66 protein-coding genes, 1 other RNA gene and 2 riboswitches (2 of these 69 cut by a window edge) are annotated in these 54,580 nt (G+C 48.8%); of the genes, 49 read left to right on the top strand and 18 right to left on the bottom strand.

The genetic code is table 11. From position 1 onward, the window contains the following. The 7 genes from J4760_RS08940 to J4760_RS08910 form a co-directional block, all read left to right on the top strand. Window positions 1-929, top strand: the 3' portion of a protein-coding gene (locus tag J4760_RS08940) for a carbohydrate kinase family protein (protein ID WP_237605474.1). Its footprint begins 37 nt before the window's first position; the window shows 929 of its 966 coding nt (coding positions 38-966); the start codon falls outside the window, past its left edge; its stop codon occupies window positions 927-929. Window positions 930-1,024: 95 nt separating this feature from the next. Beyond that, complete coding sequence (secG, locus tag J4760_RS08935; RefSeq protein ID WP_145290782.1) at window positions 1,025-1,255, top strand: preprotein translocase subunit SecG; 231 nt, start codon at window positions 1,025-1,027, stop codon at window positions 1,253-1,255. Window positions 1,256-1,351: 96 nt separating this feature from the next. Beyond that, entirely contained in the window at window positions 1,352-2,098 is a 747-nt protein-coding gene (locus J4760_RS08930) for an alpha/beta hydrolase (protein ID WP_145290785.1), read from the top strand. 20 nt (window positions 2,099-2,118) lie between these two features. Continuing rightward, on the top strand, window positions 2,119-4,461 hold the full coding sequence (gene rnr / locus J4760_RS08925; protein ID WP_145290788.1) for a ribonuclease R: 2,343 nt from the start codon (window positions 2,119-2,121) through the stop codon (window positions 4,459-4,461). A gap of 2 nt (window positions 4,462-4,463) precedes the next feature. Then, window positions 4,464-4,931, top strand: a complete 468-nt coding sequence (gene smpB, locus J4760_RS08920) for an SsrA-binding protein SmpB (protein ID WP_237605473.1) — start codon at window positions 4,464-4,466, stop codon at window positions 4,929-4,931. A 71-nt stretch (window positions 4,932-5,002) separates the two neighbouring features. Continuing rightward, window positions 5,003-5,368: a transfer-messenger RNA gene (gene ssrA / locus J4760_RS08915) on the top strand. Between the two features lie 181 nt (window positions 5,369-5,549). Continuing rightward, window positions 5,550-5,972: a universal stress protein gene (locus J4760_RS08910; protein WP_237605472.1), complete on the top strand. Its 423-nt coding sequence runs from the start codon at window positions 5,550-5,552 to the stop codon at window positions 5,970-5,972. Window positions 5,973-6,142: 170 nt separating this feature from the next. On the opposite strand, the gene J4760_RS08905 is transcribed toward J4760_RS08910, so the two are convergent. Continuing rightward, entirely contained in the window at window positions 6,143-6,598 is a 456-nt protein-coding gene (locus tag J4760_RS08905; RefSeq protein WP_237605471.1) for a DUF305 domain-containing protein, read from the bottom strand. A 151-nt stretch (window positions 6,599-6,749) separates the two neighbouring features. On the opposite strand from J4760_RS08905, the gene J4760_RS08900 reads away from it, so the two are divergent. Beyond that, entirely contained in the window at window positions 6,750-7,121 is a 372-nt protein-coding gene (locus J4760_RS08900; protein WP_237605470.1) for a YbgA family protein, read from the top strand. A 107-nt stretch (window positions 7,122-7,228) separates the two neighbouring features. Next, window positions 7,229-8,686 (top strand): Mur ligase family protein, encoded by a 1,458-nt coding sequence (locus J4760_RS08895; RefSeq protein WP_237605469.1) that lies wholly within the window; start codon window positions 7,229-7,231, stop codon window positions 8,684-8,686. A gap of 47 nt (window positions 8,687-8,733) precedes the next feature. On the opposite strand, the gene J4760_RS08890 is transcribed toward J4760_RS08895, so the two are convergent. Further along, window positions 8,734-9,054: a DUF3243 family protein gene (locus J4760_RS08890; RefSeq protein ID WP_145283975.1), complete on the bottom strand. Its 321-nt coding sequence runs from the start codon at window positions 9,052-9,054 to the stop codon at window positions 8,734-8,736. A 250-nt stretch (window positions 9,055-9,304) separates the two neighbouring features. Here J4760_RS08890 and aroD point away from each other — a divergent pair, with 250 nt between their 5' ends. Further along, window positions 9,305-10,048, top strand: coding sequence for a type I 3-dehydroquinate dehydratase (gene aroD, locus J4760_RS08885; protein WP_145283978.1), 744 nt, complete (start codon window positions 9,305-9,307; stop codon window positions 10,046-10,048). 43 nt (window positions 10,049-10,091) lie between these two features. On the opposite strand, the gene J4760_RS08880 is transcribed toward aroD, so the two are convergent. Then, window positions 10,092-10,409, bottom strand: a complete 318-nt coding sequence (locus J4760_RS08880) for a thioredoxin family protein (protein WP_145283980.1) — start codon at window positions 10,407-10,409, stop codon at window positions 10,092-10,094. A gap of 141 nt (window positions 10,410-10,550) precedes the next feature. On the opposite strand from J4760_RS08880, the gene J4760_RS08875 reads away from it, so the two are divergent. From J4760_RS08875 to J4760_RS08810, 14 genes are all read left to right on the top strand, one after another. Next, window positions 10,551-10,907 carry a Spx/MgsR family RNA polymerase-binding regulatory protein gene (locus J4760_RS08875; RefSeq protein WP_237605468.1) on the top strand — a complete coding sequence of 119 codons (357 nt, stop codon included), beginning with the start codon at window positions 10,551-10,553 and terminating at the stop codon, window positions 10,905-10,907. Between the two features lie 68 nt (window positions 10,908-10,975). Then, window positions 10,976-11,356 (top strand): glycine cleavage system protein GcvH, encoded by a 381-nt coding sequence (gene gcvH / locus J4760_RS08870; RefSeq protein WP_145283986.1) that lies wholly within the window; start codon window positions 10,976-10,978, stop codon window positions 11,354-11,356. A 61-nt stretch (window positions 11,357-11,417) separates the two neighbouring features. Beyond that, entirely contained in the window at window positions 11,418-11,825 is a 408-nt protein-coding gene (locus tag J4760_RS08865) for a toprim domain-containing protein (RefSeq protein WP_186365430.1), read from the top strand. After that, entirely contained in the window at window positions 11,776-12,093 is a 318-nt protein-coding gene (locus tag J4760_RS08860; protein ID WP_237605467.1) for a thioredoxin family protein, read from the top strand. Before J4760_RS08865 ends, J4760_RS08860 begins: the two co-directional genes overlap by 50 nt. A gap of 38 nt (window positions 12,094-12,131) precedes the next feature. Beyond that, a riboswitch (SAM riboswitch) is annotated at window positions 12,132-12,232 on the top strand. Window positions 12,233-12,329: 97 nt separating this feature from the next. Continuing rightward, on the top strand, window positions 12,330-13,349 hold the full coding sequence (locus J4760_RS08855) for a methionine ABC transporter ATP-binding protein (RefSeq protein ID WP_237605466.1): 1,020 nt from the start codon (window positions 12,330-12,332) through the stop codon (window positions 13,347-13,349). Beyond that, window positions 13,346-14,041, top strand: coding sequence for a methionine ABC transporter permease (locus J4760_RS08850; protein WP_304621235.1), 696 nt, complete (start codon window positions 13,346-13,348; stop codon window positions 14,039-14,041). Before J4760_RS08855 ends, J4760_RS08850 begins: the two co-directional genes overlap by 4 nt. Before the next feature lie 39 nt (window positions 14,042-14,080). Then, complete coding sequence (locus tag J4760_RS08845; protein WP_237605465.1) at window positions 14,081-14,968, top strand: MetQ/NlpA family ABC transporter substrate-binding protein; 888 nt, start codon at window positions 14,081-14,083, stop codon at window positions 14,966-14,968. Window positions 14,969-15,116: 148 nt separating this feature from the next. Further along, window positions 15,117-15,452: a DUF4870 domain-containing protein gene (locus J4760_RS08840; RefSeq protein ID WP_145284000.1), complete on the top strand. Its 336-nt coding sequence runs from the start codon at window positions 15,117-15,119 to the stop codon at window positions 15,450-15,452. 212 nt (window positions 15,453-15,664) lie between these two features. Further along, window positions 15,665-16,450 (top strand): Fe-S cluster assembly ATPase SufC, encoded by a 786-nt coding sequence (gene sufC / locus J4760_RS08835; RefSeq protein WP_237605464.1) that lies wholly within the window; start codon window positions 15,665-15,667, stop codon window positions 16,448-16,450. Between the two features lie 14 nt (window positions 16,451-16,464). After that, window positions 16,465-17,781: a Fe-S cluster assembly protein SufD gene (gene sufD, locus J4760_RS08830; protein WP_237605463.1), complete on the top strand. Its 1,317-nt coding sequence runs from the start codon at window positions 16,465-16,467 to the stop codon at window positions 17,779-17,781. 21 nt (window positions 17,782-17,802) lie between these two features. Further along, window positions 17,803-19,023 (top strand): cysteine desulfurase, encoded by a 1,221-nt coding sequence (locus J4760_RS08825; protein ID WP_237605462.1) that lies wholly within the window; start codon window positions 17,803-17,805, stop codon window positions 19,021-19,023. After that, the gene (gene sufU / locus J4760_RS08820; RefSeq protein WP_145284012.1) at window positions 19,013-19,465 is read left to right on the top strand and encodes a Fe-S cluster assembly sulfur transfer protein SufU; all 453 of its coding nucleotides are present in this window, start codon (window positions 19,013-19,015) and stop codon (window positions 19,463-19,465) included. Before J4760_RS08825 ends, sufU begins: the two co-directional genes overlap by 11 nt. A gap of 5 nt (window positions 19,466-19,470) precedes the next feature. After that, window positions 19,471-20,868, top strand: coding sequence for a Fe-S cluster assembly protein SufB (gene sufB / locus J4760_RS08815; protein ID WP_145284015.1), 1,398 nt, complete (start codon window positions 19,471-19,473; stop codon window positions 20,866-20,868). Window positions 20,869-20,951: 83 nt separating this feature from the next. Next, entirely contained in the window at window positions 20,952-21,830 is an 879-nt protein-coding gene (locus J4760_RS08810) for a YitT family protein (protein WP_237605461.1), read from the top strand. A gap of 93 nt (window positions 21,831-21,923) precedes the next feature. Here J4760_RS08810 and J4760_RS08805 read toward each other — a convergent pair whose 3' ends face one another. Then, window positions 21,924-22,478, bottom strand: coding sequence for a M15 family metallopeptidase (locus J4760_RS08805; protein WP_237605460.1), 555 nt, complete (start codon window positions 22,476-22,478; stop codon window positions 21,924-21,926). Window positions 22,479-22,687: 209 nt separating this feature from the next. Beyond that, entirely contained in the window at window positions 22,688-23,284 is a 597-nt protein-coding gene (locus J4760_RS08800) for a M15 family metallopeptidase (RefSeq protein WP_237605459.1), read from the bottom strand. A gap of 252 nt (window positions 23,285-23,536) precedes the next feature. Between J4760_RS08800 and J4760_RS08795 the strand changes: the two genes are divergently transcribed. From J4760_RS08795 to J4760_RS08785, 3 genes are read left to right on the top strand one after another with little or no spacing between them, the layout of a single operon-like run. Next, on the top strand, window positions 23,537-25,078 hold the full coding sequence (locus J4760_RS08795) for an NAD(P)H-hydrate dehydratase (RefSeq protein ID WP_237605458.1): 1,542 nt from the start codon (window positions 23,537-23,539) through the stop codon (window positions 25,076-25,078). Next, complete coding sequence (locus J4760_RS08790) at window positions 25,075-25,401, top strand: hypothetical protein (protein ID WP_237605457.1); 327 nt, start codon at window positions 25,075-25,077, stop codon at window positions 25,399-25,401. Before J4760_RS08795 ends, J4760_RS08790 begins: the two co-directional genes overlap by 4 nt. 21 nt (window positions 25,402-25,422) lie before the next feature. Continuing rightward, window positions 25,423-26,355: a prenyltransferase gene (locus J4760_RS08785; protein WP_145284027.1), complete on the top strand. Its 933-nt coding sequence runs from the start codon at window positions 25,423-25,425 to the stop codon at window positions 26,353-26,355. Window positions 26,356-26,378: 23 nt separating this feature from the next. On the opposite strand, the gene J4760_RS08780 is transcribed toward J4760_RS08785, so the two are convergent. Next, complete coding sequence (locus J4760_RS08780; RefSeq protein ID WP_145284030.1) at window positions 26,379-27,320, bottom strand: EamA family transporter; 942 nt, start codon at window positions 27,318-27,320, stop codon at window positions 26,379-26,381. A 127-nt stretch (window positions 27,321-27,447) separates the two neighbouring features. On the opposite strand from J4760_RS08780, the gene J4760_RS08775 reads away from it, so the two are divergent. Then, window positions 27,448-28,005 carry a thioredoxin family protein gene (locus J4760_RS08775; protein ID WP_237605456.1) on the top strand — a complete coding sequence of 186 codons (558 nt, stop codon included), beginning with the start codon at window positions 27,448-27,450 and terminating at the stop codon, window positions 28,003-28,005. A 63-nt stretch (window positions 28,006-28,068) separates the two neighbouring features. On the opposite strand, the gene J4760_RS08770 is transcribed toward J4760_RS08775, so the two are convergent. Together J4760_RS08770 and J4760_RS08765 are read right to left on the bottom strand one after the other, a co-directional pair. After that, window positions 28,069-28,830, bottom strand: coding sequence for an ABC transporter permease (locus tag J4760_RS08770; protein ID WP_145284036.1), 762 nt, complete (start codon window positions 28,828-28,830; stop codon window positions 28,069-28,071). Continuing rightward, complete coding sequence (locus J4760_RS08765) at window positions 28,827-29,531, bottom strand: ABC transporter ATP-binding protein (protein WP_237605455.1); 705 nt, start codon at window positions 29,529-29,531, stop codon at window positions 28,827-28,829. The genes J4760_RS08770 and J4760_RS08765 overlap by 4 nt, the downstream gene beginning before the upstream one ends. 51 nt (window positions 29,532-29,582) lie before the next feature. Between J4760_RS08765 and J4760_RS08760 the strand changes: the two genes are divergently transcribed. The 6 genes from J4760_RS08760 (at window position 29,583) to J4760_RS08735 (ending at window position 36,019) form a co-directional block, all read left to right on the top strand. Continuing rightward, entirely contained in the window at window positions 29,583-30,431 is an 849-nt protein-coding gene (locus J4760_RS08760) for a DUF72 domain-containing protein (protein WP_145284042.1), read from the top strand. Between the two features lie 75 nt (window positions 30,432-30,506). After that, window positions 30,507-31,328, top strand: coding sequence for a sulfite exporter TauE/SafE family protein (locus tag J4760_RS08755; protein WP_145284044.1), 822 nt, complete (start codon window positions 30,507-30,509; stop codon window positions 31,326-31,328). A 10-nt stretch (window positions 31,329-31,338) separates the two neighbouring features. Then, window positions 31,339-32,655, top strand: a complete 1,317-nt coding sequence (locus tag J4760_RS08750; protein ID WP_145284047.1) for a bifunctional metallophosphatase/5'-nucleotidase — start codon at window positions 31,339-31,341, stop codon at window positions 32,653-32,655. A 47-nt stretch (window positions 32,656-32,702) separates the two neighbouring features. Continuing rightward, window positions 32,703-32,865, top strand: a riboswitch (Lysine riboswitch). An 81-nt stretch (window positions 32,866-32,946) separates the two neighbouring features. Next, complete coding sequence (locus tag J4760_RS08745; RefSeq protein ID WP_145284050.1) at window positions 32,947-34,539, top strand: Na+/H+ antiporter NhaC family protein; 1,593 nt, start codon at window positions 32,947-32,949, stop codon at window positions 34,537-34,539. Window positions 34,540-34,680: 141 nt separating this feature from the next. Continuing rightward, the gene (gene lipA / locus J4760_RS08740; RefSeq protein ID WP_145284053.1) at window positions 34,681-35,601 is read left to right on the top strand and encodes a lipoyl synthase; all 921 of its coding nucleotides are present in this window, start codon (window positions 34,681-34,683) and stop codon (window positions 35,599-35,601) included. Window positions 35,602-35,605: 4 nt separating this feature from the next. Beyond that, complete coding sequence (locus J4760_RS08735; protein ID WP_145287238.1) at window positions 35,606-36,019, top strand: YutD family protein; 414 nt, start codon at window positions 35,606-35,608, stop codon at window positions 36,017-36,019. 58 nt (window positions 36,020-36,077) lie between these two features. On the opposite strand, the gene J4760_RS08730 is transcribed toward J4760_RS08735, so the two are convergent. Further along, a complete protein-coding gene (locus J4760_RS08730) occupies window positions 36,078-36,344 on the bottom strand; it encodes a DUF3055 domain-containing protein (protein ID WP_145284056.1) in 267 nt (88 codons plus the stop codon). Window positions 36,345-36,432: 88 nt separating this feature from the next. Between J4760_RS08730 and J4760_RS08725 the strand changes: the two genes are divergently transcribed. The 4 genes from J4760_RS08725 (at window position 36,433) to J4760_RS08710 (ending at window position 39,238) form a co-directional block, all read left to right on the top strand. Beyond that, window positions 36,433-36,864 (top strand): DUF86 domain-containing protein, encoded by a 432-nt coding sequence (locus J4760_RS08725; protein ID WP_237605454.1) that lies wholly within the window; start codon window positions 36,433-36,435, stop codon window positions 36,862-36,864. Continuing rightward, window positions 36,854-37,618: a TIGR01457 family HAD-type hydrolase gene (locus tag J4760_RS08720; RefSeq protein ID WP_237605453.1), complete on the top strand. Its 765-nt coding sequence runs from the start codon at window positions 36,854-36,856 to the stop codon at window positions 37,616-37,618. The genes J4760_RS08725 and J4760_RS08720 overlap by 11 nt, the downstream gene beginning before the upstream one ends. Further along, complete coding sequence (locus J4760_RS08715) at window positions 37,619-38,575, top strand: 2-hydroxyacid dehydrogenase (protein ID WP_145284065.1); 957 nt, start codon at window positions 37,619-37,621, stop codon at window positions 38,573-38,575. Window positions 38,576-38,695: 120 nt separating this feature from the next. Beyond that, entirely contained in the window at window positions 38,696-39,238 is a 543-nt protein-coding gene (locus J4760_RS08710; RefSeq protein WP_145284068.1) for a biotin transporter BioY, read from the top strand. Window positions 39,239-39,278: 40 nt separating this feature from the next. Here J4760_RS08710 and J4760_RS08705 read toward each other — a convergent pair whose 3' ends face one another. Beyond that, complete coding sequence (locus J4760_RS08705; RefSeq protein WP_145284071.1) at window positions 39,279-39,587, bottom strand: YuzD family protein; 309 nt, start codon at window positions 39,585-39,587, stop codon at window positions 39,279-39,281. 98 nt (window positions 39,588-39,685) lie between these two features. Between J4760_RS08705 and J4760_RS08700 the strand changes: the two genes are divergently transcribed. Beyond that, complete coding sequence (locus J4760_RS08700) at window positions 39,686-39,928, top strand: NifU family protein (protein WP_145284074.1); 243 nt, start codon at window positions 39,686-39,688, stop codon at window positions 39,926-39,928. Window positions 39,929-39,971: 43 nt separating this feature from the next. On the opposite strand, the gene J4760_RS08695 is transcribed toward J4760_RS08700, so the two are convergent. Then, entirely contained in the window at window positions 39,972-41,030 is a 1,059-nt protein-coding gene (locus tag J4760_RS08695; protein WP_145284077.1) for an NAD(P)/FAD-dependent oxidoreductase, read from the bottom strand. 103 nt (window positions 41,031-41,133) lie between these two features. Between J4760_RS08695 and J4760_RS08690 the strand changes: the two genes are divergently transcribed. The 6 genes from J4760_RS08690 (at window position 41,134) to J4760_RS08665 (ending at window position 45,403) form a co-directional block, all read left to right on the top strand. Next, window positions 41,134-41,397, top strand: coding sequence for a DUF1450 domain-containing protein (locus J4760_RS08690; protein ID WP_145284080.1), 264 nt, complete (start codon window positions 41,134-41,136; stop codon window positions 41,395-41,397). Window positions 41,398-41,450: 53 nt separating this feature from the next. Beyond that, window positions 41,451-41,813: a HesB/IscA family protein gene (locus J4760_RS08685; RefSeq protein ID WP_145284084.1), complete on the top strand. Its 363-nt coding sequence runs from the start codon at window positions 41,451-41,453 to the stop codon at window positions 41,811-41,813. Between the two features lie 126 nt (window positions 41,814-41,939). After that, a complete protein-coding gene (locus tag J4760_RS08680) occupies window positions 41,940-43,145 on the top strand; it encodes an NAD(P)/FAD-dependent oxidoreductase (protein WP_145284087.1) in 1,206 nt (401 codons plus the stop codon). Between the two features lie 71 nt (window positions 43,146-43,216). Beyond that, window positions 43,217-43,534 carry a YuiB family protein gene (locus J4760_RS08675; RefSeq protein ID WP_186365431.1) on the top strand — a complete coding sequence of 106 codons (318 nt, stop codon included), beginning with the start codon at window positions 43,217-43,219 and terminating at the stop codon, window positions 43,532-43,534. An 11-nt stretch (window positions 43,535-43,545) separates the two neighbouring features. Continuing rightward, window positions 43,546-45,033 carry a leucyl aminopeptidase family protein gene (locus J4760_RS08670; RefSeq protein ID WP_237605452.1) on the top strand — a complete coding sequence of 496 codons (1,488 nt, stop codon included), beginning with the start codon at window positions 43,546-43,548 and terminating at the stop codon, window positions 45,031-45,033. Then, window positions 45,026-45,403, top strand: coding sequence for a PaaI family thioesterase (locus J4760_RS08665; protein WP_255695376.1), 378 nt, complete (start codon window positions 45,026-45,028; stop codon window positions 45,401-45,403). The genes J4760_RS08670 and J4760_RS08665 overlap by 8 nt, the downstream gene beginning before the upstream one ends. A 39-nt stretch (window positions 45,404-45,442) precedes the next feature. Here J4760_RS08665 and mnhG read toward each other — a convergent pair whose 3' ends face one another. The 7 genes from mnhG to J4760_RS08630 are packed head-to-tail and all read right to left on the bottom strand — an operon-like array spanning window position 45,443 to window position 51,269. Next, window positions 45,443-45,841: a monovalent cation/H(+) antiporter subunit G gene (gene mnhG, locus J4760_RS08660; RefSeq protein ID WP_237605451.1), complete on the bottom strand. Its 399-nt coding sequence runs from the start codon at window positions 45,839-45,841 to the stop codon at window positions 45,443-45,445. Further along, entirely contained in the window at window positions 45,819-46,118 is a 300-nt protein-coding gene (locus J4760_RS08655) for a Na(+)/H(+) antiporter subunit F1 (RefSeq protein WP_145284099.1), read from the bottom strand. The genes mnhG and J4760_RS08655 overlap by 23 nt, the downstream gene beginning before the upstream one ends. Then, entirely contained in the window at window positions 46,115-46,594 is a 480-nt protein-coding gene (locus J4760_RS08650) for a Na+/H+ antiporter subunit E (protein WP_145284102.1), read from the bottom strand. The genes J4760_RS08655 and J4760_RS08650 overlap by 4 nt, the downstream gene beginning before the upstream one ends. Next, a complete protein-coding gene (locus J4760_RS08645; RefSeq protein ID WP_237605450.1) occupies window positions 46,595-48,088 on the bottom strand; it encodes a Na+/H+ antiporter subunit D in 1,494 nt (497 codons plus the stop codon). Continuing rightward, complete coding sequence (locus J4760_RS08640) at window positions 48,078-48,419, bottom strand: Na(+)/H(+) antiporter subunit C (RefSeq protein WP_145284107.1); 342 nt, start codon at window positions 48,417-48,419, stop codon at window positions 48,078-48,080. The genes J4760_RS08645 and J4760_RS08640 overlap by 11 nt, the downstream gene beginning before the upstream one ends. After that, window positions 48,419-48,886: a Na(+)/H(+) antiporter subunit B gene (locus J4760_RS08635; RefSeq protein ID WP_145284110.1), complete on the bottom strand. Its 468-nt coding sequence runs from the start codon at window positions 48,884-48,886 to the stop codon at window positions 48,419-48,421. Before J4760_RS08635 ends, J4760_RS08640 begins: the two co-directional genes overlap by 1 nt. Continuing rightward, window positions 48,861-51,269, bottom strand: a complete 2,409-nt coding sequence (locus tag J4760_RS08630) for a Na+/H+ antiporter subunit A (RefSeq protein ID WP_237605449.1) — start codon at window positions 51,267-51,269, stop codon at window positions 48,861-48,863. The genes J4760_RS08635 and J4760_RS08630 overlap by 26 nt, the downstream gene beginning before the upstream one ends. 188 nt (window positions 51,270-51,457) lie before the next feature. On the opposite strand from J4760_RS08630, the gene J4760_RS08625 reads away from it, so the two are divergent. The 4 genes from J4760_RS08625 to pruA all read left to right on the top strand — a co-directional run. Beyond that, window positions 51,458-52,048 (top strand): peptidylprolyl isomerase, encoded by a 591-nt coding sequence (locus tag J4760_RS08625; protein ID WP_145284116.1) that lies wholly within the window; start codon window positions 51,458-51,460, stop codon window positions 52,046-52,048. 127 nt (window positions 52,049-52,175) lie between these two features. Then, window positions 52,176-52,382, top strand: a complete 207-nt coding sequence (locus J4760_RS08620; RefSeq protein WP_145284120.1) for a hypothetical protein — start codon at window positions 52,176-52,178, stop codon at window positions 52,380-52,382. 162 nt (window positions 52,383-52,544) lie between these two features. Further along, a complete protein-coding gene (gene ygs, locus J4760_RS08615; RefSeq protein ID WP_145284122.1) occupies window positions 52,545-52,919 on the top strand; it encodes a S1 domain-containing post-transcriptional regulator Ygs in 375 nt (124 codons plus the stop codon). Between the two features lie 298 nt (window positions 52,920-53,217). Then, window positions 53,218-54,580 carry the 5' portion of an L-glutamate gamma-semialdehyde dehydrogenase gene (gene pruA, locus J4760_RS08610; protein WP_145284126.1) on the top strand. It continues 179 nt past the right edge of the window, so the window shows 1,363 of its 1,542 coding nt (coding positions 1-1,363); it begins with the start codon at window positions 53,218-53,220; its stop codon lies beyond the right edge, outside the window.

The raw sequence follows: 54,580 nt of genomic DNA, 5'->3' as shown, positions 1-54,580 counted from the left end.
ATTTCATTCCTGCTGAAAAAGGAAAGAAATTGAAAGATATCAATGCTTTTGAACCACAGGTCGGTGGCGCGCCGGCCAATGTTGCAGCTGCACATGCCATACTGGGAGGAGAATCCTATCTTCTGACACAGCTCGGTACCGATGCATTCGGTGACCGTATTATCGAACTGCTGGAATCGAAAGGGGTACATACAGACTATATTACACGTACAGGAAAGGCGAATACGGGTCTGGCATTCGTTTCGCTCGATGAGACGGGAAACAGAGATTTTTCTTTCTATAGAAACCCGTCTGCCGATCTTCTATACGACGGATCCGCGGTTAAAGATATAGATTTCCATAAGGAGGATCTGCTTCACTTCTGCTCAGTCGACCTTGTGGAGAGCACCATGAAGGAGACCCACCGGACGGTCATAGGAAAGATGAAGGAAGCTGGGGGGACCGTAGTCTTCGATCCGAATATACGCTTGCCGCTCTGGGAGGACAAAGATGCATGCCGCGCAGCCGTCCGCGAGTTCATGAAGTATGCGGATATCATCAAGATTTCCGATGAGGAGCTTGAGTTCATCACTGGCATAAAGAATGAATCCGATGCATTGAGTGCACTTTTTACAGATGATGTCGAAGCGGTCATATATACAAAAGGACCTGCAGGCAGTGAAATCATCTATAGGGAAGGCGGCTACTGCGAGCATCCGGGATTCGAGGTGGACACCATTGATACGACAGGCGCCGGAGATGCCTTCATCGGTGCTGTGCTGTATCAGCTTTCATCCTATACGAAGCCGGCAATCGATGCACTGAAGGAAAACGGTCCCGAAATCCTCCGTCTGGCGAACGCGGTCGGTGCGCTGTCTACGACAAGGAAGGGCGCCATCATGAGCATTCCATCTTATAAAGAAGCGGATGATCTCACAAGCAGCATATGATAGTGGTGTAAAGACACCTTTTCCGGATACGTTTGCAATCCCGCCGTATTTCTGATAGAATTTCTAATGTTACTATCATTCGGAGGGATTACCACATGCAAACATTACTCGTTGTGCTTCTGATTATCGTTTGTATATCTTTAATTGCAGTGGTATTGCTACAGTCAGGGAAAAGTGCCGGCCTTTCAGGTGCAATCGGTGGCGGTGCAGAGCAATTATTTGGTAAACAAAAAGCGCGTGGCATGGATCTCATACTTCATAGGGCAACGGTCATACTGTCATTGTTGTTCTTCATGATCATGCTGCTGCTCACATATTTAAGCTAATGAACGGAGCCCCCTATGATATAGGGGGTTTTTATTTTTCTAAGAGCAGTTTTTGACGTACAATGAAATTAGTGAATTGAAAGTAGGGTATAAATAATGAAGATACAGTTACCGCAACCATTTTTCTTTGAAGAAGGAGAGCAGGCAGTGCTGCTGCTTCATGGATTCACCGGTAATTCATCGGATGTCAGACAGCTCGGACGCTATCTTCAGAAGCAGGGCATCACGTCATATGCACCCCATTACGAGGGGCATGCAGAACCGCCTGAGAATCTGCTCAGATCAAGTCCGCATGTATGGTGGTCGGAAGTGCTCCAAGCCTATGACTTTCTCGTGGAACGCGGATATGAGAAGATTTTTGTTGCCGGCCTCTCCCTGGGTGGCGTATTTGCAGTACGGCTCGCGACAGTGCGTGATGTCGTCGGCATCGCGACAATCTGCAGTCCGATGTACCTGAAGGATCGGGAGACGATGTACGAAGGGGTGCTTGAGTACGCCCGTGGATTCAAAAAGATGGAAGGCAAGACAAAAGAGGAAATCGAGCGGGAGATGACGAAGTTTGAGCCGACCGGGATGCTGGATGAAGTGCGTGATATGATTGCACGCGCCAAGGACAGCCTGCCGGACGTGTTCGTTCCTCTCTTTGTCGCTCAATCCGAACAGGATCAGATGATCAACCCGGATTCTGCAAATATCATCTTTGAAGAAGCTTCTACGGAAGATGAGGAGAAGCAGCTCAAGTGGTACCCGGAGTCCGGTCACGTTCTGACAATAGATAAGGAAAAACAGCAACTTTTCGAAGATATACACGCATTTATGGACCAGCTCGACTGGGATGCGTAATAGGAGTAGGAGGCAGATTCATGGGTAGCTACAGAGAAAAGATTTTGACACTGATCGGCTCGGAAGACTATAAGCCGATGACAATGGACCAGTTCCAGCAGGCACTTTCAGCATATGATTCCGAAGACTTCAAGGAAATGGTAAAGGACATGGTTGCCCTGGAGGCGTCTGGAGAAGTCCATAGAACGAAAAAAGATAAATTCATGAAGATGAGCGAAACGGATCTGATCAAGGGCAAGCTGTCCATGCATAAGCGCGGATTCGGCTTCCTGCGTCCCGAGGATACGGAGCTTGAGGATATTTTCATTCCGCCGAATGCCATCAATGGGGCACTCGATGGGGATACTGTACTGGTCGAAGTGCAGAAGCAGTCCCAGGGGGATAACCAGGAAGGTCAGATCACTTCCATACTGACACGCGGCATCACCCGCATTGTCGGGGAGTATCATGCGAATAAGAATTTCGGTTTTGTCGTGCCGGATTCAAAGAAGATTGTAGATGACATCTTCATTCCAGGGAAGCAGAATCTCGGTGCCATAGACGGACACAAGGTACTTGTGGAGATTACGAAATACCGTGAGAATGAAAATGATAATCCGGAAGGCCATGTCATCCAGATACTCGGCCATAAGAACGATCCGGGTGTGGATATCCTCTCCATCATCTATCAGCACGGTATTGAGATCGAATTTCCGGAAGAAGTGCTGAAAGCAGCGGAAGCGGTGCCTGATGCCATCAGCAAGGAAGAGATCAAGGACCGTACCGATCTGCGTGACGAGTTCACCATTACAATCGATGGTGCAGATGCGAAAGATCTTGATGATGCCATCTCCGTCAAAACGCTGGATAACGGGAACTATGAGCTGACGGTCAGCATCGCAGATGTCAGCTACTATGTTGAAGAAGATGCGCCACTCGATAAGGAGGCCTACGAACGTGGGACAAGTGTGTATCTGGTCGACCGGGTCATTCCGATGATTCCGCACCGTCTGTCGAACGGCATCTGTTCACTGAATCCACATGTGGATCGTCTGACGATGAGCTGCCGCATGGAGATCGACCGTGAGGGCAAAGTCGTCAATCATGATATATTCCAGAGTGTCATCCACTCCGACCGCCGTATGACCTACGATGCGGTCAATCGCATGCTGGATGAAGGGGACCAGGGACTGATCCAGGAATTCAGTGATGTCCATCCGATGCTCCAGGACGCCGAGGCACTGGCGAAGATCCTGCGTGGCAGAAGAGAGAAACGCGGTGCAATCGACTTTGACTTCAACGAAGCAAAAGTACTTGTGGAACCGGATGGCACCCCGGCTGAAGTCGTTCTGCGTACACGTTCCGTCGGCGAGAAGATGATCGAGGAATTCATGCTTGCAGCAAATGAGACAGTGGCAGAGCACTTCCACTGGATGGAAGTACCTTTCCTGTACCGTGTGCACGAAGATCCGAAAGAGGAGAAGCTGAGACAGTTCTTCGAATTCATTACAAACTTCGGCATCGTCGTCAAAGGTAAAGGCAATGAGATCCATCCGCGTGCCCTGCAGGAAATCATCGAAGAGGTCGAAGGGCGGCCTGAAGAGATGGTCATCAGCACACTGATGCTACGTTCCATGCAGCAGGCACGCTATTCCGAGGAGAACCTGGGACACTTCGGCCTGTCTGCAGAGTACTATACACACTTCACTTCTCCGATCCGCCGTTACCCGGACCTTGTGGTCCATCGCCTGATCAGAAAATATCTGATTGAAGGCAAGACCGGACAGAGAACAGTGAACCAGATTGCTTCAGAACTGCCGGATATCGCCGAGCATACGTCGAACAGGGAAAGACGGGCCCAGGATGCAGAACGGGATACCGATGACCTGAAGAAGGCGGAATATATGATCCAGCATGTCGGTGAGACATATGAAGGTGTCATTGCCGGCGTGATGAACTTCGGCATGTTTGTCGAACTGCCGAACACGATCGAAGGACTGGTACACGTCTCCTACATGACAGACGACCATTACCAGTATCATGAGCGTCATATGGCACTCATCGGTGATCGTACAGGCACCGTCTACCGCATCGGCGACCCGGTCGAGGTCGAAGTGCTGAACGTCAACCTGGAAGAGCGCCTGATCGATTTCAAAGTCGTCGGCATGCCGGAGCGCCAGCCGAGAGAGCGCAGGGACAGACCTGTTGAAATCAAAGCGAAGTCCAAACCGAGAAGCGGCGGACAGAATAAAGGCAATGGCGGTGGCCGGAATAAAGGCAATGACAGCAGGCAGAAGGATGGCAAAAAGCACTTTGACAAAGGCAAGAGCAACAAGAAGCCATTCTACAAAGGTGCGAAAAAAAGCAATAGAAAGAAGAAATAGCCATGAAGAAGAAAACACATGATAAACCACTTGCGCAGAACCGGAAAGCAAGCCATGACTATACAATTGAAGATACGATCGAAGCGGGCATTGAATTGAGGGGCACAGAGATCAAATCCATCAGACGCGGCTCCGCCAATCTGAAGGACTCCTATGCCCGTGTCTATAGAGGTGAAATGTATGTGTACAACATGCATATCGCCCCCTATGAAGAGGGCAACCGCTATAACCATGACCCGCTGCGTACACGGAAGCTGCTTCTGAAGCGGAAGGAGATTGATAAGCTGCTCGGAGACACACAGGACCCCGGCTATTCGATCATTCCGCTCAAGCTCTATATCAAGAACGGCTTCTGCAAAGTGCTGCTCGGTGTCGCCCGAGGCAAGAAGAAGTACGACAAGCGTGAAGATCTGAAGCAGAAGCAGATGAAACGCGATATCGACCGGGCGATGAAAGACCGTATGAGATAGCATCAACTTGAAAAATGGAGAGCGATCTGCTATAATATAATATACGTCTTGAGAGGACGTGCTTTTAATCCGGGGACGTTCCGGATTCGACAGGGGCTGTTTGAGCAGCTTAAGCGTGCCGGAGGTATCGGCTTCGTCATCAACGATACTCAGTTAATAATAACTGGCAAACAAAACAACTTCGCAGTAGCTGCCTAAGAGCACTCTGCATCATCCCATGACGTTTCCTATGCGTCTTGATCGGATGATTCAACCTTAATAGGATACGCATCCCGGTCTTCCGTCTGCAGACCGGGGTGAAGAGATCAATCAGACTAGCATGGATCTGGGGTCTGTCCATTACCACCAGCCATGCGAAACCAAGAAATGGACTACGCACGTAGAAAGAGTTGTGCCAAAGTCTCTGGACGCGGGTTCGACTCCCGCCGTCTCCATAAGAATCAAGCAAAATATTGTCCTCCGATCCATTATTGGATCGGAGGTTTTTTATGTGAAATCTACCAGAAAGATACTCTATTTCTGGTTTTGATGAATAAATCCGTGGGTACACTCTAAGAAAAGTAAAATAGCGCTGATTCCGATTCACGAACATTACTAAAAACAAAGAGGTGTGTAGGAATGTATAAGAATATACTGCTCCCTTATGATTTCGGAAATTCATTCAATAATGTGCCGGAACAGTTGGCGAAACTGACAGACAATAGTGAAGAAGCGAAAATCACAATTTTCAACGTAATTGCCGAGAGTGACCAGGTAGATAATGTGAAGTATCAAGGGAAGCATTTTCAGGATATCATCAACGATAAAAATGAGGATCTTAAACCCTTCACGGATCAGTTGGATGAACTCGGAATCGACTATACAACCCGGTTCAGAGTAGGGCGCGTAGTCAACGAACTTCTGAAAGAGATAAACGAGAATGATTATGAAATTGTGGTCATGAGCAATAGGCGCTCAAAACGGGAAATAAAGCATGTGCTCGGACACGTGACACATAAAGTGGCAAAACGCGTTAATACACCGGTTCTGATCATCAAATGATCATGAACATCAAGTCTAGTTTGGATTATCGGATTCTCCATTTTAATATACTAAAATGATCTGAAATTCCTATACTTTTGTATAACTGGTCATAAAAACTGCACCTCGTCTGTTGGACACATCCAACAGATGGGGTGCAGTTCATCTTTATGAAAAGTAGGCTGGCTATTCTAATCTTCCTCTTCTTTTAGGTCGTCAATCAGCTTCTTCATCTCTTCAATTTCCCTGCGCTGTGCTTTTATGATTTCCTGTGACAGCTTTTCTACCCGCGGGTCTGTAATCTGGGCGCGTTCACTCGTCAGAATTGCGATGGAGTGATGGGGAATCATTGCCTGCATATAGTCGACATCATCCACAAACTGCTGGCTGCGCGCCATCCATAATGAGCCTGCAATCAACAGGGCGCTGACCAGGTATATGGCAATGTTCGCTTTCTTGTTCGTATACATATGACGCATGAAGAACAGCATGACAATGGCCATGGTGGCTCCCATATAGACACCCATGTATGTACGCATTTCACTGAAGAAAAGATGGTTCCATTGGAAGACGGTGGAATACATCAAGGCATACATGATGAGTGTGGATGTCAGTACCATAGCGAAATAGTTGCCGTATTTTTTCATTTTGATCTTCTCCTTTTTCAATAATAGTGTTTCTAATGCGTTACTTGATTATTCCCGCCGGCTTTCTACTGTAAACTGCCCTCTGCTCCCCTTACTTGCAGGATTATAACTCTCTTATTCAGGGTAAGTAACTTTTGAAGGGTGATGCTTCATGAAGAAACGAGGCCGTATTGAACAGCTATGGGCGTATGAAAAGTACAGGGTCATGTATCATGGCCAGAAGCATTATGAGCAGATACGTGCGGCTTTGAAGGGCGAACCGTCCTATGATGCAGTGGCACATCTCATTGAATCGGCAAAAGCGGTACCGCCGACACGAGGCTCCATGGTGAATGCGTTCGATCATATGTGGGGGTATTTCAAGAACAGGTGTGATGAAGCGGAAAAGGTGCAGTATGGGAAATTGAAGCATGATTTCCTATCAGGTGATACACCTGATTCGGCAGTCATTGCATTTCTGCACGACCTGTCGGAAAAATATAATGTGGAATATCTGTGCCAGTCATCATTACTTGAGCTGTAGAAATAGGAAAAATGTGCTTCATACGGTTTTAAATTTATTGCATTTGCTTTATAGTTGAAAGAAGTGGCACGAGTAAATTTACCACAGAGTAGCCGAAGGGGAATTTAATGAAGGTATTTGAAGTTATAGAAGCGATCAAAGAGAATATAAGCAATCACAATTTCTCAGAACCAGTACATACTCAAAGTGAAGTCTACGGCATTACTTCGATGTATCAGAATCTCCGGGCAGGGGATGTATTCATGCTGAAGGCGTCAGGAAATTCCGGAAAGTACCTGGAAGCGGCACTCGAATATGCACCGGGACTCATCATCACTGATTTCAAAGCGGATGCATTCAAAGCATTCCACAATCAGGTTGATATCATCTATATCAGGAACTATAACGATGTATCCATCAGAATGGTGGAGCTTTTTTATGGAAAACATATGAACCAGCTGAAATATATTGCTGTCACAGGCACCAACGGCAAGACGACAACGAGCCATTTCATCGGGCGCCTGCTATCCGAACTCGGACTCAAAGTAGCGACTGTGGGGACATTGGGGATTTTCGATCATACATATGAAAAAGTGGTGTTCACACATTCGACGCCGACGACGCCGATGCACTTCGAGTTTGCGGAGGTCATCAAGTACTTTGCGCTGCGCGATTATGACTACATTGTCTATGAAGCCACCTCCATTGCGCTCGATCAGCGGCGGACGGACTTCATCAGCAACGAGATCGGTGTATTCAACAATTTCAGTCCAGAGCACCTGGACTACCATAAGACGATGGAGAACTATCTGGCTTCCAAACTGAAGCTTGCTTCATTAAGTGAACAGTGTCTCGTCAATGCAGATGTTCCCGAATACCGGAGCATCATGGACGATTCATACCATTTCTCGAAGCACCAGGATACGTACTACCGCTTCCGCACCGACATCGATCATATCGATCTTCGTGTGGGTGCTGCCCATTATACTGTAAAACCACGGTTCCTTGGGGAACATAACTACATCAATCTGGCGACAAGCATATTCACTCTGCTGAAGCTCGGGTATGATGTGGATGCGGTCATCGATGCTTCCCGCAAGATCAGCCCGCCGGTCCACCGCTTCGAGCTGTTCTCGAAAAACACATACGACTTCATTCTTGATTTCGCGCATACGCCAATCGCAATCAATGAATCCATCATCAACGCCATGAAGTATGCGGAGAAGGTCGATAAGAAGCTGATTGTCATGGTCACCGGCATCGGTCTCAGAGGTTATGAGAAGATCCGGATGACAATGGAGATGGTGCCTGAGAACCTCCATCGTCTCGTACTAGCTGCAGAGCAGGTCGGCTATGAGGATGAGTACGAAATACTGAAGATGATGCAGTCCTCGCTGCCTGAATCATATGATGAAACGAATACGATTACAGCAATTTCCAGACAGGAAGGCATTGTCCAGGCCATCAATCATGCGGATGACGCGTCCGTCATTCTGCTGACAGGCATCAATGAACCCCAGCACTACCGGGGCGAACTGCTTGCACATGATGACAAGGCATTCATCTTCAGCTATCTGGACAAATAAAAAAGACACTTCATTGAAAAGTGTCTTCTACTTGCTATAGTGAATGCCTAGCCATTCGTTTTCTGTGCCATTCTGACAAGCACTCTTGCGACTGTATCTTTTTCTTCGCTGCTGTCTGTTGATTTCCAGAGCTGTTTCAGTACCTGCTCCTCGCGGTTGCGTGGTTCTTCATGACCTGCAAGGTAGTCAGCAACTCTTTTCGCTGCTTTGGACAGCTGGTCTTCGTCCATGCCCAGTTTTTCACCTTTGGAGACCTGATCGCCGAGATAATTGATGAACTTGTTGTAGCTCTCAAGAATCTGATCTTTGTCTTCCTGATCCATGTTCTGTGCTTTTTGTTCTGGATTATTCATTTCTTCGTTAGCCATTCTTAATTCCTCCTATAATTTTCTAATGTCGTAATAATACGCACCGTATTCCAATTTGGGAGTGTAGTGTCATGAGCTTCCGGTAGAAATGGGAGTGTCCGGATTATTAATGCTCTAATCATATGATAGCCTTTTCCTGGCACACTTAAACAATTTTATATCCAGTAACGGAAGTTTGATATTATATTTGAATTTTCTCGATACTTTCTATATTGTATATAAATAAATAGCGATGATGAGAGGGATATGTATGAATGTTAAAGGTGTGGATATCGGAAGTGGGCAGCCGAAGGTGGTGGTTTCTTTCTCGAATCATTCGAAGGAGACGGTGGATGAGGAGATACAGGGTGTGCTGGACAATCCATCGGCAGTCGATGTTATTGAAATCAGAAGTGATGCATTTGATGCGCTGAGTCATGAAGCGCACCTCGCGCTCGTCAATCATATTATCGAGTCATTGAAGGACTACCCGATTCTCTATACTTACCGGACCCAGAGTGAAGGCGGCAAGGGTCAGAAGACGGCGGTCGAGTATGAATCGCTGCTCAATTCGGTGCTCGATGAGTGTGACATCCAGCTGATTGATGTTGAATTCTTCATGTACGAAGACATTGTTGATGCACTTATCGAGAAAGCGAAGCGAAAAGGAGTGCTGGTCGTGCTGAGCCAGCATGATTTCAGGGATACGCCGGACTTTGATGAAATAATGGCAACATACAAGGATATGAATGAACGCGGCGGTGATATTCTGAAGCTCGCCTACAACCCTGCGGATGGCCGCGATGTCCTCAGCATTCTGACTGCGGTACATGATGCGCGCCAGCAGCTGAAGTGCCAGGTGGTCGGCATCAGCATGGGAGAGCTTGGCAAGATTACACGTGTAGCAGGCGGCGTTTTCGGCTCCTGCCTGACTTATGGCTATATTTCACACAAGGCAGCACCCGGGCAGTTCCATGTACAGGATCTGAAAAACAACTTGAAGATATTTGAATAGAAAATAAAAACGTCCTGCTCGACGAGCTGGACGTTTGTCGTATCTAGAGGGTGTTCTGGAGGAAATCCTTGACCGATTCCGGTGATTTGGCATCTGCAGAGTGCAGATGGCCGAGCTTCTCGCCATTCTGGAAGATGAGCAGGCTTGGAATGCCCATGACGTCATTTTCATCTGCCGCTTCAGGCAGCTCGTCACGATTGAGCTCGTACCAGTCGATCTGGTTGTACTCTTCGAGGATCGGGTCGATGAACATGTTCATGCGTGTGCAGTCCGGGCACCAGTCTGCAAAGAATTTGATGATGATCTTATCATCGCCCTGTATTTTCTCTTTATAGTCATCATACTGTCTGATCGCTTCCATCATAAGTACTCCTTTATCAATTTATTTAGCTTCATTCTATCACCTTTCATTCGGAATATGGAAGATACATGCTTATTTGGCTTGCAATGGCGAACAGCTTTTACGTATATTAAAAGTAAGAAACCTTCTGGAGGATGACGAATGATTACATTTTATGAATACCCGAAATGCACTACATGCCGCAAAGGAAAGAAATTTCTTCAGGACAGTGGCGTCGAGTTCGACAGCGTCGACATGGTGAAAAGTCCACCGAGTGCCGAGGTGCTTCGTGAGCTCTTGGAAACTTCCGGCACGGATATAGACATGCTTTTCAATAAAAGGGGTAGAAAGTATAAGGACCTAGATCTGAATGATCGTCTCGATGACATGTCCCGGGATGAAAAACTTGCACTGCTTTCCTCGGACGGCATGCTGATCAAGCGTCCACTGCTATACGATGGTACAAGCGTGCTGCTCGGCTTCAAAGAGGCGGAATACAGGCAGCTCGTGAGCAGCTAGATTAGCCTTGCCTTCACAGTGGGACTTATGAGATTATATGAGTGTAGTAGAAAAAGGAGGTTATTGTCGTGGCAACACCTAAAGAATACAAGTATTCAGAAGATCATGAATGGGTCAAAGTTGAAGATGGCAAGGCAACAATCGGTATTACGGAATTCGCTCAATCCGAGCTCGGTGATATTGTTTTTGTAGAACTGCCTGCTGAAGGTGATGAACTCACTACCGGCGAATCTTTCGGCAGCGTTGAATCCGTCAAGACGGTCTCTGAACTCTACGCACCTGTCAGTGGTACTGTAGTTGAAATCAATGAAGGACTGGAAGACAGCCCGGAGCTTGTCAATGAATCTCCATATGAAGGCGCATGGATGGTTGTTGTTGAACTGTCCGACGAATCCCAACTTGATAAATTGATGAATGCCGATGCCTATGATGAAATGGTGGACGCATAAAGTGTAAACTCTGGACCCGGTCTGGAGTTTTTTTAAAAATATCATACCAAGGGTGATGACTATGTATTTTTCCGATAAAGTGCTTATTGTCGAAGGAAAGACGGATAAACGGCGTATCGAAGAAGTCCTGATTGAACCTGTACAGATCATATGCACCCATGGTACAATGGGTATCGCAAAATTGGATGATATTCTCGACCAGCTGAATGGTTCTGAAATCTATATTCTGTCCGACGCAGATAAAGAAGGCAGAAACATACGGAAATGGTTTAAAAAACACTTGAGTGAAAGCACCCATATATATATCGACCCGAAGTTCGGTGAGGTGGGCCGCTGCCCGCGGGACTATCTCGCCAATGTCCTCATGAGACATGATTTCTATGTAGATACGAGCCTGATCATGAAAGGTAAGTTCAGTAATGATGAAAGAATCCAGAGTACAAGATATTACCAGCCGTATTCAGTCTGAAGAGACGCTGATCATATTCGGCTATGCGCCGATATGTGCCAACTGTCACATTGCCGAGCGGATGCTCGACGTGGTGGCGGAATTGAGAAACTTCTCATATGCATCAATCGATCTGAACTACCAGAAGGACTTTATTGAAACATATGAGATCAGATCCACGCCGGCACTGCTGCTGTTCAAAAATGGCGAACTCACAAAGGAAATATATGCATTCCAGTCGGTTCCCTATCTGACTGAAGTAATGGATGAATTCCTTGTTGACGAATAGGAATACAGATGGTACTATTAATAACAATCTAATAAAAACTCTTATCAAGAGTGGTGGAGGGAAGTGCCCTATGAAACCACGGCAACCGTCATTACGACAAGGTGCCAATTCACATGATCGATTTGATCGAAGATGAGAGGCTGATGGTCGAAACCAATGCCTACTCAACTTTTGAGTAGGCTTTTTCTATAGGCGGACAGCCTGTACTGTCCAATATACAAGTCAGGATGAGACATATGATCGACATTCGTAATGCAACTAAAATTTTCAAAACTAAAAACAATGATATACAGGCAGTGGATGATGTGACACTCCACATCCGCCAGGGTGAGATTTTTGGTGTCATCGGCTACTCGGGTGCTGGTAAATCCACGCTGATCCGGATGCTGAATGGCCTGGAGCAGCCCTCCTCAGGCGAAGTGGTGATTGGAGAGGATGTCATCAGTACGATGAACCGGGCGAAGCTCAGGAAAAAGCGCCAGAAAGTATCGATGATCTTCCAGCACTTCAATCTTCTCTGGTCGAGAACTGTTGCGGAGAATATCAGTTTCCCGCTCGAAATCGCCGGTGTGCCGAAGAAGGATCAGAAGCGGCGTGTCGCGGAACTGATCGAGCTGGTCGGCCTGACGGGACGCGAGGACAACTACCCGAGCCAGCTTTCAGGCGGACAGAAGCAGCGTGTCGGCATCGCAAGGGCACTGTCGAATGAACCCGAAGTGCTCCTGTGTGACGAGGCGACGAGTGCACTGGATCCCGAGACGACGGATGAAGTGCTCGATCTGCTCGTCAGGATACGCGATGAGATGGACCTGACCATCGTGCTGATCACGCACGAAATGCATGTCATCCGCAAGATCTGTGATCGTGCAGCGGTAATGGAAGGCGGACGGGTCGTCGAAACCGGTCCCGTTCTCAAACTTTTCCAGAATCCGGAGCATGGTGTGACGAAGCGGTTCGTCAAAGATGACATCAATGACGAGGAGACGGCGCTCTCTTTCGAGGAGGTCAGGGAAATGTTCCCGACTTCGAAAATACTGAAGCTCGGCTTTGTCGGCTCCCAGTCGAAGGCACCGATCGTCTCCCAGGTCATCAAGAAGTATAATCTTGATCTCAACATTCTTTCAGGCAATATCAAGCGGACCAACAATGAATCATACGGCCACCTTTATGTGGCGATCGACATCAATGAAACGGACCTTGGGAACCTGGAAAGAGAGCTTGCCGAGCACGATGTAACAGTGGAGGTAGAAGGATGATGATTGGATTTATCAATGCGTTTGCTGAAATGTTCTCCTTTGAGAATGTGCGGTGGGACGATGTTTTAACAGCAACATATGAAACACTCTACATGACTGTCATTTCGACTGTATTCACTTTCATTTTCGGACTGGTGCTCGGAATCATCCTGTTCCTCTCCTCGAAAAGTGAACATGCAGCCAGCAGTCCGGTATACGGCTTTACGGCATTTCTCGTCAATCTGTTCAGAGCCATTCCTTTCATCATTCTGATCATCCTGCTCATCCCATTCACCAAAGTGGTCATGGGCACGATCATGGGATCCCAGGGTGCGCTGCCCGCTCTCATCATCGGTGCATCGCCATTCTATGCACGCCTGGTTGAAATTGGACTCAAAGAGATCGACAAGGGTGTCATAGAAGCAGCGGAATCGATGGGTGCAGGCACATGGACGATCATCCGCAAGGTGCTGCTGCCGGAATCACTGCCGGCCCTCATATCAGGTATAACGGTCACTGCCATCATGCTCGTCGGATCCACTGCGATAGCAGGTGTCATCGGCGCAGGAGGGCTTGGCAATCTGGCCTACATGGTCGGTTTCACGAGAAACCAGAGTGATGTCACTCTGGTCGCAACAGTAGTAATTCTGGTTATTGTCTTCATCATACAGATCATAGGTGATCTGACTGCCAAAGCGGTCGATAAGCGGTAATCAATAAAATAAATACAATAGGGAAAGAGGTAGAAGTACATGAAGAAATACTTTTTGCTGATGGTCATCTCAATTTTTGCAGCTGTTCTGGCTGCGTGCGGCAACGGCGGCTCGGAAGAAGCAGCGACAACCGAGGATAGTGAAGAAAGCGCCGAAACATCCGAAACGGCAGAAAACGAAGAAGCTGAAGAGGCGGGCGGAACAATCTCCATCGCAGCTTCACCAGCACCCCATGCTGAAATTCTTGAGGAAGCAGCAACGATTCTCGAAGAAGAGGGCATCGAGCTCGACATAGCGATCGTCAACGACTATACGACACCGAACCGTCTGCTCGCGGATGAGGAAGTGGATGCGAACTATTTCCAGCACACACCATATCTTGAAACAGAGAAGGAATCCCACGGCTATGACATTACGAGCGCCGGCAACGTCCATATCGAGCCGATGGCTGTGTATTCACAGGATTATGAATCCCTCGAGGATCTGCCGGATGGTTCGACGATTCTTGTATCCAACAACCCGGCTGAAGAAGGACGCTTCCTGTCATTCTTCGTCGATGCAGGCCTGATTGAAATCGAAGAAGGCATCGAAATCCAGAATGCAACTTTCGACGATATCACTGAAAATCCGAAGAACTTCGAATTCAACAATCAGACAGCACCGGAACTGCTCGTTTCAATGTATGAAAACAATGAAGCGCCGGCAGTCATCATCAACTCCAACTTCGCGCTTGATGGCGGACTGAACCCGGTTGAGGATTCCATTGTCGTTGAAGATGGCGAATCTCCTTATGCCAACCTGGTCGCAGTGCGCACTGGCGATGAGGATCGTGAAGATATCCAGAGACTCGTTGAAGTGCTTCAAGGCGATGAAATCAAGCAGTTCATCGAAGACAACTACGAAGGTGCAGTCATTCCTGTACAATAGCAGATGAACCTCCGGCCCGATGGCCGGAGGTTTTTCAATTGAAAAAAAGAGGGCCGGATTATCAATTGGAGTACTTATCACTATTACTTTTTCCATTTTGGGGGTATATTTATAATGTATGATCATGAATCCCGGAGGGGGAAGGAAAATGTATGGACAGAATACCCAGCTTTTCGACAAAGCGCTTGTCATGGTATCGTTTATCGTCTCCGCGTTTACAGCAGTTGTAGGACCATTGCTCATCTGGGTGCTGAAGAAGGATGATGATCCGGTAACAGCAGAAGCATTGAGGAACGTGGCGAATTTTGGGATTTCCTATACCATCTACATGTTCATCGCCTGGCTGTCATCCTTTATTCTCATCGGTCTCATCATCGGTCCGATCATCACCGTGCTGTTCTATGTGTTTCTGATTGTCGGTGCCATCAGAGCAAATGATGGCATTATGTACAAACCACCATTCACTCTCGATATCATCAAATAATCATTTTCATTTACCCCATGACCATTATCAGTCGTGGGGTTTATTTTGTCGTTTTGAGGCGTACCGGAGGAGTGTAAAGGTTTAAAGTGCAGCGCATTTACGTTATAATGTAATAGTAAATCAAATCCCATGCCAGACTTTGACTATTATTTAGAATTATTATAAACTGGTATGGAGAATAACATATAAATTATCTGTTGGAGGGTTAATAAATGGCTTCTGTTCTAGAAATCAAAGGTCTACATGTCGAAATAGACGGCAAAGAAATACTGAAAGGTGTCGATCTCACAATCAAGCAGGGAGAAATCCACGCTGTAATGGGACCGAATGGTACGGGTAAATCGACGCTTGCCCAGGCGATCATGGGACATCCGAGATATGACGTGACTCAAGGTGAAGTACTTCTTGATGGTGAAAACGTACTTGAGATGGAAGTGGATGAGCGTGCACAGGCAGGTCTCTTCCTCGGTATGCAGTATCCATCCGAAATTTCCGGTGTAACGAATTCCGACTTTCTCCGTTCTGCAATCAATGCACAGCGTGAAGAGGGCGATGAAATCAACCTGATGCAGTTCATCAAAAAGCTCGATAAGAACATGAACTATCTGGAAATGGACCTCGATATGTCAACACGCTACCTGAATGAAGGATTCTCCGGTGGTGAGAAGAAGCGTAACGAAATCCTGCAGCTCATGATGCTCGAACCGAAATTCGGCATCCTGGATGAAATCGACTCCGGTCTTGACATCGATGCGCTCAAAGTCGTATCAAAAGGCATCAATGAACTCCGTGGCGAAGAGTTCGGCGCGCTGATCATCACGCACTACCAGCGTCTTCTGAACTACGTTGCACCTGACTTTGTACACGTAATGATGCAGGGCCGTGTTGTGAAATCCGGCGGCCAGGAACTTTCCCAGCGTCTTGAAGCTGAAGGGTATGACTGGATCAAGGAAGAACTTGGCATTGACGACGAAACTATCGCTGCAGATGTAGAATAGACAGGAGGATGACCATGGCTACTGAAGTTAATGAATTTGTTATTAACGCTGATGAAGTCATCTCCCGTGCAGAATCACGTGGAGAATCTGAACTTCTCATCAGCCAGAAGAAAGAAGCATTGGCAACTATTGAAAACCTTGAAATGCCCAAACCAGATAAAACAAAAATAAATAAATGGGATTTCTTCACTGTTTCCGAGCCTGTAACAGACAGTGCAGTCTATGGTTCTCTTGAAGAACTGCCGGAAGCGGTAAGAAACCTGCTCGACATTGAACACACGAAGAATATATACGTGCAGCACAACAATACGCCAGCGTACCTGCAGGTCTCCGATGAACTGCTCGATCAGGGTGTAGTGATCGAAAACATCATCGAAGCAAGTGCAAATCACCCTGAACTCGTCGAGAAGTACTTCATGACCGAAGGCGTCAAAATCGATGAGCACAAACTTGCAGCATACCACGCAGCAATGCTCAATGGTGGACTGTTCGTCTATGTCCCTAAAAATGTGCAGATCAAAGATCCGGTACAGATGGTCGTCCTGCACGACGATGAAAAGACTTCCCTTTTCAACCACGTACTGATCGTGGCGGATGAAGGTTCCGAGCTGACTTATGTGGAGAACTATCTTTCCAACGTTGATAGATCCAATGAGCAGATCAATATCATTTCCGAAGTCATTGCCAAAGACAATGCCAAAATCAACTACGGTGCAGTGGATTTCCTCGCTGAAGGATTTACCGGCTACATCAACCGACGCGGAATCGTCGGCAGAGATGCAACACTCGACTGGGCACTTGGCCTGATGAATGATTCCAACGTCATCAATGACAATACAACGTACCTGATGGGCGACAACTCGAACTCCAACCTGAAGACAGTCGTTGTGGGCCGTGGTGAGCAGAAGCTCAACTTCACAACACAGATCATCCACTACGGAAAGGATTCTGTCGGACACATTCTGAAGCATGGCGTCATGAAGGACAGTGCCTCCAGCATCTTCAACGGTGTCGGCTACATCAAGCATGGTGCAGCGGGCAGTGACGCCCAGCAGGAGTCCAGAGTACTCATGCTGAGTGAAAAAGCACGCGGCGATGCCAACCCGATTCTTCTGATTGACGAAGATGATGTAACAGCAGGTCACGCCGCCTCCGTCGGTCGTGTGGATCCGATCCAGCTCTTCTATCTGATGAGCCGCGGTATTTCACAGAAGGAAGCGGAAAGACTTGTCATCCACGGATTCCTTGATCCGGTTGTCAGCGCACTGCCGATCGAATCCGTCAAAAAGCAGCTTAAGGAAGTCATCGAGCTGAAAGTACTCTCAAAATAAGCTTTAAAGGGGTTTTCCCGCATGAATGTCGAAGATATCAGAAAGGATTTCCCGATCCTTGATCAGCAGGTCAACGGTAAAGAACTCGTCTATCTGGATACTTCAGCGACGAGTCAGACACCCGCACCTGTAATAGATGCAATGACTGCCTACTATAAGGAATACAATTCCAATGTACACCGCGGTGTACACACGCTCGGCACAAAAGCAACAGATGGTTACGAAAAGGCGCGTATGAAAGTGAGATCATTCATCAATGCCAAGCGGTATGAGGAAATCATATTCACGCGGGGAACCACTGCAGCAATCAACCTTGTCGCACGCAGTTTCGGGGACATGGTCATCGAACCGGGAGACGAAATCGTCGTGACGGAGATGGAGCACCATGCCAATATAGTGCCTTGGCAGGAACTGGCGAAGCGTAGGCAGGCAGAACTGAAATTCATTCCGATGGAAGCGGACGGCACACTCACGATGGAGAATGTGGAAGCAGCGATTGGTGAAAAGACGAAGATAGTTGCCATCACCCACGTCTCCAATGTGCTTGGTACGATCAACGACATCAAGGAGATCACCAAAGTTGCCCGGAAGAATGATGCCTATATTTCTGTTGATGGTGCCCAGGCAGTACCGCACATGTCAGTGGACGTACAGGATCTGGATGTGGATTTCTATGCATTCAGCGGCCATAAGATGCTCGGTCCTACGGGCATCGGCGTACTCTATGGCAAAAGCGAACTGCTTGATGATATGGAGCCGATCGAATATGGTGGGGATATGATCGACTTTGTCGATCTCAGAACATCCACGTGGACGGATCTTCCTGTGAAGTTCGAAGCAGGCACACCGATGATTGCGGAAGCAATCGGACTGGCCCGTGCAATCGACTACATCGAAGAAATCGGCCTACAAGCCATTCTGGAATATGAACAGGAACTCGTAAACTATGCACTTGAGCGCATGCGTACAGTGGAGGGTATCGAAATCTATGGTCCGGACAGACGTGCCGGTCTCATCACTTTCAATCTGACTGACGTCCATCCGCACGACCTTGCGACTGCACTTGACAGTGAAGGTATTGCTGTCAGGGCCGGTCACCATTGTGCACAGCCGCTGATGAAGTGGCTCGGGGTCTCATCAACTGCAAGAGCAAGTTTCTATATATACAACACCAAAGAAGAGATTGACGTCTTTATAGAAGGGCTTAAGCGAACGAAGGAGTTTTTCTCTTATGAATTTTAACAACCTCAACCAGCTTTACCGTTCAGTCATCATGGATCACTACAAGAACCCGCGCAATAAGGGCACACTCGAAGACGGCACACTGACGGTGGATATGAACAACCCCACTTGTGGGGATCGCATCCGTCTGACGTTCAATGTCGTTGATGATATTGTCAAAGATGTCAAATTTGATGGAGAAGGCTGCTCCATCTCCATTGCCAGTGCATCGATGATGACAGAAACCATCACCGGCAAGAAGATTGACGAAGCACTCGCCATGGGGGACGAATTCAGTAAAATGATGCTGGGCGAAGATTATGAAATCACCGAAGACATGGGCGACATCGAAGCCCTGTCAGGTGTCAGCCAGTTCCCAGCACGCATCAAGTGCGCAACTCTTTCATGGAAAGCACTTGAAAAAGGGGTTAAATCCCAAGGCAGCACTAATAATAAGGAGTGATTGATATGGCTAAAAAAGCACCGGAAATTGACGATTACAAATATGGTTTCCACGATGAAGACGTATCCATTTTCCGTTCAGACCGTGGTTTGACAGAAGAAATTGTACGTGAAATTTCCAAAATGAAAGAAGAGCCCGAATGGATGCTCGACTTCAGACTCAAATCGCTGAAACATTTCTATAAAACGCCGATGCCTACTTGGGGCGGCGACCTTTCCGAACTCAACTTCGATGACATCACATACTATGTAAAACCTTCCGAGCATACAGAACGCTCATGGGACGAAGTACCGGACGAGATCAAACGTACGTTTGACAAACTTGGTATTCCTGAAGCAGAGCAGAAGTATCTTGCAGGTGTCTCTGCACAGTATGAATCCGAAGTGGTATATCACAACATGGAGAAGGATCTCGAGGACAAAGGTGTCATCTTCAAGGATACCGATTCTGCGCTCCGCGAAAACGAAGAGCTTTTCAAAGAATACTGGGCGACAGTCATTCCGTATACTGACAACAAGTTTGCTGCACTCAATTCAGCAGTATGGTCCGGTGGATCATTCATCTACTGCCCACCAGGCGTAAAACTGGATACACCACTGCAGGCATATTTCCGTATCAACTCGGAGAACATGGGACAGTTCGAGCGTACACTGATCATCTGTGACGAAGGCTCCAGCGTACACTACGTAGAAGGATGTACGGCACCTGTCTACACGACGAATTCACTGCACTCCGCTGTCGTTGAAATCATCGTCAAAAAGGATGCATACTGCCGCTATACAACCATCCAGAACTGGGCAAACAACGTATACAACCTTGTTACAAAACGTACTTTCGTTGATGCCAACGGTACAATGGAATGGGTCGACGGCAACATCGGTTCCAAGATCACCATGAAGTACCCAGCAGTATTCCTAAAAGGCGAAGGCGCACGTGGCATGACACTGTCCATCGCACTTGCAGGTAAAGGACAATTGCAGGATGCCGGAGCGAAGATGATCCACCTTGCACCGAACACATCGTCTACAATCGTTTCCAAATCCATCGCAAAACAAGGTGGTAAAGTATCCTATAGAGGCCAGGTCCACTTCGGTAGAAATGCAGATAATGCACGTTCAAACATCGAATGCGACACGCTCATCATGGATAACGAGTCCACTTCAGATACAATTCCTTACAACGAGATTCTGAACGACAACATCTCGCTGGAACACGAAGCGAAAGTTTCAAAAGTATCCGAAGAGCAGCTCTTCTACCTTATGAGCCGCGGTATCGGCGAAGTCGAAGCGACAGAAATGATTGTCATGGGCTTCATCGAACCATTCACAAAAGAACTGCCAATGGAATATGCGGTTGAAATGAACCGTCTGATCTCCTTCGAAATGGAAGGCTCCATCGGTTAATACAGCATTCGGGTCCCTGCCATCCTGTGGCAGGGACCTTTTTAATTTCAAAATGATAAAAACGAAAAGGAAGCGCTGTTCATATGAAAAAAATGACAACAAGACAGGTTTTTGCATTCATTGGCCGTGCAATCATGGTCATTTCCGGTGCGTTCATTACAGCCTATGGTCTCGAATCCGTACTGATTCCCAACCAGGTATCGGATGGTGGTGTCACCGGCATCAGTATTGTAGGGTCCACACTGTTCGGCATACCACTAGGTCTGCTGATTGTGATATTGAATATTCCATTCATCTGGCTTGGATACCGACAGATCGGTACTAAATTTGCAGCGTTGTCGGTGGCGGGCATACTGTCCCTTGCATACTTTACTGCGATCATGCATCATATACCGGCCATCATTGAAGGTGATTCCCTGCTGATCACTGTTGTGGGTGGTGTCATCATCGGAGTGGGCATGGGCATCGCATTGCGTAATGGCGGTGCCCTTGATGGCATCGACATGTTCGCCGTGCTGCTTTCAAGAAAATTGCCATTCGGGACAAGCGACCTCATCCTGTTTCTGAATACTTTCGTATTTCTGCTCGTATCAACCGTGTTCGGATTAGAAGGCGCCATACTTTCAGCGATCGCCTACTTCATTGCTTCTAAGGTGATCCATCTGATAGAAGAAGGACTGAGTGGGTCGAAAACGTTCACCATCGTGACGGTGCATCCTGAATCCATCATTGAAGCGATAAGGGAAGAGCTGGGAAGAACATGTACCTACAATGAAATTACAGGCGGCTACACCAGAATGCCGCTTACGCAGATTACATGCATCATCAACCGGCTGGAAGAGCAGAAGCTTAAGGAGATCATCGGCAGACTTGATCCGCAGGCTTTCCTCGCTGTCTATGATGTAGCGGATGTCAGAAAAGGCTCGTTTGTAAAGAAAGATGTTCACCATCAGGCAAAATAGAATAGTCCTCACTCTGCTTTGAAATATTGTAATGCATGCAAATAACCCACAACGATGCTATTTTCACCGTTGTGGGTTTCATAGTGCCTTCTTCTAGTACAGGTAGTGGTTGCCTGTCTGCAGATTATAGAGGGAGTAGCCGAAATCCATCTGCAGATGCGGATAGTCTCTGAAGCTTTCCCAGTCTCCGCCCCAGGTGAAGCCGAGTTCCTTGGCAATGCGCGCGACTTCGAACCAGTCGGATCTGGCATTGCCATTGCCATCGTATTCGAGATCCCAGATGACGTTTGGACCGACTTCAAGTGCATAGTCGACGGCCAGTCCGTAGTTATGGTAGGATTCCCCACCTTGGGCGTTCGTTACAATATTGCCGGCAGTGGTGCGGCCTTGTGCAAATAGTGCATTCTGTTCTTCAAAGGAACGGAAGCCGTCTGTAAATCGGATGACGATGCCGATCTGGGCGGCTCTCTGTCTAAGTATTTCTGCACGTTCTGCGACAATCGGGTGCAGACCCTCGGGCTGGTTCGTTTCGTACGTATTTCCATTCCACTGCTCCGCTGAAACGGATTGCGGGACCGACAGAATGAAGCCCGGTACAACCAGCAGCGTGAAGAGTAGTGCAGATAGAGATCTGATGTTCTTTTTCATAAGCATATCTTTCTCCTTCATATGTAAATTTGGCGTGCCTCTTCACAATACCATTGCATAATCAATTTTCAATAAACAGCAGCAAATAGTAATACAACTGTAATATTATTTTGAGAATATTAACAAAATTAATTTTAAAAAGTGCTTTCATTCCAAAATAAAAGCACTGGCATATTATATACCAGTGCACCGTTCAATATTTCATCCTATCAAAGCTGATCTTCATATTCTTCCTGCAGTTCACGGATCGAGTAGTCGAAAGTCATTTCAAGATGCGGATAGTCCTTGAAGGATTCCCAGTCGCCGCCCCATTCAAAACCGAGTTCCTTGGCGATGTCGGCAACTTCGAACCAGTCGGATTTTCCGTTGTCATTGCTGTCATAATCCGTATTCCAGATGACTTTGCCATCTGCTTCAACCGCATAGTCTATGGCGAGACCGTAGTTATGATAGGATTCTCCACCCCGCGCATTGGTGACCACCTGGCCTGGGAGTGATCTGCCCTTGCTGTATAATGCATCCTGTGTTTCGAATGAACGAAAGCCGGAAGTGATTGTAATATTGATATTTTTTTCTTCAGCCTTTTCCTCAAGTGCTTCAGCTTTCTTTTCGACTTCAGGATGGAGTGCATCCGGCATTTCTTCAAAATCCAGTTCAATTTTTTCTTCATCTTTATTTTTATCATCAATAACAACATCATCATTTTTATCATCTATAGTAATATCATCCAGGTCAGCGAAAAGCAGACCTGACAATGATATGAAACTGAAAAGCATCATCGGCAGGGATTTCAATCTATTTATCATTAAATGAAGCATCTCCTTATATGTGTAATATTTCATCTAAAACGCAACTTTGATATCATATCATTTTTCAATGATTTTCTGAACCCTGTTCCACGATTTGAAAAGAAACGTTAATCCTGCTGTAATATTACTCTAATATTGGAAAGGTTACCGATGATTACTGGTTCTGATATGCCAATAGGAATTTGATGGAGGTTATTAATTTTCCAGAAATAAGGGTATAATGGTGTAAAGACTGAATGGGGGATTATATTGAAAATCGTAAAGCGGGAAGAGATGCTTGAAATCGAAAGGTATGCAATGGAGGAGATCGGAATTTCCGGTGCGGTGCTGATGGAGATTGCCGGCAATCATGTTGCCGAAGCAATCATGCGTTCCTATCCGGATCAATCAGTACATATCACCATACTGGTCGGCGGCGGAAACAATGGCGGGGATGGATTTGTCATCGCCAGACGGCTGATTGATGCAGGCTATGCCCCTGCTGTATGGCTGCTTGTCGATGAAGGAAATCTCAAAGGGGACGCGAGAACGCAATATCAGATCCATACAGGACGTGGACTGCCGCTTCGCCTGGTCGAGGAAGGGATGTCGAGTCTGGATGAAACTTTGAAACAGTCGGAAGTACTGGTGGATGCGATGCTCGGTACAGGCGTGAAAGGTGCTGTAAGGGAGCCTTTCAGCCAGATCATCGAGCAGGTGAATGCGCATGATCTCCATGTCATTTCAGTCGATATCCCCTCCGGGCTCGACTGCAATACGGGAAAGGTTGAAAACGTCGCAGTGGCAGCGGATGATACGTATACTTTTGCGATGCCGAAACTTGGCTTCTTCCTGCAGGATGGTCCATCCGTCGTCGGGAACTGGCACGTAAAGGACATTTCCGTGCCGGAAACATTTGCGGACGCACTCGGCATGAAGCTGCCGGAAGTCATCACCCATGAACTTGCGGCAGCTTCCTTGCCAAAGCGGCCACGGTTCGGCCACAAGGGTACGTTCGGCCATGCCCTTGTCTTTGGCGGATCGAAACCGTTCGTCGGTGCACCGCTCTACAGTGCACATACTGCTTTCCACTGCGGGGCCGGTCTATCGACACTTGTCATTCCTGAAGAGACATATCCAGTCATCGCCAGCCAGAATCAGACTGCACTCATTCGGACACTGCCGAGTGATGGCGGACATTTCAACGGAACAGGCGTGGCACCTGAACTTTTTGAAAAGGTGACTGCAGTTGCCATCGGGCCCGGCATGGGCCGCTTTGAAGCGGGACCTGAGTTCATCGGGGATATCATCGACCATCTTGATGCACAGCCGATCGTCATCGATGCGGACGGTCTGTTTCATATCAAAGATCAGATGGAACTGCTGAGCCGCTATGAGGGCCCGGTCGTCCTGACGCCGCACCCCGGAGAAATGGGGACACTGACCGGCAAGTCTGTACCTGAAGTGGAAGCGGACCGGATCGGAATCGCTCATGATTTTGCGAGCCGGCATAATGTAAATCTTGTACTTAAAGGCCATCGTACCATCGTGGCCACACCGGAGGGCATCTGGGTGAACCCGCTCGGCAATGACGCACTGGCCAAAGGGGGCACCGGAGACCTTCTGACCGGCATGATCACAGCCTTCCTTGCACAGGGAGCACGGCCCGAAGATGCCATGCGGGCGGCGGTCCATATCCATGCAGTTTCCGGAGAACGCGCGGCACTCAAGGGCTCGCATTATGGAGTGGTTCCTGATGATATCATTGAAGCGAGCAGGGAAGTGCTCAAACAGATGGAGGCCGAAAAATGAAGGAAAAGGCACTTAGGAGCGGCAACGGCAACCTGTTCAGAAATGGCGTTTCGGTTGGTGGGAAAATGCATCTGACAACGACCTGCATCCACCATATTCCGCATGCCATGAATCTTAACAGGAAGCAGACGGAGATCGATCTTCTGGATGTGGCAGCAGTCAATCTGATCAGCCACCGCATCATGAATTTCATCCCGATTCCAAATGGTCTTGAAGTTGTTCTGCAGGATGACGCATCACTTAAGTTCGTCGTCAATGGCAGGAGATGCTGGAAGCGGGAGATTGAACGTGCAGTAGAGGAGATGGAAAGAGAAAAAAGGTAAGAGGGCGAAAGGGGTAAGGTTATGGAAAAACAGGAATCATACAGTCTGAAGGGGTTTGGCATGCTGCTCAGAGTCGTTGCGGTCGTTGCATCAAGTATTGCAACCATCATATCGACCATACTGCCGCTGGCATTCGGGTATGATATATCGAACGTTGATCTTTTTCTATTGTTTCTGCTGCTCGTCGTCGGTGCTTTTCTTGTTCATGGTGTACTGACACACGTGTTCAATGATATTGCCGATTTTAAATCAGGGACGGACCAGGAGAGCCCGGGCATGCTGTCAGGCGGCAGCCGCGTGCTGCAGAATGGCGTCATGACACTGGATATGCTGGTGCGTATCGGACTCGTTGTCACCCTGCTCCTGCTGATTGCGACCGCACTCTTCATTACATTCGGACAGATGGAACTCGCGATACTTACAATTGTCGGGCTGTGGGGGGCCATCAGCTATTCATTGAAACCTTTCAGATTCGCCTACCGGCCGTTTCTTGGAGAATGGCTGAGCCTTTTCCCATCCATTCTGCTGCTCGGCCTTGCGGCACCATGGCTCATGCTGGACGACATTCCATTGTGGGCATGGCAGAACGCCCTCATCAATGCACTGTGGTGCATGGCCTGGGTCATGATCCACCATGTTCCGGATATAGAAGCCGACCGCAATGCGACACCGATGAAGCAGACCACTGTCGTATGGGCGGCAAGACAATTCGGCGTGAAGGCAGCTCCGTCTCCGGCACTATTCTATCTGGTCATTGTCGGGCTGCTCGCAATCTCGGTCATCTGGGATCGTCCGATTGCAGCAGTCGGTACATTGCTTCTGCTCGGATATGGCATATACATGGTATTGAAAATAAATGTGGACGATGTTGAACAGGTCACAGCATACGAAAAAGTCCTGCTGCTGCTGGCGATGGCAACAGCAATATGGCTCGGCCTGTTTCCGGAGATGTAAAAAAGCCATCCCGGCACTGCAGGTCATGATTCCTGTGTGCTTGGGACGGCTTCCTTATTTGTTTTTGCCCTACGGCCGACGGAGATGTAGACTGCGATGCCAAGTATGATGGCGATGCCGGCAAACTGGTACAAGCCCATGCTGATATCAAGCCATATGACGGAACTGACGACTGCTGATACAGGTTCCAGCGTTCCGAGAATACCCGCCTCCTTTGAAGAAATATGCTTCAGGCTGCTGATATAGAGCAGGAAGGCAAGCGTTGTCCCGATCAGTACTGACAGCAGCAGTATTGTAACCAGCGCCGCAGTCCATTCGAATTCACGGTCGAATTGCCAGATGGGATGGATGAAGTTCATTGCGATGCCGCCGATGAACATCGAGCCACCGACAAGCTGAAGCGGGTGCAGTCGATACAGCAGTATTTGTGCGTGCAAGGTGTAGTAGGCGAGGGCCACTCCGGATACCAGCCCCCATATGAGGGCAGGCGGAGATACGATGAGCGTGGAGAAGTCCCCGTTTGTCGCGAGCAGTATGACACCTGCAATCATGCCGATGATGATGAATGCATCGGCAGCGCTCCATTTTGCATATCGGCGGATGACCAGCCACAGGATGATGTAGATGGGACCTGTGTACTGGAGTACTGTGGCGATCGCTGCATTGCCATGGCCGATTGCTGCCATGAATGAATATTGCACCATTGTCATTCCAAGCAGACTGTAGATGACGAGCATGGCGAAGGTGCGCCGGTCCAGGCGAACCGGCTGCTGCTTTCTCGAAAACAGCCAGTATGCGGCAAGGAGAATGATGCCGCTGGCAGTAAGTCTGAAGGCAACATACCATTCCACAGTAATGGGAGTATTTCTGAATATGTAGTCTGCAGCCGTTCCACCGACACCCCATAGTGTGGCGCCAATCAGAACAAAGATCAGACCGCGGATATGTTTCGATTCAGATATCATACATATGCCTCCTTTCCATTATTAAAAGAATAGTCGAAACCATCAGGAAATTCAATGCGCATCACTCAAAGTTTCGAGCATCATCATGATATACTGATGGCATCTTGAACATATTGGGGGAGAAAGAATGGCACTTGATCAATGGTATGACCAGGCAATCGTGACCGAAACCTATATAGAAGGCATGGCGCAGCACAAGGAGAACTTGCAGAAAGTATACAACAAGTTCCAGATACCGGAGGACAATGACTTCTTCCGCCGCCTTGAAGCACGGTCACTCCGTGTCATTGCGATTACGGAAGACTGGTGCGGGGATGCCATGATGAATATCCCGATCCTGCTCCATCTCGCGGAAAAAAGCCATATGCAAGTCCGCATGATTTTGAGGGACAGCAATCTGGAACTCATGGACCAGTACTTGACCAATGGTAGATCCCGCTCCATTCCGATATTCATCTTCATTGATGAAAACGGACAGGAGGTTACGCACTGGGGTCCCCGGGCAGAAGCAGTCCAAAATGAAGTCGATCAGCTGATGGACAGCTTGCCCGATAAAGACTCTCCGGAATACGATGCCGCATTCAAAGAAGCCATCAAAACATTGACAGCCCGCTTCGTCACTGAAGAAAAGTTCTGGCAGGAAACGTATGAGAGCATCAAGGAGAAGCTTGAGAAAAATATATAGTGATTGGATGACAAAAGAGGTGCCCCGGCAAAGGGCACCTCTTTTCATCTCCAACATCTCCTTCTATTTCCGATACTGCAGCCCCACAAACTGCATTTTCTGGTTGAACAGCTTCGGATAGGCGAGATACCCGACCATGACTGAGGACATGGCTGCGGTGGTGAGTATCAGAAACAGGATCAGAAGCTGATACATGACGGCTTCCATCGGAGCGGCACCCCCGATGATCAGTCCGCTCATCATGCCGGGAAGCTGGACGAGGCCCATCGTCTTCTGTGCTTCGATGGTCGGTATCATGCTGGTCTGTATGGCGGACTTCAGACTTTTATCGATGGCCACTTTCGGCTGTCCGCCCATGGAAAGGATGAGTTCGATGGTCTCATCGCTGCGGTCGACTTCATCCTTGAATCTGTTCAGGAAGAGGAGGGAGAGGACCATGCAGTTGCCGATGATCATCCCGCTGATCGGTATGACTTCCTCCGGAACGAACGGAATGATGCCGAACCCGAGCATGATGCCCATCGTCACGACTTCCACAACGACGAGGGTGAAGACGATCATCCAAGTGATGCCCGGGATACCATCCCCTTTTTTTATGATATTCTGCGTAGCTGCAGCAATCATCAGCAGGATCATCAGTATGATGTAGACCGGATTGTCGCTCTCGAAAACGAAGGTCAGAATGTAGCCGATGATCAGCAGCTGTATGATCGACCGGACGGTCGCGATGATGATATCCTTCTCAAGGCCGAGTTTCAGTACAAGTGCCAGTCCGAGCGGGATTGCGATGAATATGAGTGACAGGGCGAGCTGGGCGTATGTCAAAGTGCTTCCCCCTCGAGAAAATTTTTGATGAGTGGATTATCGGATTCATCGATGAACGCGGCATTCCCGTATTCGATGAGTTCCCCGGCTGCCAGGAACCACATGTCATCACTGACGCGCCGAGCCTGATCAAGATCATGCGTAATCCAGATGACAGTGACATTGTATTCGCGCTGCAGTCTGACGATGAGGCGTTCGACCTCCTTGACCATGCGGTAGTCGAGGCTTGCGGTGATTTCATCGAGCAGCAGAACTTCAGGGCGGTTGACCAGCGTGCGGGCGATCGACACACGGCTCTTCTCACCGCCGGACAGTGACTTGATGTTCTGGTCGAGTGGAATGCCGTCGAGGTCGACACGTCTGAGCAGTTCGACCGCACGGTCCTGCTCCAGCCTCTCATTGAATATGGCTTTTGGCAGATTGAGGTTGTCATATACTGTTCCGCCGATCATCGGTGCACTCTGGAAGGCCATGCCGATGCGTTTTCTCAGTTCGACCATGTCCATATCCTGAATATTTTCACCTCTGAAAAATATATTGCCGGAGTCAGGCGACAGCAGCCCATTGATATGCTTCAGGCACGTCGTCTTACCCGCACCACTCGGGCCGACAAAAGTTGTAATTCTGGCTTCGTTGAAGTGTCCGCTGATATTATGGAGGATGTTCCGATGGCTTACATTTTCAAATTCGATTATACTCATATTGAAGTGTGCTCCTTAAAAGTTGTGTTACAATAAAGCAAGGTGATTTCTATGATTTATATTGGATTGACGGGCTGGGGGGATCATCATGACCTCTACACAGACCTTTCAAATAAAAAAGACAAACTGGCTACATACGCCGGATATTTCCCGATTGTCGAGCTGGATTCCACCTACTATGCCATCCAGCGTACTTCAACGATCGAAAAATGGTGTAATGAAACGCCGGATAAATTCAGATTTGTCGTCAAAGCCCACCAGTACATGACCGGCCATAGCGACTATCGCGACCATTATGATTCCATCAAGGATGTTTTCAGTGCGTATCGTGATATGCTGCGTCCCATGGACAAGGCAGGCAAACTCGGCTTCGTCCTTCTTCAGTTCCCGCCGTGGTTCGACTGCAATCACAAAAACATTCGCTATGTGAAATACGCAACAGAGCAGCTGCAGCCATACAAGGTTGCGGTCGAATTCAGAAACCAGACATGGTTCGAGGAACAGTACAGGGAAGAGACACTGTCTTTTCTCGACAATAATAATATCATCCACAGCATCTGCGATGAACCGCAGGCCGGCATCGGAAGCATTCCTTTCGTCAACCGGGTGACCAATCGGACGGCTTTCATCCGGCTCCATGGGCGCAACGTGCACGGGTGGACACAAAAGGACCGCACCAGCGAGGAATGGCGCAACGTAAGGTACCTATATGATTATAACAGACAGGAATTGGAATGGCTGAAAAGACAGGTCGAAATTCTGAAGCATAAGACAAAGGATATCTATATTGTTTTCAACAACAATTCCGGCGGCCATGCTGCAGGCAACGCCCAGGACTTCATGACGCTGATGGGGATACGCTATGATGGACTGTCGCCGAAACAGCTTAAATTATTCTAGGGAATCAAGACAAAGGGGAAATTCCGAAGGGAAACTACAGCCAGGATTTTCTGGTTTTCTAAAGGAGCAATACGAATGGAATACATCATCCTCATACTGATCGGGCTTTTCGCATCGGCTCTCGGTGCCCTGGTCGGCATCGGAGGCGGGGTCATCATTGTGCCGCTGCTCATATTCTTCGGTATCAATGCAGGGATACTGGAGCGCATCACCCCCCAGAGTGCCGTCGGCACTTCCAGTCTCGTTTTGATTGTCATCGGCCTGTCTGCAATGATCTCCTATGGACGGAGCAACCAGGTCGATATGAAAAATGGCTTGCGGTTTCTCATCGGAATCATGCCCGGCGCCTTTGTCGGATCCTACGCGAGCCAGTTCTTCACCATCGACAGCTTCAACCTTTACTTCGGTATATTTCTTATTTTTCTAAGCACACTGCTTATCATCAGGGACAGGATCAAACCGATTTCCATCTTCCAGAATGAACGCTATATGGAGCCGCATGTCGACAACATGGGGGACGTTCACCACTATGGTTTTCCCGCTTGGATCGCCATCCTCTCAACATTCATCGTCGGCTTCTTCACAGGTCTTTTCGGCATCGGTGGCGGGGCGCTGATGACACCGCTCATGCTGCTCGTATTCCGCATGCCGGCGTCAATCGCCATCGGAACGAGCATGATGATGGTCTTCTTTTCCGGCACAGCAGCTGCCGTCGGACATGTCCTGCAGGGCAATGTGGATTTCTGGTATGCTCTGTTCATCGTTCCGGCTGCATTCTTCGGTGCCAAGATCGGTGTCTCGATCAACCGGCGCTTCAATTCCGATACGATGGTTGTCGTGCTGCGTACGGTTCTGCTGCTCCTTGGCGTATACATGATTCTACAGACCATCATATAGAGGTGATTCGATGGAAGTGAAACTATTTCATACAAATGACATTCATAGTCATCTATACAACTACTTGAAAATAAAAGATTTTCTGCACAACAAAAAACGTCAGCATAAGCATAATATGGTGTATGTCGACCTTGGAGATCACGTCGATCGATCGCATCCCTATACCGAAGCGACGCTCGGCAAAGGCAATATCGATATTCTGAATGATGCCGGATGCGAAGTGGCGACCATCGGCAATAACGAAGGCATCACACTGCAGAAGGAGGATCTCAAATCCCTGTACGACAATGCGGATTTCGACGTCATCTGCGCCAACCTGCGTGAGGTCGGCAGTGAGTCTCCATACTTCAGACCGTACGTCATCAAGGAGATCAATGGCATCAAGTTCGGCTTCATCGCTGCCACCGTCGAGTTCACCCCATTCTATAAGGCACTCGGATGGGAAGTATCGGAGAGCTTCGACTGGATCCTCGAGGCGATTCGTGAAATCAATACTGAAGTCGACTGCATTGTCATGATGAGCCATCTTGGCAGATATGACGACGAGTCCCTTGCGATGATGTTCCCGGAAATCGATGTCATACTGAGCTCCCATACACATCACTACTTCGAAGAAGGCGAGTGGATCGGCGATACGCTGCTCGCCGCTGCCGGACGCTACGGTGACTACGTGGGTGAAGTGACACTCGAATTTGACGAGAAGACGCTTGTCGGCAAGCGTGCACGTCTCTATGATACGGATCTGCTTACGAGCAGCGATGACCACTACTATGAGATGGGGCGTGATATGCTCTCCACTGTGATCAAGGATTCGGCGGCGCCGATCGAGCGCAGGCTCTATTCGACGAGCAGTTTCATCACATCACTCGCCCGTATGGTCCGCCTGTTTACGGACAGCGATGCCAGCCTGATCCATACAGGTCTCATCGTAAAACCGTTTGAAGGTGGCATGCTGACGGACTATGATCTGCACAAGGTCCTGCCCCATGCGATCAATACAGTGCAGATCGAGCTGACAGGACGGGAGCTGAAGGAGATATTCAGCCAGGCCTCAAAGCACGAATTCAAGGATGAGATCATACGGGGCCTCGGTTTCAGAGGTGACATATTCGGCTGCTTCGTCGCCGAGAATATCGGCTACGTCCAGTCCGAACGTGAATACTACATCAACGGCGAAGTGATCGAGGACCGCAGGCACTATACACTCGGCACTCTGGACATGTATACATTCGGCAGGATCTTCCCGCAGTTCCGATACTCGAGAAAAGTATACAAGATGCCTGAATTCCTGAGGGATATCGTCAAGATCTACAGCTCGGAACTGTAGTTGAAAAACAGACAATATATGATATAATATTCTATAACAATTGAAGAACGAAAAGTAGAGGTCGCAACGGCTAGGAGTACGTGAGGGAGCAGGCATGCTTTGAACTCATGGAAAGGAGCAGTTGCCGAAGGATGCGCCCGGCGGGGTGATGTTCTGGGGTCAGGTCGAACAGGTCTGGCACTGTCATTGCGATGATGCGCTACAACCTGGTGAGAGACGTCACGGTGGCTGATTCTGTAATGCTGCTGTGACGTCTTTTTTGTAGTCCAAATAAACTTCAGGAGGATATATATGGAAAGTATACTCAACTGGGAGTACATCTCCCTCATCCCGCCATTACTGACACTGGTTCTCGTCGTATTGACCCGCAAGGTGGGCATCAGCCTTGGTGTCGGCATCATCACTTCGGCGTTTGTCGTTGCCGGTGCAGGCATCGTTGAAACACTCCGGATAATCTGGAACAGCTTTGCCATGATTTTTGTCGATGGCGGCACCATCAACACGTGGAACGCCTTCATCCTCATCTTTCTCAGTCTGCTCGGCATCATGACGGCTTTCATCAACATGTCGGGTGGCGCAAAGGCGTTCACTGCATGGGCCCTGACAAAAGTGAAGTCCCGCAGGGGAGCGAACTTCGCAACAGCACTGCTCGGCATCATCGTATTCATCGATGATTATTTCAGTGCACTGATCGTCGGCCAGGTGGCAAAACCGCTTACCGATAAATACAACGTTTCAAGAGCAAAGCTCGCCTATCTGATCGATACGACGGCTTCACCAGTTTCCGTCATCGCACCCATATCAAGCTGGGGTGCCGGCATCATGGGACTTGTGGCACCGCTGCTTACAGCAGCCGGTCTTGTTGCCATTTCGCCATTCCAGGCGTTCGTCTACATGATTCCGATGAATTTCTATGTACTGACCGCCATCGCCATGATGTTCATCGTCATCGCTACCCGGTTCGATATCGGTCCGATGCGCAAGCATGAGACGCTGGCGCTCAATGAAGGCCGCGTCGTGGAGAATCCACGTGAAGTGCCCGGAGAAACGGATGAAGCGCTTCCCGTCCATCAGGATGGCTCGGCAAAAGCGCTGATCATTCCGATTCTCGGTCTGGCACTGACTGTCATTGTGGCGATGTTCATTACAGGTGCAATGACCGGCGGTTCTGTGGATATCTTCAGCATTTTCGAAAATACACTCGTAACACATTCGCTTGTCATCGGTGGTGTTGTCGGCCTGGTGCTCAGCCTGTTCTACTTCTTCAAGGATACGCGTCACAACAGCGACTTCGGCAAGAGTGAAATCTGGCTTGGCGTGAAGACCGGATTCATGGCGATGTTCCCGGCCATCCTCGTACTGACACTGGCATGGATGATCGGTGACCTGATCGGTCAGCTCGGTACAGGAGAACTGCTCGGTGCCATGGTCGAACAATCCAGCCTCCCGACAGGCGTCCTGCTTGCGGTTGTCTTCGCAGTGGCCTGTCTGATGGCATTGGCGACGGGTACGAGCTGGGGATCTTTCGGCATTCTGATCCCGATCACCGGTGAGATCATGATTTCACTCGGTGCAACGGACCTGCTGCTGCCAAGTATCGCAGCAGTACTGGCCGGAGCGGTATTCGGCGACCACTGCTCACCAATATCCGACTCCACGATCCTGTCCTCGACAGGTGCCGGGTGCAACCATATCGTCCACGTCATGACCCAGCTGCCGTACGCGGTCCTGTCTGCACTGATTGCGCTTGTCGGCTATCTGGTCCTCGGACTGACCTCAAGCCTGCTGCTATCGCTTGGTGCCCTGCTCGTGCTGATCATACTTGTTTTCGTTGTGGCAAAAGTCGTCTACACGCCGATTGCCAGAAGGAATACTCAATCATAATACTGATCATGGAACCTCCACTTTCGAGTGGAGGTTTTTCTATCATCCAACAATTTCAACAATTTCAATTTTTCCTACTTTATCTGTATAATTATGATAATATGAGTATGACATCTACATAAATAAGGGAGGCATTGCAACATGGCCACAAAAAATGAAGAAATTCTAAGAAAACCCGACTGGCTGAAGATCAAACTGAACACGAATAAGAACTATACCGGACTGAAGAAGATGATGCGGGAGAAGAACCTGCATACCGTATGTGAAGAAGCGAAATGTCCAAATATCCATGAGTGCTGGGGAGAGCGCCGCACTGCGACATTCATGATTCTTGGTGCGGTATGTACGCGTGCATGCAGGTTCTGCGCCGTGAAGACGGGCCTGCCGAACGAACTTGACTGGGATGAACCGAATCGTGTGGCGGAATCCGTCGAGCTGATGAATCTCAAGCACGTTGTCATTACTGCAGTGGCAAGGGATGACCTGAAGGATGGTGGGTCGGCTGTCTATGCAGAGACTGTCAGAAAAGTACGGGAGAAGAATCCGTTTACGACCATCGAAGTATTGCCATCCGATATGGGTGGCGAGTATGATAGTCTGAAGACGCTGATGGATGCCAAACCGGATATACTGAATCATAACATCGAGACGGTCGAGCGTCTGACGCCAAGAGTGCGTGCCAAGGCGAAGTATCACAGGACACTTGAGTTCCTGCAGCGTTCCAAGGAGATGTATCCTGAAATACCGACAAAATCGAGCCTGATGGTCGGTCTTGGGGAGACGGTGGAGGAGATCCACCAGACAATGGATGACCTTCGGGCGCATGATGTGGATATCATGACGATCGGACAGTATCTGCAGCCTTCGAGAAAACATCTCAAAGTGCAGAAATACTATACACCACTCGAGTTCGGCAAGCTCAGGAAAGTGGCCATGGAAAAAGGGTTCAAACACTGCCAGGCAGGGCCGATGGTGCGTTCAAGCTATCATGCGGATGAGCAGGTGAACGAAGCGGCCAAGGCCAGACAGGCGAAAGGCGATGAACTATTGAAAGGTGAGTAGAACTATGATTACGGTGGACCATATGAATTTCGAACTGGTCGAGAACTACCGGGATGCTTTTGATGAAACGCAGTTTGACAGCAAATACAGCGAAGTACTCAACAAATACGATTACATCGTCGGAGACATCGGCTACGAAAAGCTGAGGCTGACCGGCTTCTACCGCGACAATAAGAAGAAGGTCGAGCGGGACAAGAAGTATAGCGCCATCCAGGACTACCTCTACGAGTACTGCAATTTCGGATGCGCCTACTTTGTTTTGCGCAAAGTTTCCAAGACGGAATTGAAGGAGCGCGAAGAGGCGTCCGATAATACTGCTGATGCGCCTGTGGATGATGTGGAAAATGAAGCGCATGAAGAACAGGAAGATGCACAGACGAACAGCAGAACACTTGCGGCAAGAAAGCCAAGTGGATGAACAGCAGAAAAGCCTGCATTCCCTTCCCGGGAATGCAGGCTTGATTTATACGGTGCAGTCAGACGATGATTTCCGATAGGAACGCTTCCACTTCGGCTGCTTCCTCGTCACTGAGCCCGAGTATATGAGCGATATACCCTTCCTCCTCGAGGTCATCGGAACCGATGATTCCGAAACGGCTGCTCTGGGTGTTCAGCACCAGGCTCTTGCCGAAGTAGCGGTCGGTCTGGATGATTGCCAGATCATATCGGGCATGCTCTCCGACAAAGCTGACATAGCGCGTATTGGTATCTTCCGATTCATCATAAAGAAAGAAGTCGATCAAAGAGTTCCCCTCCAGTTCAAGTGTACTGGAATTATGCTATCATATTATTGTAATAGTTACAAAAGAACGATGATAGGGGTGGCGACGTATGTATTTCGTAGATAAGGACTTACTGATTGAACGTCTGGATTATATAGAACGTCTTACGGGGACGTTTGAAGAAAGGGAAGATCTTGCGCTTGAGCGGTCCTGCCATATGCTCATTGAAGCGGTCGTTGATGTCGGCAATATGATAATAGATGCTTTCATACTGCGTGATCCGGGCAGCTATCAGGATGTCATGGACATCATGGAGAATGAAGGGGTGATTCCCTCCGAAGACAACCGCCGTTTCCAGAAAACATTCAGATGGCGCAGCGAACTGACGCGCAACTATACACGGCTTGATCATGAAGAGATGAAGGCCGACTTCAAGGAACATCTTTCGGCCTATCGAAACTACAGGAAAAATGTCTTTGATTTCTTTGAGAATGAAGGGCAGGCAATTACAGCGTTCAGAGGTGACCAGCATGAAGTATGAAGGCTATCTGATCGACCTTGACGGCACGATGTATAACGGAAATACGGTCGTCGACGGTGCCATCGACTTCATAGACAGGTTGAACCAGGCAGATATCCCCTATGTTTTTCTGACGAACAATGCGACCAAAACGCAGGCAGAGGCAGCGCAGAAGCTGATCGACATGGGTTTTGATATCCATCCGGAAACACTGTATACATCCGCCATGGCAACAGCTGCCTATCTGGAAGTGGAGGCACCGGGCGCATCGGTCCATGTGATCGGCACGGACGGTCTGCGGTCGACGCTGGAAGCAGCGGGATGTGTCATTACAGATGACAGTCCGGACTTTGTAGTAATGGGGCTCGACAGGGAGATCACCTACGATAAGCTGGCGCTTGGCGCCCGTCTGATTTCAGCCGGCGCAGGGTTCATATCAACCAACCCCGACAGAAAGTTTCCAAGTGATGAAGGGCTGCTGCCCGGAAATGGCGCGCTCGTCTCTGTACTCGCAAGTACAACAGATGTGGAACCGATTGTCATCGGCAAGCCGAAAGGGATCATCCTGGAAGCCGCAATCAAGGCACTCGGGCTGCCGAAGGATAATGTCCTGCTTGTTGGGGACAACTACGACACCGATATACTGACCGGACTCGATAACGGAGTGGATACACTCCACGTCAACACCGGCGTCACACATGCAGAAATAGTGAAGGAAAAGGCGATGCAGCCTGCACATATGATCAACCAACTGAGTGAATGGAGCGTGGAATAGATGAAGAAGATCGTAATCACCAGAAAGATCAATCCGACGATGATCCAGAAGCTTGAAAAGGACTTTCGAGTCGTTCTATGGGATGAAGCGGAAAAGCCGATGCCGCGTGACCGCTTCCTTGAAGAGACAGCGGATGCCCATGGTGTGCTGACAATGCTCAGCGATAAAGTCGATGAAGAGATGCTGTCGAATGCTCGAAACCTCAAAGTGGTGGCCAATCTTGCGGTCGGCTATGACAACATCGATCTTGAGTCGGCGAAGCAGCACAACGTCATCATTACAAATACGCCGGACGTCCTGACAGAGACGACTGCGGAGCTTGCATTCACTCTGATGCTGACAGCAGCACGCCGGGTGCTTGAGGCGAACCGTCAGCTGATGGCAGGCGAATGGTCCGGATGGAGCCCGTATCATATGGCTGGCACCGACATATTCGGCAAAACGGTTGGCATTTTCGGCATGGGATCGATTGGTGCCGCGTTTGCCAGAAGGCTCAGCGGTTTCCGTACGAAAGTGCTCTATCACAACCGGAGCCAGTCCGAACTCGGTGAGACCCTCGGCGCAGAATATGTTTCGTTCGAAGATCTGCTGTCCGCTTCCGACTTCGTCCTGTGTGCGGCACCGCTGACAGATGAAACGAAGCACCGTTTTGATAAGGAAGCGTTCCAGCGCATGAAAGACAGTGCTTTCTTCATCAATATCGGCCGGGGTGCCCATGTTGTGGAGGCGGACCTCGCTCGTGCAGTGGAGACGGGTCAGATCAGAGGGGCTGCCCTTGATGTATTTGAAAATGAACCGATCGGCAAGGATCATCCATTCGTCAATATGGATAACATGACACTGCTGCCGCATATCGGCAGTGCATCGGTGGACACAAGAAACAATATGATGAACCTGTGCGTCAATAATATTATGGAAGTACTGAACGGCGGCAATCCGATTACGCCTGTCAAATAGCTTCACGCCCCCAGAGGGGGCTTTATTTTCAAAAACATTGTTAACCATATATAAATTATGGTTAACAAATAATGATGTTAGTGGTATGATGGTACTCTAATCAGAAAAGAGGGGGATTTCATGTCAACAAAACATCTGGTCTACGTTGCGCTGTTTGCAGCGCTGATTGCAGTCGGTGCACAGATCCGTCTGCCCATCGGCCCGGTACCGGTCACATTCCAGGTACCGATGGCACTGCTTGCCGGTCTGCTGCTCGGACCGAAGCTTGGTGCATTGAGCGCCACGGTCTATATGCTGATGGGGCTTGTCGGCCTGCCGGTCTTTGCCGGAGGTGGCGGCATTGCAACCGTAGTCTCTCCGACATTCGGTTTCATCGTCGGTCTGATACCGGCTGCCTTCTGCGCCGGGCTTGGTACTGCCTACAGAACGCCGCTTGCCGGTACAGTGAGCTTCACACTGCTCGCCCTGTTCTTTGTCTTTCTGTTCGGCTTCCTGTACTTCATTTTCATCATGAATACTGTCATCGGCACGCCGATGAGCGCGATTGAAGCACTTAAAGTGGCTGTGCTGCCATTCATCGTGAAGGATGTCATAGTCGCCGTGCTCACCAGCCTGTTTGCACGGACGCTCCATGCACGGGGGCTTGATCTCGCAAGCAGCTGAGTGAACAAAAAAGCCACTGGATACTCTCCAGTGGCAAGGCTCATGCCTGCTCCGCCATCGATTTCTGGATCGGCTTCAGCTGCACATGGCCGTCCTGGACGATTTCATCATTGATGGTGACGAGTGGATAGAACAGCTCATCCTCATTGATGCGTTCGATGATGCTTTCGTCAAAGTCGGAAAGATTATCATTCCGGTCGATATCGATATAGTTGAAATTCAGATCGTCTTCCGGATACTTTCGACTGAGGACCGCTTCAAGCCATTCGTATGTGTCCTTTGACCCAGGCGCATTGACACAGCTGGCGCAGATGACATCACGTCCATAGACGTTGATCACGTACTTCATAGGATAACATCCGCCTTTCAGATGATGGATTTTTCTTTCCATATCCATTATAATATACATATAATCATTTGCGTATGAAAGAATAAGGAGTGAATTTCATGACTACTAGCCAGGATACAATGTTTGAACAAGTCGATGAAGTACTTGATAAATTGCGCCCGTTCCTACTTAGAGATGGCGGAGACTGTGAACTTGTGGATGTAGAGGATGGTATTGTCAAGCTGCGCCTTCTCGGTGCCTGCGGCACGTGCCCAAGCTCCACCATTACGCTTAAAGCCGGCATTGAACGTGCACTGCTTGAAGAAGTTCCAGGTTTTGTGGAAGTGGAACAGGTATTCTAAGCCATATACATCAACAGCCCCCGCAATCTGCGGGGGCTGTTCTTTAGTTGCCGAGCTTGTACATCCACAGGACGCCGCTTTTCAGCATGCGTGCAATACGACCTGTTACGGTCCGCTCCTTGAGGTAGGCGAACCCTTCCTTCGAGCCAAGTGAACCGAGAATGCCCTGCATCTTTATTTCAGGCATTTCGGATGGAAGTGGCCGTTCTTTTATAAGCGTATCGATGACTTCTGCGATCTGCTCCGCCTGTCCTTCTGCCACCTGGGCGGAAGGCGCGTGCTCGAGTGCAGCGGAATCACCGACGACGTAGGCATTTTCAAATCCTGGTATCTGATGGTACTGGTTGAGGACAACACGCCCACCAGCTCCGAATTCAACCGGCATCTCGCGAACTGCTTCAGCCGGCTGGACGCCTGCCGTCCAGATGATCATATCGAGATCCTGTGAGTCATTGTTATTGTAGACCTTGTCTGCTTCAACCTTGACGATGTTGGAATTCGGAATGACTTCGACATCATTTTCATCGAACCATCTTTTGACGTAGGCGCTGAGGCGTGCCGGATACATCGGCAGAATGCGGTCGCCACGGTCGAACAGCTTGATGATGAGGTCACCGCGGGCTTCCCGCAGTTCACTGGCCACTTCGATGCCACTGAGTCCGGCACCGATGATGCCGACTTTGGCACCTGGGCTCAATGAACCGATTTTTTCGTAGGTGGCGCGGGATTGTCTTAACGTCTGGATGCTGTAGGTATGTTCGCTGGCACCTGGTACATCATGATACTTGTCTTCGCATCCGAGACCGATGACGAGTGTATCATAGCCCAGTGTCTGGTTTTCAAGGATGACCTGGTTCCCCTCGAGGTCGATGCTGGTAATGGTATCATATATCACATTGACCTTGTCATCATCAGGAAAGTCCACCCGGACCGTCTTTTCGCTTTTGGTTCCAGCAGCAAGCGCATAGTATTCTGTCTTCAACCCATGGAAAGGGTTCTTGTCAACGAGCGTAATAGTATAGTCGGATGGTAATTTGGGCAGAATGCGCTGAATAAAGCGCATGTTTCCATATCCCCCTCCGAGACATACAATAGTTTTCATAGTCAGTACCGCCTTGTTTAGAAATTCTATTACTTTCATTATAATGTTTAACAGGATAAACTACAATGAAAGTAGGTAATAATACAGAGAAAGAGGGAGTGCGATGTTTACCCTTGTGGAGTTCTGTTCATCGAATATGCTTAAGGGGACTGAAGAAGTGTACCGCACTTTGGACGAAGATCCCGGAATCGATGTGCTGGACTACGGATGCCTGAATAACTGCGGCCTGTGCAGCAAGGCATTTTTTGTCCTTGTGGATGGGCAGATCGTCAGTGCAATGACACCCGAGAAACTGCTTGAGAAGATCTACAAAAGAATAGACAGGAACGAGAGAGAGCTTGAGGACTGGACCGATGATTTGAACTAGTCCGGCAATTGCTTTATAATTGATATAATCAAAAGGTAATAAGAGGTGATGAAATGTCTCATATAACTTTGACTGAAAGCGCCGCATACGAAGTACGTGATATGCTGGAAGGCAATGACATGGCAGATGGCTATCTCAGATTCAAGATCCAGGGTGGTGGCTGTACAGGTCTGACATACGGCATGGCAGCAGAAATGGACAAGGCCGAAAACGACGAAGTATACGAGTTCCATGGTGTCAAAGTACTGGTGGACAAGTATGACATTCCCGTCATCGACGGAACTGTTATAGATTTCAAGCAGTCGCTGATGGGTGGCGGCTTTACAATAGAAAATCCGAACGCGACACTCTCCTGTGGCTGTGGCTCCTCATTCAGAACGGAGTCAAACGCTGGAACTCCCCAGCCGGATTGCTGATAATTTAGCAAACCGCTTGATATATGTGAAGAAAATCGCTAATATTATAAGAGAATAATATTAGCGATTTCATTATGTCTAAATTTATGTGGATTTCAAATATCGGAGAGAAAAGGTGACTGAATAATGAGCTTTGAGAGAAAGAAAATTCTGGTGCTGGGTGCAGGTTATGCCGGGCTGCAGACTGTGACCAAACTTCAAAAACTGCTATCTCATCAAGATGCCGACATTACATTGATAAATAAGGATGAATACCACTACGAGGCGACTTGGCTGCATGAAACAGCTGCAGGTACCATCGATTGGGAAGAGGGTGTCTACCCGATAAATAAAGTCATCGACACCCAGAAGGTCGTCTTTGTACCAGCTGAAGTAACAGCAATCAACAAGGACGAGCAGCAGGTGGAAACGACACAGGGCACATTCGACTATGACATTCTTGTCGTTGCACTCGGTTTCGAAAGTGAAACTTTCGGCATCGAGGGCATGGCGGAGCATGCACACTCTCTCGTCAACCCGCAGACTGCACTTGCTGCACGCCAGGAAATCGAACGCAATTTTGCCAAATACAAGCAGTCCAATGATGACAAGGATATTTCGATTCTTGTCGGTGGTGCCGGCTTTACAGGCATCGAATTCCTCGGTGAACTGGTGGAAAGCATTCCTGAACTATGTCAACGCCATGGCATCGACTACAGCAAAGTGAATATCACCTGTGTCGAAGCAGCGCCGAAAATGCTGCCGATGTTCCCTGAAAACCTCGTGGACTATGCCATGGACTACCTCAAGGACCGTGGTGTCAACTTCATGGTCGGCACACCGATTGTTGCTGCTAATGAAAATGGCTTTGTCGTTGAAGTGGATGGCGAAAAGCAGCAGCTCGAAGCGAGCAGCATCGTATGGACAGCAGGTGTACGCGGCAACAGCCTGATGGACGAGTCATTCGACGGGGTCAAACGTGGACGCATCATGGTAAATGCGGAACTGCTTGTTGAAGGCTACGACAACATCTACGCGATTGGCGATGTGGCAGCAGTCATGAACAACGAGGCATCCCGTCCATGGCCGACAACTGCCCAGATTGCAATGCAGCTTGCCGAGCATACAGCGAAGAACATCCAGCTGTCATTGAAAGGTGAAAAGCTTGAGCCGTTCTCCTATAATGACCGCGGTACAGTCTGCTCACTTGGTTCGAAAGATGGCATCGGTCTTGTAATGGGTCGTGAAATCAAAGGCCGCAAAGCTGCGTTCATGAAGCGCGTCATCGATTCAAGAGCGATATTCAAAATCGGCGGACCGATGCTTGCCGTTTCAAAAGGCAAGATGCTCTGATAAATCGATAGTACAGGCATGGGTATTGATTCAATGCCCATGTCTTTTTTTCATGTGGAGGTTAATAGAAAATGTCAATTATACAACTCGCAATATCCATGTTGCTTTTCTTCGTCCTATTCTATGGCATCAGCTTCATTCTGAATATGATACTGAAAATGACATGGCTGATGGTGGGCGTCTATCCATTCATCGTTCTGCTCATCGTTGATGGCATATCATCAGCAGAATATTTTACAAATACATCCGAGGCTTTCGGTACTCTGGGAGAAAGGCTTGTCAATCTGCACATTGCCGACATTCTTATGCTCGGCAGTGGTTTTATCGGAACGATACTGGCAGGCATGACAATCCGATACTTGCGCAAAGCCGGATACCAGATGTTCTAGGAGGATAAATGATGCAATTTCAATTCCGTGACAAGTATGTCGCAACAGAAGAACCAATCATAATCGGGCTGCCTCATGAGCCCGCGCAGATGGACAACTACGAAGAGGTCGATACACTGCTCAACGGCCAGCTCGACGCTATCATCAAGGAAGATGTGCTGTCGACCGAATTCGGCGTCGTAACGACTACCGGAGCAATCATCCAGCGCGACTATCGTAAAGTCATTGCTGTCGGTCTTGGTGACGCCCGAGCCCTTGATCGGGTCAAACTGTCGGAAGCACTTGGCGTCATGTTCCAGTTCCTCAAACAGACGGACACGGTCAAAGGGCAGATACTGCTCGATACGTTCCCCGTCGATTCGCATATGGCCGCTGAACTGGTTGCCATCATGGCTGAGATCAGCGTATATGAATTCAATTCGTATAAGGTGGACCAGGCACCGCTGTTCAGTGAAACAGCAGCTTTTTCAATAACGAGCAGTGTTGATATCAAAGAGACGGTATCCCATTATGGAAAACTTGGTGAAGGCATCATCATGGCCAGAAATTTCAGCGAGACACCGCCTAATCTGATGACGCCCGAAGTCATGGCAGACAAGATTGCAGAAATCTTCGAGTCCCATCCCTACGTGACCGGAGAAGTCAAAGACGCGGCGACACTTGAAGCGGAAGGCTATGGTCTGATCACCGCAGTCGGCAAAGCGTCATATGCCAAACCGCGCCTCGTTACAATCGAATACCGTCATCCGGCCGCAAAGGGCTACAAGCCTGTAGCGCTTGTCGGGAAAGGCGTCACTTACGATACAGGCGGCTATTCGATCAAATCAAAGACCGGCATGCCTGAAATGAAATATGATATGAGCGGTGCCGCCAACGTCATCGGCATGGTCCACGCGGCTTCGAACATGTCCTTGCCTGTACATATCATCGGTGTGGTTGCACTTGCCGAGAACATGATCGATGGCAATGCCATGCGACCGGATGATGTCTATACATCCTACAGCGGCCAGTCGGTCGAGGTGAAGAATACGGATGCGGAAGGCCGCCTCGTACTTGGAGACGCCGTATTCCACGCATCGCAGTACTCACCGAGTCTGATCATGGATTTTGCTACACTGACAGGTGCTGTAGTGGCAGCACTTGGTGAGGAACGGACGGGTGTCTTTACGAATAAGGATGCCGCCTTCCTGAACCCATTGATCGAAATGACGGAACAGACCGGGGAAGCCGTATGGCAGCTGCCCATCTCGGAGATGGAAGAGAAGAATGTCCGCCAGTCTGCAGTCGCCGATCTGACGAACCATGTCGAGAAGCCCGGCCGTGCGTCCTTTGCCGCCTGCTTCATCAAGCAGTTTGCAAACGGCACGCCGTGGATCCATTTCGATATCGCCGGAACGGGAACCACCTCAAAAACAACACCTTCTGGACCAAAAGGTGCGACCGGTGTAATGATCCATACTATTGTAAAAATGTTCGAAACAGGTCATTTCCATGGATAGGACCGGTCTGATCGAACTTCTTGATATCGTCGCTGTAAATGAAGCTCCCGGTCTTATGGTCATGGAGATGCCGGTTTCAAAAAAAGTACTGCAGCCCTTCGGATATCTGCATGGTGGCGCCAATGTCGTCCTGGCCGAATCGGCCGCAAGCATGGGTGCAGCAGCACTCATCGAAGAAGATGAGATCACCTTCGGCATGGAGATCAATGCGAACCATATAAAAACGAAGCAGTCGGGTACATTGACTGCAACCGCAAGATGCCGTCATCAGGGCAGCAGCACACAGATATGGGAGATCGAAATTACGGATGAGGAAAAGAGCCTCGTCTGCCTTTCACGATGCACCATGGCAGTAAAAAAGAAGAGATGAAAAAAATGGATTCCGATTGGAATCCATTTTTTTATGTTTTTATTCATCTTCCTTATGTTCATGTTCTTCAGGTTCATTCGGAAGCTCGATTGCACCTTCCTCGTCTCTTGCAAGTTCATTGATGACCGTCATCCTGTAAGGGCTTATATTGGAATGGAATGCACTGCGTGACAGCATGTGCGCCGATACAGGCGCTGTAATGAAGATGAAGAGTATGGCCAGGAACAATTTGCTGTCGACATACCCGTCGACGAACCAGAAGTAGAGGAACGCGCCGAGCATCATCATCATGACACCAAGTGTGGAGCTTTTCGAAGATGCATGCAGTCTGGTGTAGACGTCCGGCAGACGGATGACTCCGATTGCACTGACGGCTGCCAGGAAGGCCCCGGCGAGTATGAAGAAGGTGATGATGCTAGTCATTATAATGTCTATCATTATCGATGATCACACCTCTCTCCAGGAATTTCGCAAATGCAATGGTTGAAATGAATGCCAGTATGCCGATCAGCAGTATGACAACGAGCAGATAGGTCGTATCGAGACGCATTGCAATCAGTGCAATCATGGCCATCAGGAGCACACCGAAAGCATCAAGCGCGACTACCTTATCGTGCAGAGTGGGCCCCTTGACCATTCGATATACCATGCCGATCATGGAGAGGGCCAGAATGATGATGCTTACTATGATGATGACATCAAGAAATGTATTCATGAATGCTTCACCTCGCTGATTGCATTTTCAAAACCGGATTTGATGGCGTCTATCTCTTCCTGCTTGTCACTCATGTTGAGAGCGTGGACATACAGGGTGGAGCGGTCATCCGAGATTGCCACAACGACCGTACCTGGTGTAAGTGTGATGAGCGCGGACAGCAGGCTGACCGACCACTCATCTTCAAGCTCGCATGGATAGGCAAAGAATCCGGGACGTATATCCATCTTTGGACTGAGTACGATTTTTATTACGTCGATATTCGCCTTGATCATTTCCCAGATGAATAGGAAGAAGAGGCGGATTATGGCATACAGCCGCTTCGTATAGATTGCTTCCGGAAGAAAGTTTCTGAGCATGTAGATTGCCGCAAAACCAAGCAGATATCCTGCAAAGAACGAAGCAACCGAGAAGCTCGATGACAGGAACATCCATAGGAAGGCCAGTGCCAGATTAAGCAGTATTTGCAAAGCCATCTATTCCACCTCCGTTATATATTGGGAGTAGGAGGATGGATCATAGAAGGACTGTGCAGCCATTTCAAACAGCGGATAGAGCACATCCGCCGCAAGACCGAAAGCAATCGATACGATCACCATTGCGATCGATGCGAACAGGATCTTACCGCTCTTGACGGGCTTGAGTGTATTGAAATCCATCTCCTCACCCCAGAATGCTTTGATGAACAGGCTGACGATGGAGTACAGCACGACCAGACTTGAAGCCAGGACGATGATGGCCGCAATGTGCTGGCCATTCTCGAACGCGGACTGTACGATGAAGAGTTTGCCGTAGAAGCCTGATAGCGGGGGGACCCCTGCCAGTGCCAGTGCGGCGATGAAGAACATCCATCCTGTGAATGGGTGGATCTTTATCAGTCCACCCAGGCGGTCTGCATTCGTCTCGCCTGTCCGGTAGATGAGGAAGCCGACCAGCATGAACAGTGCCGCCTTTATGATCATGTCGTGAATCAGATAGTAGAAGGCGCCGAGCATGCCTGTCTCATCCATCATTGCAACACCGACAAGAATGATGCCGACCGCGATGATGATGTTATAGATGATCGTCTTTTTCATATCCGAATAGCTCAATGCACCAATGCAGCCCATGACGATGGTGAGGAGTGCCAGGAACAGGAGCATCTGGTGCGTAAAAGCAGTGTTGTCGATGAAGAAAAGGCTGTACGTCCGCGCAATGGCATAGACACCGACTTTTGTAAGCAGGGCACCGAAGAGCACAAGTACAGGCATCGGTGGCGCATAGTAGGAGCCTGGAAGCCAGAAGTACAGAGGGAAAACCCCTGCCTTTGTGGCAAAAACGAACAGGAAGACGACTGCAACCAGACTCATGATGCTATAGTTGCCGTCGAATCCTTCAAGTTTGACATTGATATCCGCCATGTTCAACGTACCCGTCACCGAATACAGGTAGGCAAGAGCGAGTACGAAGAAGTTGGAGGATATGATATTGACAATAATATATTTGAATCCTTCCTGAAGCTGGATCTTTGTCCCCCCCAGTGTGATCAGGACATATGAAGCAAGCAGAAAGACTTCAAAGAAGACGAACATATTGAATATGTCCCCTGTAGAGAACGCGCCATTGACGCCGGTGATCATGAACATGATCATCACGTAGTAGTAGAATGTCTCCCGTTCGATACCAATGGACTGATAGGAATATACGACAGTTAGAAAAGTGATGATTGCAGTCGTCGTGAGCAGCAGGGCCGCTGCCATGTCGATGACCACACTGATACCGAAAGGTGCGGCCCAGTTGCCCAGGAATGTGACAATTGTGCCATTCTGATAGACATGGACGACCAGCCACAGCGCTGACAGTATGAGAAGCAATCCACTGATTGCAGCGATGACTCTATGGGCGATAGGCCTTTTTCCGACAAAGAGCATGATGATGCCTGCGAAAAAAGGAATCATGATCGGCAATAGAGGTAGAATATTAGTCGTCATGTGGCACTCCTTTCATTTCTTCGACGTTATCGGTGTCGAGTTCCCGGTAGCTTCTGAGTGCCAGTACAAGCGTATAGGCGGTCAAAGCAAATGCGATGACGATCGCGGTCAGAATCAGCGCCTGGGGAAGCGGGTCCGAGTAGTTCGACACTTCTTCATCGAGCACCGGTATGCTTCCGCGCTTGAGTCGTCCCATCGTCAGAAGCATGAGGTGGACACCGTGGCTCATTATCGCAGTACCGATGATGATTCTGATGAGGCTTTTGGACAGCATCAGATAGACGGCGGCACCGATGAGGATGCCGGCAAGTATGATTATGACAATTTCCATCAGTCTTCAGCCTCCCCGACAAGTGAGATGATGAATAGTGCAGTCGCAGCGACAGTCAGGAATACCCCGATATCGAACAGTACTGCAGAGTGCAGCGCCACTTCGCCGAATATCGGAATTTCCACGTACGTGTGCTGATGGGTGAAGAACGGTGTACCGAACAGGAATGACAGCGTAGGAATGCCTGCTGCGAAAAGCAGGCCTACAGTCAGCACAAGCCTGAAATTGATCGGTATCATTTTTTCCATCGTCTTCTTATCAAATGCAATCAGCAGAAGGATGAGGGCGGAAGCAGCAAGCAGACCGCCTACAAATCCGCCACCTGGTGTATAGTGGCCTGCAAAGAACAGGTTGAATGAGAACATGATGACGATGAAGAAGACGACTTTCGAGACAAACTGCAGAAATACATCATTCATCTGTTTCTGCCCTTTGCCTGCTTCAGTTTTCTTCAATGTGTGTTTCATCCTGTTTCCCCTTTCTGTTCAATCTTAGTCTCATCAGACTGTATATGCCCACACCGGCGATACCGAACACCAGTGTTTCGAATAATGTATCAAAACCACGGAAGTCGACGAGTATGACGTTGACCATGTTGCCGCCGGCAGCGAGTTCGTACACATTATCAATATGGAACTGGCTGATCGGGTCGAACAGGCGGTTTGAATATGCTGTGAGTCCGATCAGTATGGCCATGATGCCGACACCGGCTGCAACAATGAAGTTTGTAGTCTTGAAGCGCATCCGCTCGGGATGCTTGCTTCTTTTCGGCAGGTGATAGAAGCAGACCAGGAACAGGGCGGTCGTCACTGTTTCGATGGCCAGCTGTGTCAGCGCCAAATCCGCTGCTCTGAAGAAGACGAAGAACAGCGAGACGGCAAACCCGATTGCCCCGAGCATGATGATGGAGACGAGCCGGGACCGCGTTGCGAGTATGACGACAAGCGATGCGAGTATGATCACAACCATGGCGATCTCCTGTATACCGACTGGTGCGAGACTGCCGTAGTCCATATTGAATCCTGTATTCATGAAGGTGACTGCCCCCATGATGACGAAAAACAGGAAGATGTATACCAGGTAGGAGCGCAGGAAACCGGTCATATAGCCATCCGTCAGCTTGCGTGAACCGAGGCGGCTGTATATGAGACCCTGATCATAAAGGTGGTTCAGGGTAAAACGTTCCTTATGGTAGTCGTAGATGAACATCCACTTGTCTTTGAAGTAGAAGAGCAGTGCACCGATGATGACGATGGCGACGGTCGCCCACAGTGCCGGGTTATTGAAACCATGCCACATGTACAGATGGGTGCCGAGTGGTGTATCGGACGCCATGATGCTCATTGCAGCCGGATCGATGATTGTTCCTGAAAGTATATTCGGGAAGAAGCCGAACAGCACGACGAGAACCGACAGGATGATCGGTGAAATCAGCATGAGCGCGGGTGCTTCATGCGGCTCCTTCGGTGTATCGTATGTGCGTTTCCCGAAGAATACGCCATATATCAGAAGGACCGAATATACGAATGTAAAGATGCTGCCGACGATTGCGAGCAGCGGGAAGATGAAGCTGACACTCGCCAGTGAAGCGAAATCCGCTTCCCTGATATCAATCATGGCTTCAAGGAAGAGTTCCTTGGACAGGAACCCATTGAATGGCGGCAGTCCTGCCATGGACAGTGCGGTAATGACTGTCAGCGTAAATGATATGGGCATGACTGTCAGCAGTCCGCCGAGCTTCTTCAGGCTTCTCGTTCCTGCTTCATGATCCACAATGCCCGTCAGCATGAACAGTGCCCCTTTGAAGGTGGCATGGTTGATCAGGTGGAACACCGCGGCAACGACAGCGACCGAGAAATGGGCTTCATTTGCTCCGGTCAGGACGCTGAGTGCACCGAGGCCGAGCAGGGACATGATCAGTCCGAGCTGGGAAACGGTGGAGAATGCAAGAACTGCTTTCAAGTCATCCTTGCTGATGGCATTGAAGGAAGCCCATGTCATTGTAATCAGTCCGCCGAGCAGAATGATCCAGACCCACGTCTCCGAAAAGGCGAAGAGTGGTGTCAGTCTTGCAACAAGATAGATGCCCGCCTTGACCATTGTCGCCGAGTGCAGGTACGCACTGACAGGTGTCGGTGCTTCCATTGCGTCCGGCAGCCAGATGTAGAACGGGAACTGTGCTGATTTTGTAAATGCACCAAGCAGCACCAGTACGATTACAAACGGCGTCAGCGGGCTCTCTTGGATGAGAGCAACCGATTCCAGCATGCCTCTGATGCTTGCCGTACCGGTGATGTTCTGCAGCAGCAGGAACCCACCGAGCATCATGAACCCACCGAACATGGTGATGAGCATGGATTTCTGGGCACCATAGAGCGAAGGCTCACGTGTATGCCAGAAGGCGATGAGCAGGAAGCTCGAGATTGAAGTCATCTCCCAGAAAAGATAGAGCATGATGACGTTATCATTGAGAACGACTCCAAGCATGGCGGTCATGAAAATGAGGAGATAGACATAGAAATTGCCAAGGTGTTCCTCTCTCGACAGGTAGCCGATCGAGTAGAGTACGACAAGTGCGCCGATACCGGAAATCAGTAGGGCAAACAAAAGTCCAAGACCGTCTATGTAGACATCAAAATTCATGCCGATTCTCGGCATGAAATGCATGGTTTCATATACCACCTGGCCATCGCCCACCCGTGGGATGAACGTCAGCAGATATATGAATATGGCCAGTGGGACCGGAAGTACGAACCAGCCCAGGTGCAGGCGCCTGTAATACCTGTAGATGATGCGTACCACTATGGCAGCGAGTACAGGCAGTATGATCGCCAGATGTATTAGCGTCAAAATATATCCTCCTTTTTCAACATTATATAGAACGATTATACAGTACTGGCAGTGTTAAATAAATCTATAGGGTTTGAAAATATTGAAAATAGCTGTATAGTATAATTAGGAAAAAAGCAGTCTTCTGTCATAAAATTTTCACATTTGAATTACCGAATCTGCAAGAAATGAAACTAGGAGGCACTAATATGAGTTATCCCCAGCTATCATCTGAAGTTGGCAGCAATGAAGTGCAGGCTGTCATCGAGACAAATCACGGTGACGTGAAAGTAAAGCTTTTCAAGGACATCGCACCCAAGACGGTCGAGAATTTTACAACACATGCCAAAAATGGCTATTATGACGGTCAGATCTTCCACCGTGTCATCAAGGATTTCATGATTCAGGGCGGTGATCCGACTGGTACCGGCATGGGCGGAGAAAGCATATACGGCGGCAGCTTCGAGGATGAGTTCTCAACAGAAGCTTTCAACCTCTACGGCGCACTGTCCATGGCGAACGCAGGACCTGGCACCAACGGCAGCCAGTTCTTCATCGTTCAGGCAAAAGCAGTGCCGGCGCAGATGCTAAGCCAGCTGGAAGGCGCAGGCTATCCGGCTGAAATCATCGAAGCATACGAGAAGCAGGGTGGCACACCATGGCTCGACCAGCGCCACACTGTGTTCGGCCACGTAATCGAAGGCATGGATGTTGTCGAGAAGATTGCAGATGTCAAAAAAGGACCACAGGATCGCCCGATGCAGGACGTTGTCATCAATACAATCAGCGTAACTGGATAGAAATATGAAAAAGCGGGTTCAGAAGCCCGCTTTTTCATATCAAATGATCACAAAATGGTCATTAATCGCCAATTTACTCGGAACAGGTTTTTGATATACTGTAGGCAGTAAAGGTGAGTGATCGACTATGATGGAGTTTTTATATTTTCCTGAAGATAAAACCGAATATATACCCGCTCTGCTTGTCCTCGGGCTGACAATTCTGCTCGCCTATGTCGTCTATCGCATCTTCAAGCGCCACTCCGAGCGCCAGGAGGAGAAGATGAAGGATTTTGAACAGCAGGTGATGGAAAGAATTGAACGGGAAGACCGGGATGGATCAAGGAGGCCGTAGTGGATGCTGCGGGTCTTGATCATTACAGGAACGCAAGGCGCCTCAGGGGAGGCGGTCCTTGCGTTTTTTTGATCTCATCCGGCCGATGATTAGATAATCACTTCCTATTATGATAAAATAATGAATGCGTATGAACTACTGAAAGTTAGTGGGGTAATCCATGTGACAAAAAAATATCGGAAAGGCCAGTTTGTAAAGGTCAAAGTAACTGGTATCCAGCCGTATGGTGCTTTTGTCAAAACCCCTGATAATCAAGAAGGACTCATTCATATTTCAGAAGTGATGAACGATTATGTCCACGATGTCAATCAGTTTTTATCCAAAGGCCAGATCGTCAAGGCGAAAGTGCTGAGTGTGGACAAGAACGGCAAACTGAACCTTACCCTGAAAGATAATGAATACTTCAGGAATGAGGAGAGAAAACGGGACAGGCGTTCAGTCCTGGATCAGATCAAGGATACGGAAAAATATGGCTTCGAGTCCCTTAGACAAAAGATGCCGCAATGGATTGAAACAGCGAAACGACGTATTAAGTAGAATGTCTGGCCGAGTACATGTAAAGAAGCGCATTGCTAACGAAATGGAAAGCCTGCAGATTATTGATCTGCAGGCTTTCTATTTATTCTGTAAATTGTATACCCTTTTCATTAATGAAAGCGCAACCATTAATCCGGAAGGCATGCAGTTGACTGTACGAGCATAGATATCCATCGTGCTGAATACCTTTGCAGAGCGTACTGAAGCGCTCACATCGCCTTTATCAAAAAGCTTGAAAAAGTCTGACAAAACGTTCATTATTGTTTATAGAGTTCAATATTTTAAGGAGGTTATCTTAATGATACCGTATAAACATGAGCCATTTACGGACTTTTCGAAAGAGGAAAACCGTAAAAAACTTGAAGAAGGTCTGAATACAGTAAAAGGGTATCTCGGTCAGGATTATCCACTGATCATCGGTGGAGAACGTGTCATGACAGATGACAAGAAGGAATCCTACAACCCTGCACATAAAGAGGAGACGATCGGCCAGCTGTCCCAGGCGAGCCAGGAACATGCTCAGCAGGCAATGGACGTGGCACTCGAAACGTTTGAGACGTGGAGAAAGTCCTCATTCGAATTCCGTTCCGATGTACTGTTCAAAGCAGCAGCCATCATCCGCAAACGGAAGTTCGAATTTACGGCACTGCTTATAAAAGAAGGCGGCAAACCATGGAAAGAGGCGGATGCAGATACAGCGGAAGCGATCGACTTCCTCGAATACTATGGCCGCAATCACCTTAAATTGAAAGACGGCGATCATGTGGAATCCCGCCCGGGCGAATACAACCAGTTCCACTACATTCCACTGGGGGTCGGCCTTGTCATCTCCCCATGGAACTTCGCATTTGCCATCATGGCAGGTACGACGGCGGCAGCTGCGGTTACAGGAAACACTGTACTGCTGAAGCCATCATCCCGTACATCGGTCATCGCATATAAATTTGTTGAAGTACTGGAAGAGGCAGGCCTGCCAAAAGGTGTTGTAAACTTCATCCCTGGTTCTTCAAGAGATATCGGCGACTACCTGGTCGAGCATAAGGATACACGCTTTGTTTCATTCACAGGTTCCCGTGACGTCGGTACAAGCATCTTCGAGAAGGCTGCTGTCGTCCAGGAAGGGCAGACGCACCTGAAGCGCGTCATCGCTGAAATGGGCGGCAAGGATACGATTGTCGTCGATTCCGACGCCGACCTCGAACTTGCAGCAGAAGCCATCGTCACTTCGGCATTCGGTTTCAGCGGGCAGAAATGTTCAGCTTGTTCCCGTGTCATTGCACTCGATGATATCCACGATGAACTGCTCGAGAAGGTCGTTGAAAAGACGAAGAAGCTCGAAGTCGGCAATCCGGAATCGGATATCGATGTCGGACCGGTCATCGACGATGCTTCACTGGAAAAAATTCAGAAGTATATTGAAATCGGCAAGGAAGAAGGTAAACTTGAAGTAGGCGGGGAAACTGAAAATGAAACAGGACACTTCGTTCACCCGACAGTATTCTCAGGTCTCAAGCATGACGATAGAATCATGCAGGAGGAGATTTTCGGGCCGGTCGTGGGCTTTGCCAAAGCGAAGGACTTCGATCAGGCGATCGACTATGCCAATGCAACAGACTACGGTCTGACAGGCGCGGTCATCACAAAGAATCGCGAGCACATCG

It is taken from the genome of Salinicoccus sp. ID82-1 (assembly GCF_021991715.1).
Classification (GTDB): domain Bacteria; phylum Bacillota; class Bacilli; order Staphylococcales; family Salinicoccaceae; genus Salinicoccus; species Salinicoccus cyprini.
Note: the sequence above shows the minus strand (reverse complement) of the source record. Positions and strands in the feature narration are given on the sequence as shown.

What these genes read in the sequence shown, in the direction of transcription:
- J4760_RS08650 (WP_145284102.1), bottom strand. Translation starts at nt 46,594, where the DNA reads ATGGCTTTGCAAATACTGCTTAATCTGGCACTGGCCTTCCTATGGATG.
- mnhG (WP_237605451.1), bottom strand. Translation starts at nt 45,841, where the DNA reads ATGATAGACATTATAATGACTAGCATCATCACCTTCTTCATACTCGCC.
- aroD (WP_145283978.1), top strand. Translation starts at nt 9,305, where the DNA reads ATGAATGTTAAAGGTGTGGATATCGGAAGTGGGCAGCCGAAGGTGGTG.
- J4760_RS08930 (WP_145290785.1), top strand. Translation starts at nt 1,352, where the DNA reads ATGAAGATACAGTTACCGCAACCATTTTTCTTTGAAGAAGGAGAGCAG.
- sufC (WP_237605464.1), top strand. Translation starts at nt 15,665, where the DNA reads ATGGCTTCTGTTCTAGAAATCAAAGGTCTACATGTCGAAATAGACGGC.
- J4760_RS08910 (WP_237605472.1), top strand. Translation starts at nt 5,550, where the DNA reads ATGTATAAGAATATACTGCTCCCTTATGATTTCGGAAATTCATTCAAT.
- J4760_RS08675 (WP_186365431.1), top strand. Translation starts at nt 43,217, where the DNA reads ATGTCAATTATACAACTCGCAATATCCATGTTGCTTTTCTTCGTCCTA.
- J4760_RS08700 (WP_145284074.1), top strand. Translation starts at nt 39,686, where the DNA reads ATGACTACTAGCCAGGATACAATGTTTGAACAAGTCGATGAAGTACTT.
- J4760_RS08640 (WP_145284107.1), bottom strand. Translation starts at nt 48,419, where the DNA reads ATGGAAATTGTCATAATCATACTTGCCGGCATCCTCATCGGTGCCGCC.
- J4760_RS08655 (WP_145284099.1), bottom strand. Translation starts at nt 46,118, where the DNA reads ATGAATACATTTCTTGATGTCATCATCATAGTAAGCATCATCATTCTG.
- lipA (WP_145284053.1), top strand. Translation starts at nt 34,681, where the DNA reads ATGGCCACAAAAAATGAAGAAATTCTAAGAAAACCCGACTGGCTGAAG.
- J4760_RS08735 (WP_145287238.1), top strand. Translation starts at nt 35,606, where the DNA reads ATGATTACGGTGGACCATATGAATTTCGAACTGGTCGAGAACTACCGG.
- sufU (WP_145284012.1), top strand. Translation starts at nt 19,013, where the DNA reads ATGAATTTTAACAACCTCAACCAGCTTTACCGTTCAGTCATCATGGAT.
- J4760_RS08865 (WP_186365430.1), top strand. Translation starts at nt 11,418, where the DNA reads ATGTATTTTTCCGATAAAGTGCTTATTGTCGAAGGAAAGACGGATAAA.
- secG (WP_145290782.1), top strand. Translation starts at nt 1,025, where the DNA reads ATGCAAACATTACTCGTTGTGCTTCTGATTATCGTTTGTATATCTTTA.
- J4760_RS08625 (WP_145284116.1), top strand. Translation starts at nt 51,458, where the DNA reads ATGAGTTATCCCCAGCTATCATCTGAAGTTGGCAGCAATGAAGTGCAG.
- J4760_RS08895 (WP_237605469.1), top strand. Translation starts at nt 7,229, where the DNA reads ATGAAGGTATTTGAAGTTATAGAAGCGATCAAAGAGAATATAAGCAAT.
- J4760_RS08725 (WP_237605454.1), top strand. Translation starts at nt 36,433, where the DNA reads ATGTATTTCGTAGATAAGGACTTACTGATTGAACGTCTGGATTATATA.
- J4760_RS08645 (WP_237605450.1), bottom strand. Translation starts at nt 48,088, where the DNA reads ATGACGACTAATATTCTACCTCTATTGCCGATCATGATTCCTTTTTTC.
- J4760_RS08875 (WP_237605468.1), top strand. Translation starts at nt 10,551, where the DNA reads ATGATTACATTTTATGAATACCCGAAATGCACTACATGCCGCAAAGGA.
- J4760_RS08720 (WP_237605453.1), top strand. Translation starts at nt 36,854, where the DNA reads ATGAAGTATGAAGGCTATCTGATCGACCTTGACGGCACGATGTATAAC.
- J4760_RS08670 (WP_237605452.1), top strand. Translation starts at nt 43,546, where the DNA reads ATGCAATTTCAATTCCGTGACAAGTATGTCGCAACAGAAGAACCAATC.
- J4760_RS08855 (WP_237605466.1), top strand. Translation starts at nt 12,330, where the DNA reads ATGATCGACATTCGTAATGCAACTAAAATTTTCAAAACTAAAAACAAT.
- J4760_RS08755 (WP_145284044.1), top strand. Translation starts at nt 30,507, where the DNA reads ATGGAATACATCATCCTCATACTGATCGGGCTTTTCGCATCGGCTCTC.
- J4760_RS08905 (WP_237605471.1), bottom strand. Translation starts at nt 6,598, where the DNA reads ATGAAAAAATACGGCAACTATTTCGCTATGGTACTGACATCCACACTC.
- J4760_RS08825 (WP_237605462.1), top strand. Translation starts at nt 17,803, where the DNA reads ATGAATGTCGAAGATATCAGAAAGGATTTCCCGATCCTTGATCAGCAG.
- rnr (WP_145290788.1), top strand. Translation starts at nt 2,119, where the DNA reads ATGGGTAGCTACAGAGAAAAGATTTTGACACTGATCGGCTCGGAAGAC.
- J4760_RS08880 (WP_145283980.1), bottom strand. Translation starts at nt 10,409, where the DNA reads ATGGAAGCGATCAGACAGTATGATGACTATAAAGAGAAAATACAGGGC.
- J4760_RS08620 (WP_145284120.1), top strand. Translation starts at nt 52,176, where the DNA reads ATGATGGAGTTTTTATATTTTCCTGAAGATAAAACCGAATATATACCC.
- J4760_RS08850 (WP_304621235.1), top strand. Translation starts at nt 13,346, where the DNA reads ATGATGATTGGATTTATCAATGCGTTTGCTGAAATGTTCTCCTTTGAG.
- J4760_RS08760 (WP_145284042.1), top strand. Translation starts at nt 29,583, where the DNA reads ATGATTTATATTGGATTGACGGGCTGGGGGGATCATCATGACCTCTAC.
- J4760_RS08710 (WP_145284068.1), top strand. Translation starts at nt 38,696, where the DNA reads ATGTCAACAAAACATCTGGTCTACGTTGCGCTGTTTGCAGCGCTGATT.
- smpB (WP_237605473.1), top strand. Translation starts at nt 4,464, where the DNA reads ATGAAGAAGAAAACACATGATAAACCACTTGCGCAGAACCGGAAAGCA.
- J4760_RS08635 (WP_145284110.1), bottom strand. Translation starts at nt 48,886, where the DNA reads ATGAAACACACATTGAAGAAAACTGAAGCAGGCAAAGGGCAGAAACAG.
- J4760_RS08685 (WP_145284084.1), top strand. Translation starts at nt 41,451, where the DNA reads ATGTCTCATATAACTTTGACTGAAAGCGCCGCATACGAAGTACGTGAT.
- J4760_RS08790 (WP_237605457.1), top strand. Translation starts at nt 25,075, where the DNA reads ATGAAGGAAAAGGCACTTAGGAGCGGCAACGGCAACCTGTTCAGAAAT.
- J4760_RS08680 (WP_145284087.1), top strand. Translation starts at nt 41,940, where the DNA reads ATGAGCTTTGAGAGAAAGAAAATTCTGGTGCTGGGTGCAGGTTATGCC.
- J4760_RS08840 (WP_145284000.1), top strand. Translation starts at nt 15,117, where the DNA reads ATGTATGGACAGAATACCCAGCTTTTCGACAAAGCGCTTGTCATGGTA.
- J4760_RS08785 (WP_145284027.1), top strand. Translation starts at nt 25,423, where the DNA reads ATGGAAAAACAGGAATCATACAGTCTGAAGGGGTTTGGCATGCTGCTC.
- J4760_RS08845 (WP_237605465.1), top strand. Translation starts at nt 14,081, where the DNA reads ATGAAGAAATACTTTTTGCTGATGGTCATCTCAATTTTTGCAGCTGTT.
- J4760_RS08860 (WP_237605467.1), top strand. Translation starts at nt 11,776, where the DNA reads ATGATGAAAGAATCCAGAGTACAAGATATTACCAGCCGTATTCAGTCT.
- J4760_RS08765 (WP_237605455.1), bottom strand. Translation starts at nt 29,531, where the DNA reads ATGAGTATAATCGAATTTGAAAATGTAAGCCATCGGAACATCCTCCAT.
- J4760_RS08715 (WP_145284065.1), top strand. Translation starts at nt 37,619, where the DNA reads ATGAAGAAGATCGTAATCACCAGAAAGATCAATCCGACGATGATCCAG.
- sufD (WP_237605463.1), top strand. Translation starts at nt 16,465, where the DNA reads ATGGCTACTGAAGTTAATGAATTTGTTATTAACGCTGATGAAGTCATC.
- J4760_RS08780 (WP_145284030.1), bottom strand. Translation starts at nt 27,320, where the DNA reads ATGATATCTGAATCGAAACATATCCGCGGTCTGATCTTTGTTCTGATT.
- J4760_RS08800 (WP_237605459.1), bottom strand. Translation starts at nt 23,284, where the DNA reads ATGATAAATAGATTGAAATCCCTGCCGATGATGCTTTTCAGTTTCATA.
- J4760_RS08805 (WP_237605460.1), bottom strand. Translation starts at nt 22,478, where the DNA reads ATGAAAAAGAACATCAGATCTCTATCTGCACTACTCTTCACGCTGCTG.
- J4760_RS08705 (WP_145284071.1), bottom strand. Translation starts at nt 39,587, where the DNA reads ATGAAGTACGTGATCAACGTCTATGGACGTGATGTCATCTGCGCCAGC.
- J4760_RS08745 (WP_145284050.1), top strand. Translation starts at nt 32,947, where the DNA reads ATGGAAAGTATACTCAACTGGGAGTACATCTCCCTCATCCCGCCATTA.
- J4760_RS08810 (WP_237605461.1), top strand. Translation starts at nt 20,952, where the DNA reads ATGAAAAAAATGACAACAAGACAGGTTTTTGCATTCATTGGCCGTGCA.
- J4760_RS08750 (WP_145284047.1), top strand. Translation starts at nt 31,339, where the DNA reads ATGGAAGTGAAACTATTTCATACAAATGACATTCATAGTCATCTATAC.
- J4760_RS08900 (WP_237605470.1), top strand. Translation starts at nt 6,750, where the DNA reads ATGAAGAAACGAGGCCGTATTGAACAGCTATGGGCGTATGAAAAGTAC.
- J4760_RS08775 (WP_237605456.1), top strand. Translation starts at nt 27,448, where the DNA reads ATGGCACTTGATCAATGGTATGACCAGGCAATCGTGACCGAAACCTAT.
- J4760_RS08890 (WP_145283975.1), bottom strand. Translation starts at nt 9,054, where the DNA reads ATGGCTAACGAAGAAATGAATAATCCAGAACAAAAAGCACAGAACATG.
- J4760_RS08695 (WP_145284077.1), bottom strand. Translation starts at nt 41,030, where the DNA reads ATGAAAACTATTGTATGTCTCGGAGGGGGATATGGAAACATGCGCTTT.
- sufB (WP_145284015.1), top strand. Translation starts at nt 19,471, where the DNA reads ATGGCTAAAAAAGCACCGGAAATTGACGATTACAAATATGGTTTCCAC.
- J4760_RS08690 (WP_145284080.1), top strand. Translation starts at nt 41,134, where the DNA reads ATGTTTACCCTTGTGGAGTTCTGTTCATCGAATATGCTTAAGGGGACT.
- J4760_RS08665 (WP_255695376.1), top strand. Translation starts at nt 45,026, where the DNA reads ATGGATAGGACCGGTCTGATCGAACTTCTTGATATCGTCGCTGTAAAT.